The sequence below is a fragment of the Chryseobacterium kimseyorum genome (assembly GCF_025971945.1).
In the GTDB taxonomy this organism is placed as follows: domain Bacteria; phylum Bacteroidota; class Bacteroidia; order Flavobacteriales; family Weeksellaceae; genus Chryseobacterium; species Chryseobacterium kimseyorum.
The window spans coordinates 55,786-113,456 of record NZ_JAPDHW010000002.1 but is presented as its reverse complement, the minus strand read 5'-3'; the positions used below and the strand labels follow the sequence as shown (position 1 = coordinate 113,456).

The window sequence follows — 57,671 nt, the reverse complement described above, 5'->3', positions numbered from 1 at the left end:
ATGATTATCAATAATAAAAATTTTAGTAAATTTTCTTTCCAGTAAAAAATCAATGAGTTGTTTGAGTGCTTTTAACTGATTAAAATTAATTATAATTACCGGAATTGTTTTAGGATATAGTATCTGTAACAAAAATTGTATAGTAAAATATTTTTTTGCAGCTTTCGCAATTCGAATAAATTCTGTGTATTTTTTCATAGATTTCTTAGATTCCACTGTAGATTTCAAAAATCTCAACGTTTTTTGTAGGATAAACAAATCTTTCTACGAAACCTAAGAATAGGTTATACTGTAAAATATTATTTATTATGTTTAACAAAACAAAAGTATTAAAAATCTCACATTAATATTTGTAACTACTTATTAATTAAATTTTTTATTTTCTGATGAAACAGTTCTAAATCAAAATTTGCTGATGCATAATTATATGCATTACTGGACAGTCTATTTAATAAATCTCGATTATTTAATAAGTTGGTGATAATTTCTACAAATCTATCGGTAATCAAGTTTTCGTCATTGTTTTCTACAATAAAGCCGTTTTCATTTGTAATTACATGTTCGCTTATACTGCCAACATTAGTTGATATACAAACTACACCATTAGACATTGCTTCTTTTATCACTACTGGAAATCCTTCTCTATACGAAGTAATCAGCAAGATATCTGCATCTTGGTATATCTGCGTAAGTTCGCTGTGATTTAAAATATTTTTTTGATAATATTTATCGATACCCTCAACGTCTAATTCTTTATGTCCATAGATTTTTAGTTCGATCAAGTCACCTAATAGATTGGCAATATGAACTATCAAATTAACTCTTTTCTCTTTAGAAATTCTACCACAATAAATAACCTGAAGTTTTGATCTCAATTTATTTTTTTCAGGTTTTTCATCGGGAGTCTGAACAGCTAAATCTATAATTTTTATTCGGTTAATATATTCTTCAGAAATTTTATTTTCTTTATAAAGGTCTATAAAATCATTTTTTGTTTTTTGGTTTATGACCATCCTTTTATCCAATAAGGAAACTTTGTTGAGACTGTAAATTTCCATACCACCCGGATCAGGAGATGTAAAAGCATGCACCAAATCAATTCTTTTTACGTTTGTAGGAAGTACATGCAAAATGTCGTAAAAGAACTTATTATTACACCCGAAAACTGTCGTGTTTAGCTGATTCTTAATAAGGGTAAGAATTTTTAAGGTTAATTTTCTGAAGTAATAGTTATGATTGTATTTGTGTAAGTGTAATATTTTAGCGTTTTTTTCAAAGTCAGATAAGAAATGATTATTATATGATTCGGATGTAAAAATGACAATGTTATCTTTCTTGGGAAAAGTTTTTACAATGTCAAGGTGTACCTTCTCGGCACCTCCCGTATGATAAAATGGAAAAATGAAAATATTTTTAGCATATCGTAGCGCTTTATAAATAGTAATAATTTCTATGCTAAATTGAATGAATAATTTTATTTTTTTCATTTTAGTAAACATCTGTAAAATAAACTAAACTGTCGCAATGAAATATTTATAACTCTAAAGTATCAAGTTATAATAAATCATGATGCGCCTATCTTAAGGAATTCAATTTTATTTAAGTGATCAATAAATATTTTGTTATTGAACTCCTGTTATATCGTCACTCTTCCTTATCTTTTTTGAAAAGCTGCACATCACTTTCAATCATCTCCTTACACAAATTTTTGACATCATATCGTGGGATCCAGCCTAATTGAGTATTGGCCTTTTTAGGATCGCCAATGAGTAGGTCTACCTCTGTTGGTCGGTAATAAATGGGGTCTATACATATAATCTCTTTACCAATAGGAAGTTGATATTCTGAATTTGAACAGTGCTTCACCTTGCCCACTTCGTTTTCAGCTTCTCCAGAAAATTCCAGCTCAATACCTAATTCAGCGAAGGCCATAATTACAAATTCTCTAATAGATGTTGTTTTGCCAGTTGCAATCACATAATCTTCAGGTTTTTCTTGCTGAAGCATCAGCCACATGGCTTCAATGTAATCCTTTGCGTGCCCCCAATCTCTCTTTGCGTCTAAGTTCCCTAAATATAGCACATCTTGTAGACCTAAGGCTATTTTAGCGGCTGCCATTGTAATTTTTCGGGTAACAAATGTTTCTCCCCTTCTAGGTGATTCGTGATTAAACAATATTCCGTTACAGGCATACATTCCGTATGCCTCACGATAATTTACGGTTATCCAATAAGCATATATTTTTGCAGCACCGTAAGGTGAACGGGGATAAAAAGGGCTTGTCTCATCATAAAAACCTTCTGCGTTTTTATTTTGAGGCAAACCACCGTATAACTCAGAAGTTGATGCCTGGTAAATTTTCGTTTTCTGAGTAAGTCCTAAGATTCTTATAGCCTCAAGAAGCCTTAAAGTTCCTATTCCGTCGGTGTTGGCAACATATTCAGGAGAGTCAAAGCTCACCTTTACATGGCTCATTGCACCAAGATTATATATTTCGTCGGGCTGTATCTCCTGTATAATTCTTATCAGATTGGTTGAGTCGGTGAGATCTCCGTAATGAAGTTTGAATTTTACATTATTTTCATGAAGATCTCTGAATATATGATCTATTCTTTGGGTATTAAATGATGATGCTCTTCTTTTTATACCGTGAACTTCGTATCCTTTTTTAAGTAAAAATTCAGCGAGATAAGAACCATCCTGCCCGGTAACTCCGGTTATTAATGCAACTTTCATCATAATGTTTTTATTTTCTTAAAATAATTTTTGCCAGCGTTTTTGTATTGTTGATCATACTTCTTTCTAAAATAATTTCTTTTCTGTTTTTTAATAAAAAAATAAGGGTCGAAAAATTTTGATTGACAGTTTTATTAAAAGCTTCCATTAATCTTTTACTAATAATGTGATGAAGCTTTTTCTTATCAAATATCTTTTTTTGTAAATTTTTATTTTCTAGTATGTTTGCAAAGTCGACGAGTTTTTTCAATTCATCAACCGTGTAAAGAAATTTTGATGGTGCTTCAAGTAAAATGTTACACAAATCTATATTTTCATTGCTTCCTTCAATTTCAATTTCTTTTAATTGATTTGCAGTGATAATCTTCGTATTGGCAACCTGAGTACTGTTCTCCAATACGGTCATATTTGTATCATGGAATCTGTATTGAAGGAGTGACTCTTGAATATTATAAAATTTAGTTATTCTTATAAGCCTTGTCCACAATTCATAATCTTCAGCCGCCTGATAATTAATATCGTAACGGTAATTATTCATTGTTTTTTTACGCATCATTACAGTTGGGTGACCAATTAGACTTTTTGTAATCATGCCTATTTTTATTGACTCATGACTTTCTGGATGTTTGATTACTCGATCTTTACCATTCTTACTGAGAAGTGTAAACCAAGTTCCACAAACGCCAATTTCAGGATTTTCTTCTAATAAAGCAACCTGCTTTAAAAATCTTTCAGGATGAGAAATATCGTCCTGATCCATTCTGGCAATATATTCTCCTTTTGCAAGATCTAAACCTTTATTCAAGGTTTTTATCAAACCGATATTTTTCTCATTTTTAATGTAAACTATCCTGTCATCAGAGTAAGACTGAATAATTTTTTCGCTATTGTCTGATGAACCATCGTTGATGATTAACAATTCAAAATTGGTAAAAGTCTGGCTCAAAATGCTGTCAATAGCTTCAGTCAAATAGTTTTCGCCATTGTAAACGGGCATTACAACAGATATTATGGGAATTTTTAAATTTTCATCCATGATTCCGGTATTATATCTTTCGAATTTAACATATCAGTACTGAACCATCTTGAAGGAGCAATGACGTTTTTATTTTTATTTCTGTTAAGCCATGCACCCCACCAGCTAAAGCTACTGTTTGCGATGATGTTATGTTTGCATGAACTCATTAATTTGATATCCTCGTAATTCGTTGAGGCATCTGTAAAATCGACAAAGTACATGGTATTTTCAATATTTAAATTCTCTTTTGCCCAATCTATATCATCAGAGAAGATAAAAAATACAGGATGATTCACTTTTTCTCTCATAATCTCAATCGCTCTGTGATAGTAATCCAGATTACAGGTTCCATGCACAGCATTTGCATTAGGGTTTGAAATATAATCCCCCCTTCTGATATGAATTGAAACTGAGTTTTCAGCAGTGATTATTTTCAACATATCTGCAGTTTCCTTCTTATGTGGAGTTACGATTTCAAAATCTTTTCTAATCTCATCCTGATACTTTAAAAAGTACTTTTCTGACTGAAAATATCCCTTCAAATAAATATTTTTTTTATTGGTTTTGAACAGGTTTTCATCAAATAATAATTCCTTTTCTTGATAATTTTTGAAGATTCTATTATGCAGAGTAAGCGCATCTGCTTTTTCTAGAAGCTTATCTATTATCTTTTTTGGAATACTTCTGTCTTTCAGCGGCACATCATTTTTCACAACAGATGCATCAATATTGAAATGTTTGAGTGAATAGCTGTGGAGTTTGTAGTTGTCAAAAAGTCGACTGTCTAATAACAGAGCTTCGTTACGATGCAATGACAATGCTTTTGCAGTTGCATACTGAAACATCTGATTTCCCAAACCACCTATAAGTTCTACAGCTACCATATATTTTATTTGCTTAATAAATTTTCAAAAACAACAAGATCTTCTTCTAAAAGCTCTGGGTAATTTCCGCAATAGAAACCATTGTTGTGCATCATATCTGCACCCGGCATATCATAAACTTCTTTTACATATTTCTTGTAGAATGGCTGGCTCTGCATGTTTCCAGCTATCATTGGTCGTATTTCTACTCCTGCATCAATAAATTTATTCAAATAATGTGTTCTCAACTCTGCAGTTCTACATACGAAAGGAAAAGCAAAAGTTGATAAAACATTGATATGGTCATGTTTTAAAGGCAGAAAATCTGGATTTTCGTGTACCACTTTTTCTATTCTCAGGTAATTCTGTTCTCTTGAGCTGATGTTTTTTTCTAAAAACTGCATCTGATACTGTCCGAGGAAACCTGTAATTTCTGTTGGTCTGAAGTTATACCCCAAATCATAAAAAGTATATTTTGCTTCAAACTCAGACTGTATTCCAAACTCAGATCTCCATTTCTGTTGTTGCTCCGGGTTGAGGTTTCTGTCCCATCCATTCGCTCTCACAATACGGAGCATTTCTGCAAAATCATCATCGCTTGTGCATACCATTCCGCCTTCAATGGTACTCATATGATGGGCTACAAAGAAAGAAAAGCTTGCGCCTATTCCAAAATTTCCTGTTCTTCCTTCCGGTAATTCTGTACCTAAAGATTCACAATTATCTTCAATCAGAATAATATTTCTTTCTTCACAGATTTTTCTTATGGTATCAATATCTCCTGTAAATCCTAAAATATTCGTAATGAAAAGAGCCTGTAAATCTGTTGTCTCTAATCTCTCCAAAAGATTTTGAGAAGTTGTGTTGATCACTTCAGGGGTGATGTCAATAACCACAGGAACCATATTCATCTGAATAATGGGCATGGTATTAGTAGACCACGTCAACGCCGAAAATCCTATCTTATCACCATCTTTCAGCTTACCCATATTTTTCAGAGCCTGAAGCATAGCTAAGTTTGCACTTCCACCGCTATTAAACAGAACTGCATGTTTGCATTGCTGATATTCTGCGAACTTTTTTTCAAATTTTCCACATTCTACATCCATACTTAGACGGTCTGCATTAAGTATAAATTCGGCCAAAGCTTTTTTGGTTTCTACTTCGTTTAAAAAAGCTTTACGCATCAATGGTATTTTCATCTCTGGAGTTTATTTTTATTCAATGTCCAAATTTGACATTTCAGTTTTATTTTTAAGTTCTTTATATCTTTTTATTACCTGATCAATTCCCTGATCTAAATTTATTTCCGGTTTGAACCCTGTTTCTAGCATTTTGCTAACATCCATGCATTTTCTAAGCATTCCATTAGGTTTGGTTTCATCCCAAATCAGTTCACCTTGGTAATCTACTTTTTCAGCAATGGTTTCTGCCAGAGCTTTGATTCCGATATCATCACCTGGGCCTATATTGATAAATTCTGGCGAATGATAATTTTCAAACATAAATAAAATGGCTCTCGCGCAATCATTTACGTGTAGAAACTCTCTTTTCGCAATGCCTGTTCCCCAAAGTGTAACAGATGCTGCATTTTCTTCTTTAGCGTCAACAAATCTTTTGACCAGTGAAGACAAAACATGAGCATGGGCCAAATCAAAACTGTCATTGGGACCATACAGATTACTTGGCATCAGGCTGATACTTTGAAAACCGTACTGTTGATAATAAGTTTCTAATAATTTGATTCCCGCAATTTTACCAATTGCATACCCCTCATTGGTAGGTTCCAGCTTTCCGGTAAGAAGGTATTCCTCTTTCATCGGTTGTGGTGACTCTTTGGGATAGATGCATGAGCTTCCCAAAAAAACAAATTTCTTCACTCCGTTTTTATAAGAAGAATTGATTACGTTGGCCTGCATTATTAAGTTGTCATACAGAAAAATAGCTGGGTTGTCAATATTAGCTTTTATACCGCCAACTTTGGCAGCAATATGAATCACGTATTCCGGTTTTTCTTTTTGGAAAAAATCTTCAACAGCCTGTTGATTGGTGAGATCCAATTCGGAATGAGTTGCGGTCATGATATTAGTATAGCCAGCTTCTTTAAACAGATTTAAAGTAGTACTTCCCAACATTCCGCGATGTCCTGTGATATATATTTTTGAGGATTTATTCATCGTTTTTTTTAAAAAAGATAGTTTCCCTTTTTATTAATTTTAATTTTTCTTTTAAATTTATAATAAATATTTTTCTAAATAATTTGTTTAAATCTTTCGGAAGAGAATCTTTAAATCCCAGTTTTTTGATGTCTTGCGAATTCTTTATTCCAAATCTTCTCAGTTGAGATAGGGTAGTATGCTCAATTGGAGATTCAATAATTTTTTTAATACCCCACTTGTGTAAAAGATAAAAATATTCGACAATGTTTACTGTCTTGTTGTCTACTACATTTTTTGTTATTTGTGTAGGACTTGCTCCTATACTGATGGCATCAATTTCTGAAAATGCCAAATGATTGCTTCGCAAAAGTATTTGGATATAAAAATCTATATCTACATACCATATTGTATTGCTGTCAAAATTAGAGAAATTATTTTTTCGGAATATAGTGGCACTTGGAGCACCTATAAAATTACCATTCAATAACGTTATAGGATTATTTTTAATTTCTTCAATTTTTTCTAGAGATGGACAATTGTAGTTAATAATTGTATTGTTTTCTGAATTTACATTTTTTGAGGTTACAAAAGCTATTGTTGATATTGGGTTTTTATCAAGTAACTGTACAAATATTTCTAAAGAATTTTCATTAGTAAACCAATCATCATGATGGAGAATTTTAATATATTCTCCTTTAGACCTTCTTATTGCCTCATTCCAATTTTCAGGAGATCCTAATGTAATTTGATTTTTAAAATAGAAAATGTCTTTTAAGATATTCTGTTCATTAAGATACTTTTCAATTTCATCATTGGAAGAATCATCTGTTATCACGATCTCATAATCAGAATACTTTTGCACTAGAACAGAATCTAAGCATCTTTTGAAGGCTTCAAGATTATTATATGTTGGTATGCAAATAGATACTTTAGCCATTTTTTTTAGCAATACAAATGATAAAGTCCTTATCATCTAGAGTTTCGTGAATGGTATGAGTTTTATAATTTTGGTAATAATTTTTTTCAACAATAAATCCAGTCTCTCTTAGCCAGTTTGAAATCTTATCTTCATTGATTTCGAAAGTTAAATGAAAGCCAAGCTTTTTAGCATTTTCAGATTCTTCTTGTAAGTAGGGTACAGAAATTATTAATTGTCCGTTGTCTTTTAATGCTTTATTGTATAAGGAGAGTAACTTGTAAATGTTTTCCTCTGTAAAATGTTCGATCGTTTCAAAAGAAATGATGGCATCAAATTTATTCTCAAATTCAATTTCTAAAAGATTTTTATTTTCGAAAGATACGTTTGTGATGCTTTGGTAACGTTTCTTTATTTCTTCAATAACCTTCGAGTTAAGGTCAATTCCCAATACGCTTTTACTATTTTTACTCAGAATTACACTTCCATAACCTGTACCACATGCAAAATCTCCGCAAACTAAATTATTAGAAATCAATTTTTCTGCAAACAAGTATCTTTGAATATGATTTTGCTGGTACATATCTAATATAGAAATGTCTAAAGAAGAACTGTAAGTAAAATCTACCCTTTCACCACCATCGCCCAAAGGGTTATTTTTATCAAAATCGTATGGTTCATTTTTACGATTTTGTTTTTTTTGACCGATTCCTAAAATTGATTTTATAATTTTTTTTATTGTATTCATTCTTTGAGATAATTTTTTTATGTTCAAATACATTTAATAGAAAACTTCCTAAGTCTTTAATATAATTTCCATTTTATTATTTTACATATTTCAACTTTTACATTTTAATCCAGTTTTGCTGCAAAATGATGCTGCCTTGAGAGGAATCAGGATTTATTTTTGAGTAATTTTCATCAAATGATTCTATTTTAATAATTAATCCCTTATCATAATAATCAAATGTTTTTTCACCATCTCCAATATAAATTTCAACTTGGTAAATTCCCAATTTCAGTGGAAAGTTAGGAATGCTACAAGCTATTGTATTTTCTCCCGTGCTTAAAGTGAATTTTTCATCAAAGTGCATCGAAAATGGAGTTACAATTCGTGTCCCCATATTGTCATTTATTCCGAGGCCGATTACAATGTTTTCTAATTTTTCTTTTGCGAATATATTAAACTCAAATCTCACATCTGCACCACAAATAATTCCAAATTTGTCATTTGAAAAAAAATTAATGCCGGTCAGATAAGCAATATTTTTAGTATTAGGAACAATTTTTTCTGATAAGCTATTTGCGGTAGAATAATGTGATATTACTTCACTTATTTGACCTGAAAATTTTGATTTTCCATTTTCTAAAAGAATACCATAGTTACATAATGTTTGAATTGCGGCCATATTATGACTGACAAATAAAATTGTTCTTCCTTCACCCCTTGTCACATCTCCCATCTTCCCCAGGCATTTTTTCTGAAACTCTGCATCACCTACAGCCAAAACTTCATCCACAATTAAAATCTCAGACTCTAAGTGGGCGGCTACGGCAAATGCCAAACGCACATACATTCCTGAAGAATATCTTTTAACTGGTGTGTCAATATATCTCTCAACACCTGAAAAATCTACGATTTCATCAAATTTGCGTTTGATTTCTTTGCGGGTCATGCCCAGAATAGCTCCATTCAGATAAATGTTTTCGCGACCTGTCATTTCAGGGTGGAAGCCGGTTCCTACCTCTAAAAGTGAGGCAATTCTTCCGTTTGTATATATTTTTCCTGTGGTTGGTTTTGTTACTTTGCTCAAAATTTTGAGTAAGGTAGATTTTCCGGCACCGTTTCTTCCGATAATCCCAACAGCATCTCCCTGTTCAATTTCAAAATTAATGTCACGCAACGACCATACGTAATCGGAACTGCCTTTTGTAGAGCGGTCATTGGAGTCTCCAATTTTTAAGTAAGGATCATCTTTACCTCTCACCTTATGCCAAAATCGGTTGAGATCATGAGTTAATGTTCCTGTTCCCACTTGTCCCAGGCGATATTGTTTTGATATATTTTCAGCTTTTAAAGCTAGCATGTGTTTTTGGTTTAAAAATTAAAAATTAATTTTGACTCAGTCACCGTCTGTAATTCAATAGATTCATTTCCATTAAAGATCTACACGGTGTCTATGAAAGATTTTTCAGATTTATTAAAAATTACGATTCCAATAAGCAAAACAATAATGATAAATACAAAACTAATCATTAGTCTTGCCGTATTAAAATCTCCCGAGCCTATAAAACCATATTTGAAACATTCGAAAATAGGTGTCAACGGATTCAGGTCAGCAATAAAGCCGTAGTCTCCTAATTTTTGCTTAACTAAAGAGGTCGGTAAAATGACTGGAGTAAACCACATAAATAAACTGACTCCAAAACCTAAAAGTAATGATAAGTCTCTATATTTTGTAGTAAGTGAAGAAAATATCATTCCCAAGCCCAATGAAAATAGGGCAAGAAATATAATTAAAACCGGAAAGAAAAATGCCCACGAGTTAGGATGCACTTCCCCACGATAAATGTAATAGGCAAGTACAAACCAAAATAAAACCAATTGGATGCCGAGGCGCATAAAACTTGATATAATGGTAGAGATTGGAGTCACTAGTCTTGGAAAATATACTTTACCAAAAATCCCGGCATTTCCTGTAAAAACATTAGATACACTCAGCATAGTACTACTGAAATAACCCCAAAGTGTGTTTCCTGCCAAATAAAATAATATAGGAGGAATACCGTCTGTGGGTAAGTTGGCAATGTTCCCAAAAACAAGAGTAAAAACAATCGTAGTTAAAATAGGGTTGATGAAAAACCAAAGCGGACCTAACACAGTCTGTTTGAATGAAGAAATAAAATCTCTTTTTACAAACATAAAGACCAAATCTCGATATTGCCATACTTCTCTTAAGTTGAGCTGGAATAAAGAATGTTTAGACTCAATAACGTTGGTCCATTGTTGTTGGGGTTCACGCATTTGTGGGGAAATTTTTACAAATTTATAATAAATAATTAATTAGTCTATTTTGAAACTAAGTGTCTGATTTAAACAATATTGATCATATAGATTTCACTTCGAATCCACTAATTATATTGACCGTCGTAATATTTCTGATAATCTCCGGAAGTTACATTTTCCAGCCACTCTTTGTTCTCTAAAAACCAGTCGATTGTTTTTCCCAGACCCTGTTCGAAAGTTACAGAAGGTTTCCATCCTAAATCATTGCTCAGTTTGTTGGCATCAATTGCATAACGCTTATCGTGTCCCGGTCTGTCTTTTACATAAGTGATCAGTTTTTCTGAATGACCTGCAGGATTTCCAAGCTTTTCATCCATCTGTTTGATCAGTTCTTTTACCAAATCGATATTCTGCCATTCATTGAAACCTCCGATGTTGTACGTTTCTCCGGTTTTAGCTTCGTTGAAAATCTGGTGAATTGCTTTGGCATGATCGATTACAAATAACCAGTCTCTTGTGTATTTTCCGTCACCGTATATTGGTAAAGGTTTTTCATTAATGATATTTGAGATACAAAGCGGAATCAGTTTCTCAGGGAAGTGATTCGGTCCGTAATTATTTGAACAGTTTGAGACGATAAAAGGCATCCCATACGTATTTCCGTAAGCTCTCACCAAATGATCCGAAGCTGCTTTTGAAGCAGAATAGGGAGATTGGGGATCGTAAGTAGTTGTTTCAAGGAAAAACCCTGTCTCACCTAAGCTTCCGTACACTTCGTCTGTGGAAACGTGATAAAACAAATTCGTTCGCTTTTCGTTCGGGAATCTTCCGTGCGTGTGATCTGGGTTTAATGTCCAGAATTCTTTACAGAGATTCAGAAGATTTGCTGTTCCGTTGACGTTAGTATTAATAAATGCCATAGGATCTATAATACTTCTGTCAACATGGCTTTCTGCTGCTAAATGTATAACGGCATCCGGATTGTATTTTTCAAAAACCTTTCTTAATTCTTCAGGTTTTGTAATATCTGCTTTTTCGAAAACGTAGTTTGGCTCGTTTTCAATATCTTTTAAATTCTCAAGATTTCCAGCGTAAGTCAATGCATCAAGATTGATGATGGTAGAATCCGGATTGTTCTTAACAAATTCACGAACTACGTGTGATCCTATAAATCCTGCTCCGCCTGTAATGATGATATTTTTCATGTTGTATTCTGTTGGCAGCCAGCTTTTGGCTTGTATTAATTTAATTTTCACAGCTGATCTGTGATCGTTTATGTTTTTTTTCACAGGTTCATCTGTGGCTATATAAATTGAACCACTGCGTGGTTCCTGATCTTCACAATCAACATGAAAATCCTTATTTTTTACTTTGTTTCCTGCTGAACAGTTTTTCTTCCAATTGACTTATAGAAAAATCCGTTTTGCTCAGGAGTTTCCAAGGGATACATGTTTCTTCCGTCAAAAATTACTTTATTGTTCATTTTCTCAGCCATCAATTTAAAGTTCGGATTTTTGAATTCCGGCCATTCTGTGGCAATAAACAGGGCATCTGCATTTTCCAGTGCCTCGTACATATTTTTGGCATACTGTATTTTATCTCCCAGTATTTTCTTAACATTCTTCTCCGCTATGGCGTCATATGCGACAACTTTTGCTCCTTTTTTAAGTAATAAATCTATATTATCTAAAGAAGAAGCTTCTCTGATATCGTCGGTATTTGCTTTAAAAGCTAGCCCCCAAACTGCAATTGTTTTTCCTTGAAGATTTCCTCCGAAATATTTTTCAATTTCAGAAACCAAAATCACTTTTTGAGAAATATTGACATTTTCTGTCGCTTCCAAAATCTGAAAATTAAAATCTTCATCTTTTCCGGATTTGATCAGTGCTTTTACATCTTTCGGGAAACAGCTTCCGCCATATCCGATTCCAGGAAATAGAAAACGGTTTCCGATTCTGTCGTCGCTTCCCATTCCCAGTCTCACTTTGTCAACGTCAGCGCCTACTTTTTCGCAATAGTTGGCGATTTCATTCATGAAAGTAATTTTAACCGCTAAGAAAGAGTTGGATGCGTATTTCGTTAATTCAGATGATTTCTCATCCATAAATATAATAGGAATTCCGGTATTGGTAAATGGCTGATAGATCTGCGCCATAATGTCTTTTGCTTTTTCAGAACTTGATCCTACAACCACTCTGGCAGGGTTCATAGAATCTTCAACGGCAAAGCCTTCACGCAAAAATTCAGGATTTGAAACTACGTCAAAAGGAATTTGAGTTTTTGAAGCAATTACTTCTGAAACTCGGTCGGCAGTTCCTACAGGTACCGTACTTTTATTAACGACCACTTTATATTCGGTCATCATTTCGCCAATATCGTTGGCAACTTTTAAAACATAAGAGAGGTCTGCTGAGCCGTCTTCACCGGGAGGTGTGGGTAATGCCAAATAAATGACTTCACTTTTATCTAAGGCTTCTTTTAAATTGGTGGTGAAAAAAAGTCTTTCCGCCTGTATGTTTCTTAGGAACATTTCTTCAAGATTCGGCTCATAAATCGGCACGATTCCGTTTTTCATGTCCGCCACTTTTTTTTCATCTATATCAACACAGTATACAGAATTTCCAAGTTCTGCAAGGGTGGTTCCGGTAACCAATCCTACATAGCCTGTTCCTACTATTGTAATATTCAAAATATATGTTTTTAAAAAATTCTCGACAAAAATACTAAAAATAGTTTCATGGTCTTTTTAAATAAACAATAAGTTGTTCAAAATCATTGATAAATATCATTTTGCTACACCTTTAAAATGATATTTTTAAAAACTTATTCGGTTGATTATGAAGCGTATTTGTTTATTTTATAAAAATGTATTATATTTGCATAAGATTTACGGGAAAAATGAGAAGGCTTCGCAAGAAAGCCTTTTTTCGTACAGATAGACCATGATAATATAAATATGGAGTTTAGAAAAAATATTGAAACATTATTAAATACTTTCCTTGAGACGAGAGAGGATTTATTTCTTATTGATTTAAAGATTTCTGCAGCTGATGATGTTACTGTGATTTTAGATGGTGACAATGGTGTGACTTTACAGGATTGTCTTGATGCAAGCCGTGCCATAGAATTCAATGCAGACCGTGACGAGCATGATTTCAGCCTTCAGGTAATGTCTGCAGGATTGAGTGAGCCTTTGGCAACGCTTAGACAGTTTAATAAAAATATAGGAAGAGAAATCGAAGTAATGCTTACTGATTCTACAACAGTAGAAGGTGAGCTGGCTCAGGTAGACGAAGAAAAAATTACATTGATTCTTCGTTACCGAAAACCGAAAGATATAGGTAAAGGTAAAGTAGACGTGGAAGAGGAAAAAGAAATTTTGTACTCTGAAATCAAAAAAGCGTTGGTAGTAGTTAAATTTTAATTAAAGAAAAAAAGATAAATGGATAATATAGCGTTGATTGAATCCTTTGGTGATTTTAAAGACGAAAAGGGGATCAGTAAGATTGATCTGATGGCAATTATTGAAGATTCTCTAAAAACTCTTTTGAGAAAAAGATTTGATTCTGATGATCACTTTGATGTTATTGTAAACCCTGATAAAGGTGATTTTCAGATTTTCTTAAACAAAACAATCGTAGAAGACGAAATGTCTGAAGATGATGATTTGGAAATCGAAATTACCGAAGCGAAGAAAATTGATCCGACTTTTGAAGTAGGTGAAGATTTTACAATGGAAATTCCGGTAGCTCAATTAGGAAGAAGAAATGTTTTGACGTTGAAGCAAATCTTGGCTACGAAATTGCAGGAGCATAATAATGCGATGCTTTATGAGCAGTTTAAAGATAAAATCGGAGAGATTGTAACAGGAGAAATTCACCATATCCGTCACAAGCATGTGATCTTGCTTGATGATGAGGACAATGAATTTATTTTGCCAAAAGAAAATCAAATTTCGTCAGACTTCTTCAAGAAGGGCGAAAATATCAGAGCGATTGTAGAATCTGTTGATTTTAAAGGATCTAAACCGCAAATTATTATTTCGAGAACCGCTCCAAAATTCTTGGAAAAATTATTGGAATTAGAAATTCCTGAAATTCAGGACGGAACTATTATTCTTAAAAAAGCTGTAAGAATTCCGGGAGAAAAAGCGAAAATCGCTGTAGATGCTTACGATGACAGAATAGATCCTGTAGGAGCTTGTGTCGGAGTAAAAGGTTCAAGAATCCACGGTGTGGTAAGAGAATTAAGAAACGAAAATATAGATGTAATTCAGTGGTCGAAAAACCCTGAAATATTGGTGAAGAGAGCTTTAGGAAATGTTACCATCAATAAAATTGACATCAACGAGGAAACCAATTATGCTATGGTTTATACTCCTGTTGAAGAGATTTCTAAAGTTATCGGTAAGCAAGGTCAGAATATCAGATTGGCTTCATGGTTGACAGGTTACGAAATTGACGTGTACAGAGAAGCTAGCGAAGATGATGACGTTGATTTGAGAGAATTCAATGACGATATCGAGCAGTGGATTTTGGATGAGTTTAAGAAAGTAGGTCTTACGACTGCAAAATCAGTTCTTGATAAAGATACAGAGAGTTTATTGAAGATGGTTGACTTGGAAGAGGAGACAATCAATGATGTAAAAAGTATCCTGAAAGCAGAATTTGAAGATTAAAATTTAATATAGATTTTAATAAACAGTAAAAAGAATACTTTAATTTTAAAAATTAAAAAAAACAGTAAATAATATAGATGCCAAAAATAAGATTAAATAAAGCGGTTAAGGAATTCAATATATCGATGTCAAGGCTGGTAGAATTTTTACAGTCTAAAGATATTGTGGTTGAAAGCAATCCTAACGCTCAATTAGAAGAGGCGGCATATTCTGCATTGGAAGCTGAGTTTGCCAAAGACGGCGAACAACGTAAAGCTTCTCATGAGGTGGTGATTTCTAAAGTTCCGGAAGAAAAACTGGAAATTGAAGAAAATAAAACCCCTGAAGTAATAAGAGCTAAAGCTAATAAACCAGAAACCAGAATTTTAGGTAAAATTGATTTGGAACCTAAAAAACCTGAGGCGGTAGAAGAAACTCCTGCTCCGGCACCTGCACCAGCTCCTGTTGAGGAGAAAAAAGAGGTTGTCGAAGAAGTGAAAGAACCGGCAAAGGAAGAAACGAAAGTGGTTTCTGAAACTAAACCGACACCTGAAAAGCAGGAATTTAAAGTGTTGGATAAAATCGATTTGTCTCAGATTGAGGGAAATAGAAACAGACCTGCCAAAAAAGATAAGCCAAAAGTGGAAGAGGCGAAAGCAGAACCAAAAGCTGCAGAACCTGTGAAAGAATCACCTAAACCGGTTGAAAAACCAATTGAGAAAGTGGAAGAAAAAAAACCAGCTCCTGCAGCGGAAGAACCTCAGGAATCTCAGAAGATTGAAACGGTTTATCAAAAATTGGATGGGCCAAAAATTGTTGGTGAAAAAATCGACTTAACGCAGTTTGCGCCGAAGCCGAATGCAGCCAAGAAGAAAAGAAAGAGAATTGAAAAGCCGGGTGGTCCAAACCAGAATACTGGTAACCAACAAGGCGGAAATAATCAAGGCGGACAAAACCGTCCTCAAGGTCAAAACGGCCCAGGTGGAAACCGTCCGCCGGGACAAGGTGGTCCTCAAGGAAACAGACCTCCGGGACAGGGTGGTCAAAACCGTCCGGGTGGCCCAGGTGGAAACAGACCTCAAGGTCAAGGGGGCCCTCAGGGGAACAGACCTCCGGGACAAGGGGGTGGAAACCGTTTTGGAAACAACAACAGACCTGGTCAGAGAACAATGCCAGTCGAATTGACTGACGAGCAGGTTAAAAACCAAATCAAGGAAACTCTTGAAAAACTAACCAATAAAGGTGGTAAGTCAAAATCTGCTAAACACAGAAAAGATAAAAGAAGTTACCGTAGAGAACAGGATAACCTTCAGCAAGAAGCAGATGCAAGAGATACTTCACTAAAAGTTACAGAATTTATCACAGTTGGGGAACTGGCTAGTTTGATGGATGTAAGTGCAACCGAAGTAATTTCTGCTTGTTTCTCTCTTGGTGTAATGGTAACCATGAACCAGAGATTGGAAGCTGACACCTTATTATTAGTAGCTGACGAATTCGGATTTAAAATTGAATTCTCGGATGCTGATCTAGAAGAAACAGATTCTGAAGAAGATATCGATACAGAAGAAAGCCTTGTTTCAAGAGCTCCGATTGTAACGGTAATGGGTCACGTTGACCACGGTAAAACTTCATTATTGGATTACATCAGAAAAACCAACGTTATCGCAGGTGAATCTGGTGGAATAACACAGCACATCGGTGCATACAATGTGAAACTGGAAAACGGTCAGAGAATTACATTCTTAGATACGCCGGGTCACGAAGCCTTTACCGCGATGAGAGCGAGAGGTGCACAGGTTACCGATATTGCAATTATCGTAATCGCTGCCGATGATGATGTGATGCCACAAACGAAGGAAGCAATTTCTCACGCACAGGCTGCAGGTGTACCAATGATTATTGCTATCAACAAGGTTGATAAGCCGAATGCAAACCCAGACAACATCCGTCAACAGCTTTCCGGAATGAATATTCTTGTGGAAGAGTGGGGTGGAAATGTTCAGGCGCAGGAAATTTCTGCTAAAATGGGTAACAATATGGATGTCCTTTTAGAGAAAGTATTGCTTCAGGCAGAAATGCTTGAGTTGAAAGCTAATCCTGAGCGTGCTGCACAAGGTGTTGTAATAGAAGCTTCTCTAGATAAAGGTAGAGGTTATGTATCTACAATGTTGGTACAGACTGGAACTTTAAGAGTTGGAGATTATGTGGTAGCAGGGAAAAACCATGGTAAAGTAAAAGCCTTGCTTGATGAAAGGGGGAAAAACCTTGAACAGGCAGGTCCTTCTATTCCGGCAACGATCTTAGGTCTTGACGGAGCGCCAACAGCAGGTGATAAATTTAGAGTTTACGCTGACGAAAGTGAAGGTAAAGCAATCGCTAACAAGAGAGAGCAGTTACAGAGAGAACTTTCTATCAGAACCAAGAAGCATACGACACTTGAAGAATTGGGTAGACGTATTGCTTTAGGGGAGTTCAAGGAATTGAACATTATCTTGAAGGGTGACGTGGATGGTTCAGTAGAAGCACTATCTGATCAGTTACAGAGATTATCAACAGAGGAAATCAGTGTTAATATTCTACACTCTGGTGTAGGACAGATCACTGAATCTGATATTAACTTGGCGGCAGCTTCAGACGCAATTATCATCGGATTTAACGTAAGAGCCGGTGCTAATGCAAAAGATTTGGCAGACCGTGAAGAAATAGAAATCAGAACATACTCTATTATCTATAAAGCAATCGATGAGGTAAAAGAAGCGATGGAGGGAATGCTTTCTCCAGAGATTCAGGAGCAGGTAATCGGTAATGTAGAAATCCGTGAAGTCTTCAAGATTTCTAAGATCGGTACCATTGCAGGTTGTATGGTTCTTACCGGAAAAGTAACAAGACAGTCTAAAGTAAGATTGCTAAGAGACGGTATTGTGAAATTCGACGGTGAACTTGAAAGTTTAAAACGTTTCAAAGACGATGTAAGAGAAGTTACAAAAGGCTACGAATGCGGATTGAACCTAAAAGGTTACAATGATATTGAACAGAATGACATTCTTGAAGTATACGAAGAAGTTGCTGTGAAGAAGAAGTTGAAGTAAATTTCAGATACAATAAAAATCCCCATTTGATTTATTCAAATGGGGATTTTTTTAATTCTGGTTTAAAAAAGTCACTAATTTTATAAGATCTTCCTCTTTGTCAAACTTAATTTTATTTGATTTAATGAAGGTTTCTAATTTATCTTTTGAATCTGGGATTCCATCAGTTACACTTTTCTGATTTTTGATTTTAACTAAACCTTTTTCCGTATTTAGATAAAATGAAGGATCCAACTTTCTAAAAGACGCAGGCCTTTCTGCTGCATATGAATTTGCTGCGGGAACGACATCTATGAATTTGGTAACCAATTTTTTATACAATGAATTCTTTCCGCTCACAAGTTCGAAAAAATAACCATTATTTTCTTTTTCGTCTTCAAACAACATAATTGTCTGTTTTGGCGAAATTATTTCTATTTTCGAGAATTTAGAATCTTTAGGTAATACCTGTACAATATTTCCTTTCTGAAATTCAATTTCGTCTTTGTAAGAGTTATATCTTACTAAAATGTTTTCATAGTTTTCAGCGACTTTTGCATCGTAAAATTTACTATCAAAATAGGGAGAGCCTTGAATTTCATCGTAATTTAAAGTCTTGCCAGTAGTGGATTTAATCCCTGAAAATACCGAATGATCCCCAGTTACTTGATTTACAGATAATGTCTGCTGAGCAAATGCGCACTGACTGACTGCGAAAAAAAATACTGAAATAGCTGTTATTTTTATTCTCATTTCTAATAATTTGTACGAATTTAATAAATATAACATCATAAAATATATGGACTGCATGGTATTTTTATTATATACATCATTAAATTTATAATGATTCTAAATTGTACATTTTTGTTTATTTAAATCATGTTAAATCTGTCATCACAAATATATATCTTTTATATATAGCCAAATAAATCATAGATTTTATATTATTTTTTCATTTAACAAAATAATTTTAATTGCTAATATTTTGTGAAAAAAGTTAAAAATTTGTAAATGCTAATATTTATTAACATATTTGCTTCTTTAATATTAAAATTTGTTAATATGAATGTGAAATTAAGTGTACTGACAGCTGGTGTTCTGTTTTTTACAGGGCAAGCTGTATTAGCCCAAAAGCAATCAGATACTATCTCAAAAGAAACAAAAATTGAGGAAGTTGTGGTTTTAGGGTATAGTAAAACATCGACAAAAGCGAAATCAACTACTTCGTCTGTGACTGTCGGTGCTGAAACATTAGAAAATAGACCAAACATTTCTGTGCTAAATTCAATTCAAGGAACGGCACCCGGGATTGTTGTGAACTCCGCATCAGGATCGCCAGGATCTGGTAAATTCAATATTTTAATTAGAGGTCTTAGTTCACTTAATGGTTCTACCGATCCTCTTTACGTTGTAGATGGTGTAATTACATCGGGATCACAATTTAGAAATCTCAATTCTTATGATATTGAAACATTCAGTATTCTAAAGGATGCCCAAGCTACAGCGATCTATGGTAACAGAGCTGCTAATGGAGTAGTTGTAATTACTACTAAATCAGGAAGATTTAATTCTGGACTTAGAATTTCTTACGATGGTTTAACTTCTTTCTCTACAATGCCTAAGCCAGACTACAATATGTCTAGTGGAAGACAGTTGTTACAGATTCAAAAGAATTATGGAGGTGGTTTTGCAGCAGCAAATAACCTGACACAGAGTCAAATCGATAATTGGGAAGTTGATACAGACTGGAGAAAGCAGTTTACTCAGGTAGGTGTTTCTCAACAGCATAATTTATCTATTACCGGAGGTGGAGAAAATCTTAATAATTTCTTGTCATTAGGTTATCTAGATAGCGAAGGAACAATAAAATCAACAGATTTTAAAAGATTTACCTTAAGAAACAATTTAAGCGGTAAATCAAAAGATGGCAGGTTGACATTTGGAACAATTTTAGGATTAGGATATTCTAAGAGAAGCCAGTTAGATGATGAAACAAATACCGGGATCAGTGGAAATGTAATACAAAATCCCCTATTTGGTAGCGTACTTTCACCTTCTTATGTGATTCCTTCTCCTTATGCAAATGGTCAGGAATTGTACAATGCAATTGGTCAAAACAGTGCAGGAAACCGTCAGTGGGTTCTACAGGATAATATCAATGGAGGAATTCAGAATAGATTTACAGAATTAAGTATCTCTGCGAATGCTAATGTAAATTACAAACTGACAGATTACCTAAGCATTGGTAACAGAACTGGAATTGAATATAAAGAATATGAGAGAATCTTTGCAAGATCGCCACTAGGATATTTATCGATTTCTGTTGCTGCCGGACAAGGTGCGAAATATGGAGGTTTCGAGCAGTTCAATACTACTCAGGATCTTACATTTAATAACATCACCAATATTTCATTCAATAAGGCATTTGGAGATCACAATATCTCAGCAGGAGCTTATATGGATTATATCAAGGCTCATGTAATGAACAATACTCAGACTCAGAATGGCTTGAATCCATTACAATGGTCATTCGGAGCCGGAACAGGGTATATTCCATTTAATCCAGATACTCCAAATATTTATAGACCGACAGCAACTGCATCAAAAGTAACAGCTGGAACGTTGGCGTATTTTGGAACTCTAGATTATGACTATAAAGATAAATATGGTGTAAGTGGAGTTATAAGAAGAGATGGTTCTTATAGATTCCTTCCTGCTAACAGATGGGAGACTTTCTGGTCTGTTGCAGCAAGATGGAATATTGATAAAGAAGATTTTATGGCAAACTCTGGGTTTAGATTACTTAAGCTTAGAGCGTCAATTGGTACTACAGGTAATCAAAACTTAGGAATCGCTGCAAATAATGCGAATCCATTAGCCTTACTTCCAAATAACTTCCTTGATTTGTATTCAGGAGGTTCTTCTTACCAAAACTTATTAGGATATTCATTTGTTAATTTATCAAATCCTTACTTAGTTTGGGAGCAGGTAAAACAATCTAACTTAGGTTTAGATTTTAATTATAAGGGGATTATCGAAGGTAGTGTAGATTATTATCAGAAGAGAACAACAAGAATGTTCAACGACTTGCAGAAGTCTGCGGTGACAGGAATCTATACCATTAGAGGAAATGACGGTGTTTTAGATAATAAAGGTATTGAAGGATTAATCCGATTTAATGCTATAAGAAATGATAATACAAGATTATCAATATTTGCCAATGCTGCTTATAACTCTAATAAAATCGTTTCAATGAGTAACGAAAATTTATCTGGAGATGTTGTAAATGCGATTGGAGGACCAGCAAGTCAGTATCAACTTTACACTTATGTTGGAGTAGATCAGGCTGATGGGCAACAATTGTTCTTAGACGCAAACGGAAATACTACAAAATCTCCTGTTGCTGCTGATAGAAAATTGACAGGGAAATCACCATATGCTAAATTTACGGGAGGTTTTGGTTTCAATTTTCAACACAAAGGTTGGTTTCTTGATACCTTATTCTCATTTCAACAAGGAGGATATAGCTATGATAACTTATATTCTTGGGTAATGAACCCAGCATATGCAGGTATCAACATCAATGTATCATCTGATTTGTTAAATGCTTGGACTCCGGAAAATACAAATACTGATGTGCCGGCGTTAAGAGCAAACAATGCAGGACGAGAGGGTTCTTCAGATAGATTCTTATATAAAACAGACTTTATCAGACTGAAGAATGTGTCTTTAGGATATAATTTCACTAAAGACCAGCTAGGAAATTTACCAGTACGAGGAATAAAATTATTTGTTCAGGCAGAAAATTTATATACTTGGACAGATTGGATAGGATTTGATCCAGAACCGGTTACAACCTATTCATTAAATGTGTATCCAAACCCAAGAACAGTTTCTGTCGGGGTAAATGTTGATTTTTAATAAAAGAAATTATGAAAAGAATAATAAATACAGTTTTAATTTTAGCTGCTTTGTCATCAACTGGATTTACATTAAACAGTTGTCAAGATGCTCTTGATATTGTTCAGCCAGGCGAGTTGGAAGTTGATGATCTTTATACAACAGTATCAAATTTAAATGAAGCACTAATCGGTGTATATGGAGAATTGGAGCCAGCCGACGAGATCTATTTTACAGCAGTTTTTACAGATGAAGTAAAGCCTGGAAGTGGGAGTGGTGGTCAGGAACAAGATCTACATAGATACTTTATTGATCCATCTTCTCCAATAGTAACAGGTGGTACGGTAAGTACAACTACCTCAAATGGAATATGGCTTAATAACTATCGAGTTATTAATAGAGTAAATAGACTATTAGAAGGTGCAAAAAGTGTTATACCATCCACACCTGCTGAAACAACACAATATAATAATATTCTTGCTCAGGCTAGAGCACTTAGAGCATATTGCTATGTGCAGTTAGAAGCATATTTTTCTACTAATATGAAAGATGTTAATGCTTTAGGTGTAATCTTAATTAAGGATATACCTTCAACAGAGGCTCAGCTTTCTAGAAGTTCAAATCAGGAAATATATAACTTCATTAACGAAGATTTAGATTATGCTAGAAGCATATTAACTTATGCTACAACTAACTCTAAATACTATGCAGATAGAAGATTTGTCAATGCATTGTCAGCTCGTTTTAATATTTACAGAGGAAACACTGCATTGGCTAAGCAATACGCGCAAGATGTTATTTCAAATTCTGGATTATCATTAACTATTGCAACTCCAATAACAGGAAGCAACTCTCTAATAAACGGTGGAGCAGGTGGAGCTTCTGGTGCTCTACAAAATCCTGCAACTGCAGCCTGGAACAATGCTTTTTATGGTGGAGACACCACTGCAAATGGGAATGGTTTATTAGGTTCATTTAATCCTTACAGAAATATTTGGAATGATGCAACTACTTCTAGAGGTGAAGTTCTTTTCTCTTTAAATAGACTTGCATTAGGTGCAGGAGCAAGCATTGGAATCAGATGGAATACCAATAGCTCTGCTGCTTCAGGTGTCCCGATGTGGTTTTTAGGGAGAAATCTATTTAATTTAATATATTCTGCGCCTAATACAACAGACAAAGGTGATATTAGAAGATATACATATATTGATCCAACATCTATTATTGCTGCAAACTATCTAGATATTGATTCAAGAAATGATAGATTAGTGATTGATAAATATCCAGGTAAAACAAGTGCTCCTACGCGTAATGACATTAAAGTATTCAGGTTATCTGAAATGTACTTTATTGTTGCAGAAGCAGAAGTTGCTGCAGGTAATTTAACAGCTGCTAATGGTCTTATTCAACAAGTAAGAACTGCTAGAAACTATTTGGGGACGGCAACTACTCCAGCATACACAAATGCTCAGTTTGCTTATGCTGATATTTTAAAAGAGCGTCGAATTGAATTAGCGTTAGAAGGTCACCGTTATATCGATTTGAAAAGATTGGCAACAACAGCGGGAGTAACCATGGATAGAAATACAAAAGACGATTTTGTCACTGTTACAAATCTTCCTAATAATAGCTATAAGTATACATTACCTATTCCTATTAGAGAGACTTCGGCTAATCCGAATGTGCAACAGAACCCTGGATATTAATTCAGTATCTTAAAATATTTTTTATAGAAACCCACATTTTTTAATGTGGGTTTCTTGTTTTTCATCAATCTATTTTACGGCACTAAACTTATAAAACGAGATGATTATCAGATTTTGAATCAACTGAAGCATGAGTTATAGACTTCTAATTACAAAGTTCCATCGGTACATTATTTATTTCTTTTGTGAGATTAATCGACTTCAGTGAATTTAGGTAATAGAAGCGTCAACTTGTTATTAGATTTCGTAGACAGAGATTTTTCTTGATTTAAAGCTATCTACTAGTGATTATTAATATCATAATGTACAAGTAAGATTTTCATTATCTACATAAATACCGAGCATGTTGATTAAAGAAATCATGATATTTTTTTAGAGACTACTGTAAAAAGTAGTCTCTTTTTATTTCCTTTTATTTCTTATTTTTGCTGAAGTAAAATCATTCGCAAAGTTTGATTTTATTAAATGGAAAATACATGAAATATATACTCCTCATTATACTTTTCTTCGGCTCTTTTTCTAATGCCCAGGTTATTGTCAACAAAACAGATTCCAATAGGTTGGAGAAGAAGTTGTCTGATACTTTGGTGATCGATTCCGGGAAAAAAGACTCTCTGAAAATATTTAAGCCCACTATTCAGGATTATCAGTATCAGACGCAGTTTTCTGAAAAGAAAATTTTTGATACCGTGATGACTTTTGATAAGACCAATATTTTTTCGCAGTATAACAACCGCGATAATTTCGGCAGAGTGCAGTTTGCCAATATCGGTGCGGGGTTTAATCCTTTGTCTTATGAAGTCAACGATGAGCAGAACCTGTCTTTATTACCGTCTAATAAATCTTATGTTATTACAGCAGTTAATGATGTGAAATATTATGATGTAAAAACGCCTACTGCAACTTTTATCTATCACACGGCAATGAGAAACGGTGCGGCGCTGCAATCTACCTATACCCAAAATATTGGGAAGAGATTTAATTTTGCTCTTGAATATATGGGATTACGTTCTGAAGGAATGTACAGAAACTCACTTGCGGCAAATAACAGCACCTTATTTTCCGGTCACTACACTTCAAAAAGTGGTAACTATGAACTTTTTACTCACTATCTTCATCAGAATGTCAATAACGTAGAAAATGGCGGAATTGCTGATGATGATCTTTTCCAATCTGGAAACAGTGAGAGTAATAAGCAGAATGCTCAGGTAAATTTAGCTTCTTCAAGTTCTCAGTATTCGTTCCGTAGATATTATCTGAGCCATCAGTTTACACCTTTTAATTCAGAAAAATTTCCTTTCAGAATACGGCACACCATATTCAATCAGGGAAACAAGTATTATTACAATCAGAGTGCTTTAGAAAATTACTGGTATACCACGGCGGCACAACTTGTGAACGGATTTCCTCCGTCGACAAGAAAATATTCCAATAATTTAAGCAATACGGTTAGCTTAGTTTTCGATAACGAAAAGTTTAAACTGGATGCTGGTGTACGTTACCAAATGCTGAAATTTGGGTTAAATGAAATCGATTTACCACTTGTGGATGTTCCGGCTGAACTGAAAGAGAATAGATTGGGAGCTGTAGGAAATCTGCAGGTTAAACTATTTGATAAATTTCAGTTAAATTCATTTTTGGAATTTTCAAAAGGAAGTCAGTTTGGGAATTACTTAAAGACCACAAACAATGTGAAGTTTGAACCCATCAAAGATTATTTTGTCAATGCAAAAGTTAATTTCCAGAGTGTTTATCCTTCCTTCAACTATCTTGCAAACTCTTCTGTTTACCGCAACTTTAATTACTATCTGCAGGATGTCAAGAATCAGTCAGTTACTGAAATTGGTGGAAGTATTAATTTAAAATGGTTCAAAAGTGAATTGTTTGCTAATTATTTCAGAATTGATAATTACACCTATTTTGATGCTGCGGCTATGCCCCGCCAGAGTGAAAACTCATTAAATATCTCACAAATCGGGGGTGATGCAACTTTTAGTCTTAGAAAATTTCATTTAAATACACGAGTTCAGTTTCAAAGCGCCTTAACCAATAAGGAACTTCTGCCAATGCCATCTTTTATCGGTAGGGCTAATTTATTTTTCCAATCGAGAGCATTTAAAGATGCAGCAGAAATTCAGGCAGGAATTAAAGTATATTATTTTTCGAAATTTGCCTCAAGAGAATATTTCCCTATTCTCAATGAATATATTCTTCCACGTGCCGATTCTTTTTCCATCGGAGGTCAGCCAATTGCCGACTTATATGTCAACATGAAAGTCAAAAAAATGTTCTTCTACATTGAGGGACAGCAGATGGGAACTTTAATTTCATATAACAAAGCCTATGCCTTCCCACATTATCCGGTCTATGATTTCAGACTGAATATTGGTATTGTCTGGTATTTGTTCAACTAAATTCAATACAATTGAAAACAGTCAATAAAATTTCATTCAGCGATATTGAAAGTATTCCTCAGCTGATCAAAGATTTTTTAAATCGTCAGATTGAGGGTTTTGAAGGTTCTACATTTTCATCAGATAATTTTGCCGAGCAGATACGTTTAAAACAAAACTCCTTCAAACAGTCTCAGAGAGAAATTATTTCAAAGGCTTTTACAGATCAGCTTTCAGAACTTCAGCTTTCGGCAAAACAGAAGGAGAACATTGAAAGTTTAAAATCAGCCAATACGTTCACCATTACTACAGGACACCAGCTGAATCTTTTTTCTGGTCCGGTATTTTTTGTGTATAAAATTTTGCAGACGATTAAAACCTGTACAAATCTTAAAGAAAAATTTCCTGACTTTAATTTTGTTCCGGTTTACTGGATGGCTTCGGAAGATCACGATTTTGCGGAGATCAATCATTTCAAAACAGAAAATAATTACTACGAACTCAACGAGAAATCTGGTGGAGCAGTTGGTAGAATTAAAATAAATGATACATTTTTTATTTCTGAATTTGAGAAAGAGTTTAAAGATTCAATTTTCGGGACAGAATTGATTTTAATGCTTAAAGAAGCTTACAAAGCCGGAAATACTTTAACAGGTGCTATTCAGATCTTCGTGAACAGATTGTTTTCTGAGTTTGGGTTATTGATTCTTGATGGAGATTCCAGAGCATTGAAAAATCAGATTAAAGATATTTTTAAAGATGAGTTACTTCATTTCAGTTTGCAAAAAACTTCTAAAGATAAAGTAGATTTTCTGACAGAAAAGTATGGTAAAGTTCAGGTAAACCCGAGAGAAATTAATCTGTTTTATCTAAGAGAGACCAGAGACCGGATTGACTTTGACGGTGAAAATTATATTATTGTTGATACAGATAAAAAATTTACAAAGGAAGAAATCCTTGAGGAACTAGAAAATTTTCCGGAGAGATTTAGTCCAAACGCTTTGATGCGTCCGGTATATCAGGAGAGCATCTTACCCAATTTAGCATACATCGGTGGAAATGCCGAAATCATGTACTGGCTGGAACTGAAAGATTATTTTTCTTAAATTACTATACCTTTTCCCATTTTAATTCCTAGGAATTCGATGTTGTTTATCAAGGAAAAAACTTTAGGCAAAATTGAAAAGCTTGATCTGAAAATTGAAGATTTTTTCCAGAACTTCACGCAGATAACGAATGCTAAAATTCTGGATAATAATTTGGTTTTAGAATCTCTGAACGCACAGGAAAATGAAATTGCGAATAATTTTTCACAGTTAAAATCTTTAGCAGAAACCACCGAAAAATCTTTTGGAAACATGGTAAAAGCAGAAGAAGTCCGTCAGTTAAGATCTTTTAAAAGGTTAAAGAAAAGATTGCTGCACGCAGAAAAAATTAAACAAAATGAATTGCTTGAGCGCTTAGAAACCTTGTTTTTAGATGTTCATCCGGCAAAAACATGGCAGGAACGAATATTTAATTTCTCTGTTTTTTTTGCTGATTTTGGCTATTCGTGGCTGGAAACTATTGCTGAGGAAATGGAAGTGGAACAATCAAAATTAATAATTGTTGCCATTTAATTTTAAAGAAGTATTTTTGTACATTATAATATTGAAAATGATTAAGAGGTTTTTTTTACTGTCTGGTTTATGTATGTTTCTGAGTGTATCTGCACAGAAAACACACACGGTTATAAAAGGTGATAATCCTTATAATATTTCAAAAAAATATGGGATTACCATTGATGAGTTGAATAGACTTAACCCGAAATTCAAAGATGGGAAATTGGCAATCGGTGATATTCTTACAGTAAAAGCTGGAAATACAGCTGTTACAAAACCGGTTTCTTCAAATTCTGCAACTCCTTCATCTACAAAGACGGGAAAGATTTATTTGCAGCCAAAACAGACCATTTACGGTATTACAAAGCAGTATAGAATTTCTGAAGCAGATTTAAGAAAATTAAATCCAGACCTGGATTCTCACACGAAAATTGGTGACGAAATTACGTTACCTATAGACAGTATTAAAAAGTATGGCGGAACTCAGGCAACCATTGCTCCGACAAAACCTGTCGAAGTGCCGGTAGAAACCGTACAGCCAAGCAGCAATACAAAAACTAAAATAGATTCTGGTAACGAGAAGTCGTCTGCGGCGGTTTATACTTCTTCTAATCAGGACGAATATGCAACATATACCGTAGAGCAGGGAGATACTGTTTTCTCTATCGTTAACAAATTTGGAGTTACGATTGATGAATTGATCGCTCTAAATCCGGATTTGGCAAAAGGTTTGAAAACCGGAATGGTTCTAAAAATCAAGAAGCTGGATGCGGCTTATACCAAGAAAAATGGTGATGCTTTAAGTGTTGTTTTAATGTTACCATTTGGTTACAGTACCAATGAGACTCAGTATCGTGCAATGGCGGTAGATTTTCTTACCGGAGCAAAACTGGCTATCGAAAGAAACGCGGCAAAAGGTCAAAAATTAGATATCAAAATTGTAGATTCTGGAAACGAAGCTTCATTTAAAAGTTCGCTTACACAGATTAACCCTAATAATACAGATTTAATTATCGGTCCGTTCTTCAAATCGAATGTGATTGATCTTTTAGATTTTACAAAAACTCAGAAAATTCCTGTGGTTGCACCATTTGCCAACTCACCGGAACTGTATAATTACAGCAACTTAATTATTGTAGAAACCAACGATCAGGCTTATGCTGATAAAATTGTTGAGGAAGTAAAAACGGTATATTCAGATCAGAAGATCTTTGTAGTGGCAGACGCTAAAAAAGAAAACGCCAACTACATCAAGTCTAATCTTGAGAAAGCTGTAAAAAATGCGAATATTACCATTGTAAATTCAGCTACAGAAATTCAGCTGGATCAGAATATGATGACCGGACAGTCTGCTCCTGTCATTGCCATTTTAGCTAATGACAATGATGCAGTGGGAGAGGCGTTCTCCAGCAGAATGATCGCTCTATCAAAAGAAGTGCAGGGGATGAAGGCATTCAGTATGTATTCGGTTCTAAGCTTCGAGAAAAAAGTGGATGAATTGAGCCAGGCGAGTTTAGTTTATTTAATGGATAGAAAAATCGATGCTGACGGCAGTTATGAAAAAGAAATTTTAGCAGCTTATAAAGCTAAATACTGCAAAACTCCGGGCAGATATGCAATCATTGGTTTCGACGTAGTCAATGATATGCTGTCGAGAGAAAATAAGAAAGGTGAGATTTTTAAGCAGATGAATAAGGTTCAGACGCAGCTTGCTACAAAATTTGAATTCGTAAAATCTAAGACCAACGGCGCTTATGTCAACACCGGATTCCGTGTGATCAGACATTAGACTTGTCTGTAAAACCAAAAAAAATCTACTTTTAAAAGTATATATTTGTATTAATTTTTTAAATCAATAAATGAAAGCACTTGTATTTCCTGGGCAGGGTTCACAGTTTGTAGGTATGGGAAAAGAATTATACGATTCCCGTAAAGACATCAAAGACCTGATGGAGTATGCCAATGAAATCTTAGGATTCGATATTATTTCCATTATGTTTAATGGGGCAGATGAAGATCTGAAAAAAACTGAGGTTACACAGCCATCGATATTCATTCATTCTGTTGCTGCCCTTAAAGCGGTAAATGGGTTGGGTGCAGAAATGGTTGCGGGACACTCTTTAGGCGAATTTTCAGCCTTGGTTGCCAACGGAGTTCTGTCATTTGATGACGGTTTGAAATTGGTTTCTGAAAGAGCAAAAGCAATGCAGGCTGCTTGTGATGCCAATCCAAGTTCTATGGCTGCAATTTTAGGATTGGAAGATGCTAAAGTGGAAGAAATCTGTGCTAGCATCAGCGGTATTGTTGTTCCTGCCAATTACAACTGTCCCGGACAGTTAGTGATTTCCGGCGAAACGGCAGCTGTAGAAGAAGCATGTGTGAAATTGAAAGAAGCTGGTGCGAAAAGAGCATTGCTACTACCGGTAAACGGAGCTTTTCACTCACCATTGATGCAGCCGGCTCAAGAAAGATTGGCAGCAGCAATCGAAAACACAAAATTCAGAAAAGCGACGATTCCTGTTTATCAGAATATTACAACCACTGCAGTTACTGATCCTGAACAGATTAAAAATAATTTAATTGCTCAGTTGACAGGTCCTGTAAAATGGACGCAGTCTGTACAAAATATGATCAAAGACGGTGCTACCAATTTTATAGAGGTAGGACCCGGTAAAACTTTACAGGGATTAATTAAAAAAATTGACAGCGAAGTTTCATCGGCTTCCGCAATTTAATTTAAATAAAAAATGGGCGAAATTTATTCACCGGGTAAGCTGATGCTGACTTCAGAATATTTCGCTGTAGACGGAGCTCTTGTCTTAGCGGTACCCACCAAGCTAGGACAAGAGTTTTTTTTTGATGAAAAGCAGGATCAGAAATCTCTTATTCTTTGGGAAGCCTATCATCAGAATAAATTATGGTTAAAGGCTGTCATTGATTATAAAAACTGGCAGATCCTTGAAACCAATATTATTTCAAGCGCCGAGTTTATTCTTAAAACTCTCAAAAATGTTCAGAATCTTTCTGACATTAAATTTAAAGCTACAGATTCTTATTATTTAAAAACAAACCTTCAGTTTCCGGCAGATTACGGTCTTGGAAGCAGCTCTACCTTAATGACTAATATTGCAGAATGGTCTGAGATTGATCCATTTCATCTAAATTCTATCAGTTTGGGGGGGAGCGGCTATGATATTGCGGTAGCAAAAGCTAAGTCAGCTGTTCTCTTTAAAAATAAACCTGAAATTCATTTCGAAAGAGTTGATTTCAATCCTAAGTTTAAGAACGAACTGATTTTCATTCACTTAAATCAAAAGCAGGATAGCAGAGAAGGAATCAATCTCTATAAGTCTAAAATAAAGTCGCAGAATTTGATCGATGAATTTTCTGATCTCACAAGAAATATTTTATTGTGTGATGAATTAGATAATTTTTCGCATCTAATGACATTACATGAACAACGTATTTCTGATTTTATTGAAAGACCGACAGTTAAATCAATTTTTTTTGAAGATTGTGCAAAATTTGTCAAAAGTTTAGGCGCCTGGGGCGGTGATTTTGTGATGAGTGCAAAATTTGAGGGCTACCAAGACTATTTTTGGGGAAAAGGTTTTACTACTGTTTTTGAATGGAATGATTTAATTGATTAATAATCAATTAATTAAAAGGTCTGTTTTTTATTTGTCATTTTCACTTATATGTTTATATTTATCGAAGTTTAACAATTAGTTAATATGAATTGCTGAACGAACAAAAAGCAAAAAGAAAATATAAGTAAAATGAAAAACGCTAAAATCATCCAGGATTTACAAAAATTAGGGATTAAAGGAGAGTATGAATTAACTTATAATCCTTCGTACGAAGAGTTATATCAAGCTGAAATGTCACCTGAAAACCAGGGATTTGAAAAAGCTGAGCTTACAGAATCTGGTGCTGTATCTGTGCAGACAGGAGTTTTCACTGGCCGCTCGCCTAAAGACAGATATATTGTTCAGGATGATGTTACGAAAGATACTATTTTCTGGGATGGCAAAGTAAACCTTCCTACAACTCCCGAAATTTTCGAATCTTGTAAAGATTTAGTTTTAGATCAACTTTCCAATGCCAAAAAAATATATGTTGTCGATACATTTTGCGGTACAAATGAAGATACAAGACTAAAAGTGAGATTTATCGTTGAAGTGGCTTGGCAGGCTCATTTCGTTACGAATATGTTTATCCGTCCTTCTCATTACGATTTAGAAAACTACGGAGAACCTGATTTTACAGTAATCAACGGTTCAAAAACTACCAACCCTAATTGGGAGGAGCAGGAATTGAACTCTGAAAACTTCGTGATGTTCAACCTTACTGAGAAACTTCAGATAATTGGTGGAACGTGGTACGGCGGAGAAATGAAAAAAGGAATGTTTGCCATGATGAATTATTACCTTCCACTGAAAGGTATGGCATCGATGCACTGTTCTGCAAACGTGGGTGAAGAAGGAGATGTAGCGTTATTCTTCGGACTTTCGGGAACAGGAAAAACAACTTTATCTGCAGATCCTAAAAGATATTTAATTGGTGACGACGAGCATGGTTGGGATAACAACGGCGTTTTCAACTATGAAGGCGGGTGCTATGCTAAAGTAATAGACCTGTCAGCAGAAAAGGAACCCGATATTTTCAGAGCCATCAAAAGAGATGCGCTTCTTGAGAACGTTGTAGTAAACGACGGAATTGCAGATTATACAGACGGATCAATCACAGAAAATACAAGAGTTTCTTACCCAATTTACCATATTAATAAAATCGTTTTACCTTCAAAAGCAGGTCATGCTAGCAAGATTGTTTATCTTTCTGCTGATGCTTTCGGAGTTTTGCCTCCGGTTTCTATTTTAGATGAAAATCAGGCTCAATACCATTTCCTTTGCGGTTACACTTCAAAATTAGCCGGAACTGAAAGAGGAATTACAGAACCGGAACCATCTTTCTCTCCTGCATTCGGTGAAGCATTCTTAACATTACATCCAACTATGTACTCTAAAACATTGATCGGAAAAATGAAAGAACACGGTGCAAAAGCTTATTTAGTAAACACGGGTTGGAATGGTACCGGAAAAAGAATTTCTTTAAAAGATACAAGAGCAATCATTGATTCTATCATCGACGGATCAATTGAGAATGCTGATAAAACAACTATTCCTGTAATGAATTTAGAGATTCCAACCTCATTGCCGAATGTTTCTGAAGGAATTTTAGATCCAAGAGATACATATAATGACGCTTCAGAATGGGAAGAAAAAGCAAAAGATCTTGCTGCAAAATATATTAAAAACTTCGAGCAGTACTGCGGTAATGACGAAGCCAAGAAGCTGATTGCCTCTGGTCCTCAATTGCAGGAACAGACCATTTAGAAATAGTGAAGAGCCTTATCCATTGATGAGGCTTTTTTTTTCCCAGATATTTAATACGTGTTATAATTTATTTAAAAGCACGTGTGTTTGTTTTTAAATTTATATATTTGTATTTAAATGTGTGATTATGAATACTAAACTAACTTTAACGATTGATAAATCCATAATTGAAAGTGCTAAGAAATATGCCAGAAATAAGGAAAGAAGTCTATCTGATCTTATTGAAAACTATCTGAAAGCTTTAGTTAACACAGAATCTGAAAAGAAAGATCAGGTAGAATTATCCACAACTGTAAAATCTTTAAAAGGTTCGTTTAAAATGCCAAAAGATTTTGATGAAAAAGAAGAATTAGCAAATCGTCTCGCAGAAAAGTATTTGTTATGAAAGATGTAATGATCGATACTGATGTAATTCTTGATATTTTATTCGACAGAGTTCCTTTTTCCCAGAATGCGTCTGAAATTTTAAGTAAGTGCGAAGACGGAGAAATAAAAGGTTTTGTAACGTCGGTTACGTTGAGCAATATTTATTATCTCTTAAGAAAAACGGCAACTCATTCCAAAGTAATTGAAAGTCTTAGGCTTCTCATGAGTTTTCTGCATGTTGCTACTTCAGATAAAACAGCTGTCATCAACGCATTAAATTCTGATTTTAAAGATTTTGAAGATGCCCTGCAGAATTTTTCTGTGCAGAATGATGATAAGATTAAAGTAATAATCACCCGAAATATAAAAGATTATAAAGCCAGCAGTTTGTCAGTGATGACTCCGGATTCTTATCTGAAGATGCGCAGCTGAGTACTTATTTAGGTACAGTTTTTCCAGTTCCGAGGCAATGTCTTAAATCATTCCAACATAAGTTGCTTAAAAATCTGTTCAATCTGTGGAACATTCTATTTCAAACTCAAAATTGCCAACCGATATCCATCCATCCCAAAACCAGACAAAACCGCATCCGTATTGGCTGCCGTAACCGATTTCTGCCGGAATTCTTCACGCTTGTAAATGTTGCTGATGTGAACTTCCACTTTCGGTTTCTGAATGTTTTTTAAACAGTCTGCAATTGCATAAGAATAATGGGTGAAAGCTCCCGGATTAATTACAACGGCTTCAAAATCATCTTCCTGTAATCTGTTAATTAGTTCACCCTCTATGTTCGACTGATAATAATCGAGCTCGTAAGAAGTAAATTCTGACTTTAGTTTTTGTAAATATTCTTCCATGGAAATATTTCCATAGATTTCAGGCTCTCGGGTTCCCAAAAGATTCAGATTCGGACCATTGATAATTAAAACTTTCATAGGATAAAAGTAAGAATTCTTTTTGTTTTAAGCTTAAAAAGATGAAGTGTCACAGTTTTTCGCTAACTTATAGCTTTAATAAAATCAGGACAAATCTCATCATGAAAGAAGAAATCGAAAGCAAACTGATCGATAAAAATACAAAACCTACGAGCATGAGGATTTTAGTCTATGATTTTCTAAGCTCTCAAAATGCCGCACTTTCGTTATCTGAAATTGAAAATCATTTTGAAAATGCCGACCGGACAACCATTTACAGAACATTAAAAACGTTTGAAGAAAAAGGAATCGTTCACAGCATTCAGGAAAATACAACGACGAAATACAAGCTTTGCCACGATGACTGTGATGAAAAAACGCACAAAGACTGGCATCTTCATTTCTATTGCAAAATCTGTAAACAGACTACCTGCAGAGAAGATATCTCATTTCCGGACAATATGAAAACCGATTTCAGAATCGATGAAATAAGACTTTTCGCAAAAGGCATCTGTGAAAACTGTCTCGAAAGTTTGCAATAGCATTGCATTCAAGTTTCCGCTACATTTGTTTAAAATTATCAGTTATGGACGAATGTTGCAGTACAAAACCAAAACAGGAGCACAATCACGAAGGTCATGATCACGACCATGATCATTCTCACGAAATTCAGGATCAGTCAACATATAACCTATTCTTACCGGCGATTATTTCGTTTGTTTTATTATTGGTTGGAATAGGTCTTGACAACTTCACAGACAATGATTGGTTTAAAGGTTGGGCTCGCCTTGTTTGGTATTTGGTGGCCTATATTCCTGTAGGAATTCCTGTTTTAAAAGAAGCCTACGAAAGCATCATTCACGGTGATATTTTTTCTGAGTTTTTCTTGATGGGAATTGCCACCGTTGGTGCCTTCGCAATCGGAGAATATCCCGAAGGAGTCGCCGTAATGCTGTTTTATTCTGTAGGCGAGGTTTTTCAGGCAATGGCAGTAACTAAAGCAAAAAGTAATATCAAATCTCTTCTCGATCAGCGTCCGGATGAAGTCACTGTTTTAGAAAATGGAAAACCTAAAGTGGTAAAAGCGGTCGATGCAAAAATTGGAGATATTATTCAATTAAAATCAGGTGAGAAATTGGGTTTAGATGGGGAGTTGCTTTCAGATAAAGCCTCATTCAATACTTCTGCACTCACCGGAGAAAGTATGCCCGACACCAAGATAAAAGGTGAAAAGATTTTAGCAGGAATGATTAATTTAAATACTGTCAGTCAAATTAAAGTGACTGCTTCATTCAAAGACAGCAAGCTGAGTAAAATTTTAGAACTCGTTCAGAACGCAACGTCACAAAAAGCTCCGACAGAATTATTCATCAGAAAATTTGCAAAAATTTATACACCAATTGTCGTTTTTTTAGCGATAGGAATTACCTTACTACCGTATTTTTTCGTTGAAAATTATCAGTTTAAAGAATGGCTCTACAAAGCCTTGGTGTTTCTGGTGATCTCCTGTCCGTGTGCTTTGGTGATCTCTATACCGCTGGGATATTTTGGTGGAATTGGCGCAGGAAGCCGCAATGGAATTTTAATTAAAGGTAGTAATTTCTTAGATATTTTAGCCAACATTCAGAATGTGGTGATGGATAAGACTGGAACGATGACTGAAGGAGTTTTTAAAGTGCAGGAGGTTCACTTCAATGAAGAATTTAATCAGGATAAAATTTTAAAACTTGTCAATGCCTTAGAAAGTCAAAGCACACATCCCGTTGCCACTGCAATTCATGAATTTGCGGGAGAAGTGGATCATTCAATTCAGTTAGTAAATGTAGAAGAAATTGCAGGGCACGGTTTGAAAGCAGACATTCACGAAAAGGAACTTTTAATTGGAAATTTGAAACTGATGAAGAAATTCAATATTTCATATGATGTAAATATTGAAAAGATTGTCTACACTTTAATTGCAGTTGCGTACGACAAAAAATTTGTAGGCTACCTTACGATTGCAGATTCGATTAAAGAAGATGCACAGCTGACGATTAAAAAATTAAAATCATTGGGAGTAAAAACAACCATGCTGAGCGGAGATAAAATTTCTGTTGTAAAATTTGTTGCCAATGAATTAGGAATTGAAAATGCTTACGGAGATTTGCTTCCAGAAGATAAAGTAAATAAAGTAAAAGTATTGAAAGCCAAAAATCAGACGGTCGCATTTGTAGGAGACGGCGTTAATGATGCGCCTGTCGTTGCCTTAAGCGATGTCGGAATTGCAATGGGCGGGTTGGGAAGTGATGCCACTATTGAAACGGCCGATATTGTCATTCAGGATGACCGGCCAAGTAAAATCCCAATGGCAATCAATATCGGAAAACAAACTAAAAAAATAGTTTGGCAGAATATCACTTTAGCTTTCGTCGTAAAAGCCATCGTGCTGATTCTCGGAGCAGGCGGTTTAGCTACAATGTGGGAAGCGGTTTTTGCTGACGTTGGTGTGGCATTATTGGCTATTTTAAATGCTGTGAGAATTCAAAGGATGAAGTTTAATTAGTTTGGAAGAAGGATGTACAATGCTAGAACCTACAATTATATTAAAAATATTTTTCCATCAAATTCCATCAATAGGGGCGGGCTTTAGCCCGCCTCATAAGATAAAAAGCAATTGGCTTTAGCCAAAACCTAAATGTTCGTAACCATCTTTTTTAAACATACGTGCAAATCTGTGCGATCGGTGGGGAATAACTCTCATCATCCATCATCCACCTTAAAAATTTCAAACATCTGTGCAAATCTGTGCGATCTGTGGGAAATAACTCTCGTCATCCACGAAACACGAAACACCATCCATCATCCTTATTTTCAAACATCTGTGTAAATCTGTGCGATCTGTGGGAAATAACTCTCTTCATTAACCATCCAACATCCTTCCCAAAACTGACTTTCATCATAAAACACAGAAGAAACAAATTTTCTACACTATATTTGTACTAAAGATTTGATACTTGAAGTTTCTCTTATCCTTTTTCATCATTTTTACCATCGCAATGCGTCCGCTTTTGCCATTGGTCAATTATGCGGTCAATTATGATTACATCGTGAAAAATCTTTGTGAAAACAGAAAAGTACTCGAGTCTGACTGTAAAGGAAAATGTTTCGTCAAAAAAGAATTGGCAAAAACACAAAAGCAATCCAACAACGGGCAGAATATAAAAATTATGGGATTGGATGTCTTTCTATCTCACGCTATTCTCTCGTTTTCAGATCAATTGCAGTCAGAGATTCAATTAGAAAATTTTACTTCTGATTATACAGATTCTCATACTACTGAATATTTTTCCAGAATATTCCATCCTCCTTTAGTATAAAAATTATTTAAACTATATTTTTAGTTGATTTGGGCTTTTAAATTGATTATGTGTCAAGATTCCAGTGTGATAAACTGCATAGATAAGTCGTGATCATTCAATTGTTAGGTTCATATTCATCGCATCAACATTAAATTAAGTTTAAAAACACATTTAATTTTCTTCAGCTCAAGTATTAATTTCAATTTAAATAAAATGAAATCAAAGATTTTATTAACGGCCTTACTGTCCGTTTCATTATTGGCCTGTGCGCAGGAAACCCCAAAAGTAAAGCATAAAACAAAGAATAAAGCTTCAAAATCAACTGTGCAAACCGTGAAGTTTGCCAATGCAGTTGACCCAATCTGTCATATGAAAACAGAACCTGATATGAAAGATACTGCAGTGTATAAAAATAAAACGTACGGTTTTTGCAGTAGCTACTGTAAGGATGAGTTTAAGAAAAATCCAGAGAAATATGTCCAAAAATAAAAAGGCAGATAGCAGTGCAAAAAAGAAGATTATTATTCCGGTTGCAGTCATTGCCTTACTCTTTTTAGGAATAGGATTTGGGATGAGTTACTTCAAAAGCAATCTGTATACGGTAATGAAAGTTCCTGATTTTGAACTGACAGATCAGAACCATAAAAAAGTGACGAATAATGATATGTTGGGAAAAGTTTATTTGGTTGAATTTTTCTTCAGCAAATGTCCAACGATTTGTCCTGTGATGAATTCGAACATGCGAGCAATTGAAGATGAGATCAACAACCCTGATTTTGGAATAATTTCCATCAGCATCGATCCTGAAAATGATACTCCGGAATTGTTGAAAAGTCATGCACAGAGAATAGGCGTGAAATCTCCAAACTGGCATTTTCTGACGGGTGACCGAACTTATATCGGAAACCTCGCTGATCAGTTTGATATTTACGTAGGAGATAAAGAAGACGAAAGCGAAAACCTCAATCACGGCGGAATGATCGCCTTAGTCGACCAGGACGGAAACATCAGATGTCGGTACAACAAAGAAAATATGCCGATCCTTTATTATTCAGGATTGAATTATGAAGATGTCGAAGGAAAAATCCCTAAATTGACAGGAAAGTATCATCCCGACAGAGAAATGTTGATAGAAGATATTAAAAAATTATTGAAATAAAGCCAGAAGTATGAAGCTGGATGCTGGAAGTTATGATCACACAGAAAATGACTTCCATCTTCCAACACCCATCTTCCAGCCAAAGAATTAAAAGTTTAACCTTACATACAAAACATTATGAAGATTTTTAAAGTAGCTGCATTTACGGCAGTTTTTGCGGCGCAGTTTGCGTTTGCACAGTTTAAGCAGACCCCTTTACCGTACGCTTACAATGCATTGGAAGGAAACGTGGATGCACAAACCATGGAAGTTCACTACTCAAAACACGCAGCAGCGTATGTTGCCAATTTGAATAAGGCAATCGCCGGAACTCCACAGGAGAAGCAGACACTGTTTGAAATTCTTTCTAAAGCGGGAACATTACCTATGGCAGTAAGAAATAATGCCGGTGGACATTACAACCATGAGTTGTTCTGGACAGTTTTAACGCCAATGAAGAACACACAGCCGTCCGCTAAATTATCAAAGGCAATTACAGATGCTTTCGGTAGCATGGATGCTTTTAAAGAGAAAATGAGCAAAGCAGGTGCAGACCGTTTCGGTTCAGGCTGGGCTTGGCTTTCTGTTGATAAGAGTGGGAAGTTATTCGTTTCTTCAACCGCAAATCAGGACAATCCTCTAATGGATGTTGTGGAAGAAAAAGGAACTCCAATCTTCGGAATCGACGTTTGGGAGCACGCTTACTACCTGAAATATCAAAACAAAAGAGCGGATTACTTAACTGCCATCTGGAACGTAACCAACTGGAAAGAAATCAGCAGAAGATATGACGAAGCTTTAAGCAAAAAATAGTCTTTGAATTTAGTTTGCAGCATATTTCTCACCTTTTTCACGGTATTCAGACCTCTGATTCCGTTGGTGGAGTATGCTGTAAATTATCAATACATCAGCGAAGAACTCTGCGTCAACAGAAAAAATGTTGATTTGCATTGTAACGGAAAATGTTATTTGACCAAAGAATTATCAAAAACCAACGACACCGATTCTTCACCACTCTCAAAAGGAAAAAGTTCTGTTCAAAAAGTACTTGATTTTTATATTCCTACAGAGATTTTTAAAACCTCAATCGGGAACAGTTTCTCATTCCCAAACCTGAATTTCACTTACAAAACAGGTTACACGTTCCTCTTTCTGAAAAACATTTTCAGACCACCGATTTTTTAGTTGTACATATTAGTTTTTTGGGCGATTCCCTTTCCCTGGCTTTTCCAGCTGCTTGGGTCGGGCTGTCCGCTCATATCTTTTTGTCTTGCAAAGTGAGTCTGTAAAACAGCGATTCTAATAAGACAAAAAGGATAACCGCTACCATCCCTATCGCGGGATACGGCATTAATACAACATTTCAATTAAAAAATCAAAATTAGAATGAAAATTTATAAATTTTTATCATTATTCTTCATAGCCTTTACTTTTTTAACCTTCACATCTTGCAGTAGCAATGATGAAGACGATTCATCACCAGAAGCAAAAGGTAAACTCCAGCTTAAATTTGAAAACGGATTCAATAATCTCGGAAATATTGTGCTCAATCAAACGACTCAAACATCTTCGAGCGGACAAAAACATCAGTTCTCAACCCTAAAATATGTTATCAGCAACATCAGTCTAATCGACGAAAACGGAAACGAATTCAAATACCATGAAAATAATCCCGATCAGGGAGTTTTCATTATTAATCAGGAAAACGCGGTTGCTGGAATTGTATATATAAACTTAGATGAGATTCCGAAAAACAACTACAAAAAAATAAAATTCGGATTGGGAATCAGTCAGAATGCCTATTTACTTGGACAAAACGGACAGGCAGAATTCTGGGATAAAGCCAAAAAAGAAAGCCTTACCTGGTCTTGGGCTGCCGGATATATTTTTGTAAAACTCGAAGGAAAATACGGAGCGAGTTCTGCCAACACAGAATTTCTGAACCACACCGGAAACATGGGAAATGTAACTGCCAATAATACTGCGGATCTGTACCGTGAAGTGACTTTGGATCTTCCGACTACCGCAAGAGTCTCCGCAACAATAAAACCCTCAATTCATATTCTGGCAGATTTTAATCAATATTTAAGTGGAGAAACTGCTTTAAGCCTTTCTTCGACCAATGATATGGCGATGGGATCCAATCAGCATTTGGTAAATGTGACGAATAATTTGGTGAAAATGTTTAAAGTAGATCACGTTCACAATGACTAAGCTTATTTTAAAAACAGGATTATTGATCATTGCTTTTCTAAATTTTGTTTCGTGTTCCAATGATGTGATTCAGCCTTTAGATAAAAATGAAGCAGTTCATCTTCAGTTTCCGTCTTATTTCCCGAAAATGACTTTTGATCAAAATGAAAATCCTATTACAAAAAATGGAGTAGAGTTGGGCAGAAAATTATTTTATGAAGGAAGACTTTCAAGAAATAATACGATTTCCTGCGGGTTCTGTCACATTCAGGAACATGCATTTACCCATCATGGTCATACGGTTAGTCACGGAATTGACGACAGAATAGGAATCAGAAACGCACCAGCTATTCAAAATATGGCTTTTCTGAAACGCTACATGTGGGACGGAGTGATACATAATTTAAACCAGCAACCTATTATTCCAATCACGGATGCCAACGAAATGGACAGTTCGATGCCTGAAGTAATTGCCAAACTCAGTAAAGAGGATGTTTATAAAAAATTGTTTAAGCAGGCTTACGGTGACGAGACTATTAACGGAGAACGAGTGCTAAAAGCTTTGTCGCAGTTTATGGCCACTTTAATTTCCGCAGATTCCAAATATGATCAGTTTAAACAGGGAAAAGTAAATTTATCCTCTCAAGAAACTCAGGGAATGGCTTTGTTTCAGCAGAAATGTTCTTCCTGCCACTGCGGAGAATTGTTTACCGATGAAAGTTTCAGGAACACAGGAATGTATTACAATACCCAGTTTAAAGATGCAGGAAGACATCGGGTAACGCTGGATCAAAATGACTGGATGAAATTCAGAGTTCCCAGCCTTAGAAATGTTGAATATACTGCGCCGTACATGCACGACGGAAGATTTTACACTTTGGAAGCGGTGCTCAATTTTTATTCTGATAATGTGGAGAACAATCCCAACCTCGATCCACAGCTGAAGCAGAATAACCACATCGGAATTGCGATAAATGCTCAGGAGAAACAATTCATTATTGCTTTTCTGAAAACGCTGTCGGACAAAAATTTTATTTCCAATCCAAAATTCGCTGAATAAATTCTAATTAAAATGAAGGATACATTTTTAATGTTAGGTTTGGTTTTATTTAATTTAAATCAGGCTAAAGACATCAACGACAGTTTATATATTTTAAATAATTATCATGATGAAATTTTGTTCAAGGAATGTGACGCTTGTGGCTGCGCAGCAGGAAATGGTTCGTCAGGTTTTGAATCTTTGTTAAATCCTCAGTTTATCGGAATTAAGTATTTCGCTCAGCATTATAAAGCGAAAGAGAATTTATTTGTCAATGGTTTGACGCAGGATCAGTATTTTAATACGTTTCAGCTTTGGGCAAAAATTCCTCTAACTCAAAAATTGAGTATTTACGGAAGTCTGCCATTTCATTTTCATGAAAAGAAAACTCTGCAGGGCGACATCAAAATTAACGGAATAGGAGATTTTAATTTGATGGGAATTTATCAGCTGATCAATTCAAAAGACAATATTCATCAGCTCAATGGTGGTATAGGTGTAAAAGTTCCGCTCGGAAACTTTGATGAAAAAGGCATTTCTGGAGTCAATCCGAGTTTTCAGCTGGGAACCGGAAGTTGGGATTATCAGGCAGTTTTAAATTACAGATTTCAGAAAAATAAACTGGCGGTGCTTCTCAATACCGATTACACGATTAAAACTGAAAATAAAAAACACTATCACTTTGGCAATCAGTGGAATTATTCAGCCACAGGATTCTATCAAATCTTTGGAAATGAGAAAAGCATTCTTTCTGCGAAATTTGGTTTTCAAGGCGAAGTCTATGACCGAAACCGACAGTACAAAGAAGCACTTCCGAAAACTGCTGGAAGTGCCTTGTATGGGAAGTTAGGTTTTGAAGCTTCTTACAAAAAAATCAGTTTGGGAACAGAAGTCATGCTTCCTGCTTACACCAATTTAGCAGGAGGTGATATTGAAGCTAAATCAAGATTCAGTGTCTTTGTCAACTTTGGAATTTAAATGAAATTTTCAAGATTAAAAAGATTCTGTTTCATTTAGTCAGCATTCCTCATCAAATACTTTTGATGAGGAATCTTTTATTTTAGTAATTGCACAGAATAGATAAAAGGAGATGCTTAGAATATTTAACAAGGACGAATTCAGATTTAAAGTACAAAAAAAAAGAGATTTCAAATTTGAAATCTCTTTTGTAGCCCGTAGGGGAGTCGAACCCCTCTTACCAGGATGAAAACCTGAGGTCCTAACCGATAGACGAACGGGCCATCTACCATCACACTATAAATAGCGGGTTAGTAATTTTGAATTTTTAAAAGTTTCAATTCTTTTTAGTAGCCCGTAGGGGAGTCGAACCCCTCTTACCAGGATGAAAACCTGAGGTCCTAACCGATAGACGAACGGGCCTACTATAATTACGCTAACTTGTTAACGTGCTTAGTCAGTTTACTTTTTAAGTTAGCCGCTTTGTTTTTGTGGATAATATTTTTCTTAGCTAATTTATCCAATAAAGCGATAACTTTTGGCAATTGTTCTGTTGCTGCAGTTTTGTCCTCTTCATTTCTTAACCCTTTGATTGCTGTTCTAGCAGTCTTGTGGTAGTATCTGTTACGAACTTTTCTAACTTCGTTTTGTCTTATTCTTTTAAGAGCTGATTTATGATTTGCCATATCGTTCAAATGTGAGTGCAAATTTATAAACTTTTTTTATACCAGCCAAATTTATTTTTAAAAAATTTAAACTTTATTCTGTAAGGTATTTTTTTAGTTTATCTAATGCTTGTTCTAGTTTTATATTCTGTTGTTCTTTATCTATTTTTCTGATCGTGCTTGTCAGCATATTCAGAGCATTGTTCCATTCCCCAGTTGTATTGGTGAAAGTTATCCCGTCAATCAGTACCTCAAAGGCACTTCCCTCACCGTTCCTGTAGAGTCTGAAACTTATTTTATCATCCCTGCCTGTAATCCCTTCTTCATTGATCTTTAAATCGTAACTTTTCGGGTTCGTGTGGATTTTATTAAAAAGCAATTTCGCTTCCTGTATTTTTAAATCCGGCATGATATCAAATTGGTAGTCTATAGGAGAATCGAACTCCTGTTGCAAGGATGAAAACCTTGAGTCCTAACCACTAGACGAATAGACCAAATTTTGAGGTTGCAAAAGTATTAATTAACTTTTAAACTTCAAAATTATTTTTTTCTATTTATTAATTTTTTGAATAACCGTGTTTTTTATTCCTTTGGCTTCCAGTTCTTTCTGCAGTTTTACAGCATCTTCCAGAGATGCAGCTTTTCCGTAGGTATAGTAGAATAGGCCGTTATTTTTCTCTCTTTCTGCATCTTTGAGCGTCTGCAGGATAAATGAATTGGCGCTGAGTTTATCTTTTCCGGTGTAGACTTCAATGGTATAATACCCTGTATTCAGCTTTTGATTTGGCATAAATCCTACAGCATACGCGTTTCTGAACCCAGCATCTTTTGCAGTCTTAATATTAATATCACGAATCGAAGCCATGTTGGTGACACTGTAATAATATTTATAAATTCCATTCTCTTTTAAAGGAAGAATATAATTCAAGCCTTTTAATGCCGGATCATCTTCGTTGTATTTTATGGCAGAAGTCATCAGCAAAATTCTGAAATCATTCTTTAACGGTACTTCTTCTTTTTTCTCAGGCTCAGGTTTTTTGGTTGCCACCGGACCTCCTGATTTTCTGTCGATCGCTTTTTTGTAATCAATGATCGCATCATAGATGCTTTCCGAAATTTCGTCCTGTCCTTTTTCTGAAGCTAAATAATGACTTTCCTCAGGATGATTGATAAATCCTGTTTCAATCAATACGGAAGGCATCGCGTTCATACGGAGCACGTGAAGGTTTTTCTGCCAAACGCCTCTTGATGATCTTTTGTCTTTATTCACAAAATTGTTCTCAACAAGACCTCCAAGCAGTAAGCTTGATTCAAGATATTTACTTTGCTGAAGTTTTAATGCTATGAGAGACTCCGGAGATCTTGCGTCGTAAGTACCGAAGGTCTGTTTATCTTTTTCATCGAGGTAGATCACGTCATTTTCACGTTTTGCGACCTCCAGATTGGTGTCGTTCTGATCGGGACCCTGTACAAATGTCTCTGTACCGTATGCGGTAGGCCGCTGAGAAGAATTACAGTGTACGGAAACAAAAAGATCTGCTTTACTTCTATTGGCGAGATTGGTTCTGTCCGATAATGAAGGGAATTCGTCGATCTTTCGGGTGTAGATTACCTTGAAATCTTTGTTTTTCTCAAGCATTCTTCCTATTTTAAGAACAATCGCAAGTGTAATATCCTTTTCGGCAATTCTTCCTATATCACTATACGATCTGTTCGCACCATGGTCGCTTCCTCCGTGTCCTGCGTCTAAAACGACGGTAAACTTTTTTTGAGAATAAGCGAAATGGGTGGAAAGAATAAGGAGAAATGCTAAAATTATTTTAAATTTTCGTGTGTACATCTTACAGTTTTAAAAATTATATTAATTTTGAGCCTAAATTATATAAAACAAAATTGGACAAAACCGTCTTCAAAAATATATTACAAATTTTAATTATCCTAATTTTTAACAGTTTTTTAGCACAGCAAAATCCTAAAAAATTAACGGAAACAACGATAATTAAAGATACAATTTCCAAAAAGGATACCATTGTTGTACAGAAGGAATCATTAGATGATGTACTCGACACAAAAGCCGATGATCAGCGAAGAGATATTCCGAAGAGAATGATTTATCTGAACAGAAATGCTCAGGTAAAATATCAGGATATGCAGATTGACGCTGATTATATATCTATTGATGAAGAAAAGAACGTCATCTATGCCAGAGGAAAGCAGGATTCTTTAGATAGAATCATAGAACCTGTCATCGTTACTCAGGCAGGAAAAAAGTATGAGACCAACAACTTTAACTACAATTACAAAACAAAACAGGCGATTGCTTACAATGCCAGAACCGAAGAAAGTCAGGGGATTATAGTCGCTGAAAAAACAAAGAAGTATAACGACTCGGTTTTCTTTATGAGAAGAGGTCTGTTTACTACGGATGATTATTTCATTAAGAAAAAAGATTCTCTTGCCGATTACCATCTTTTGGCTCCACATATTAAAATGGTAAAAGGGAAAAACAGCAGTTCTCTTATTACCGGACCCGTACAGATGTATATTGAGCAGGTGCCAACGCCTCTGATCATGCCATTTGCAATTTTACCTTTTTCAGAAAAAAGATCTGCAGGAATCTTGATTCCCAGTTTTGGAGAGAGGGAAGATGTAGGGTTCTTCTTAAATGGAATAGGATACTATCAGCCCATCGGAGAACATTTCGATCTTAAAGTTCTGGCAGATATTTACACCAAAGGAAGCTGGAACCTGCGCCCTGAGATGAATTATCTGAAGAAATACCGCTATTCCGGAAACTTCTCTGCGGATATCGGAAATACAGTCCGCGGAATAAAAGGGTTGGATAACTACAGCAAAACGGGGACATACCGAATTGCATGGAGACACAGTCAGGATGCAAAAGCAAATCCGTTTCTTACATTTTCTGCCTCTGTAGATGTAACCAGTCAGACATTCTACAACAATACGGTCAATAATAATTATATTATGGATCAGAGTGTATTGAGAACGCAACAGAATTCTACACTATCTCTTACGAAGAGATTTTTAAAACTTCCTGCAACGATTACAGGAACAGCATCTTATTCTCAGAACTTCGCAACAGGTTTGGCAGATTTACGTCTTCCTCAGATGAATGTTGCGATCAATCAGTTTTATTTGTTTGGATCTAAAACAGGTGTGAGGACTGGTCTTCTAGAAAACATTACCGTAAACACAGGTTTGAATTTAACCAACTTTGTGAGTACAGAAGAGGGTGAGCTTTTCACAAAAGCCATGTGGGATAAACTGCAGACCGGAATAAAAAACAATATCACCTTGGGAACCAATACTACAATTGCTAAATATTTTACATTCAGTTTAGGTGCCAATATTGACAATGCGTTAACAACAAAAACGCTTACCAAAATCTATGATCCTATCGAGAATTTAGTAGTTGATCAGGTAAATAAAAAGGTGGCAGGCTATTCTACATTTTCTACAACGGCGAGTTTGCAAACACAGCTTTACGGAATGCTGAATTTCAGAAAAGGTGCATCTATTGAGGCTATCAGACATATGATGACTCCGAGTATCGGATTTACATATTCTCCGGATTTTGGAGGTGAAGGATTTGGTTATTTCAGAAATTATTATGACGCCAACGGAGCATTGACGCCGTACTCAATTTTTGATAACGGAATTGTAGGAGCACCAACTTCGGGCATGGTGGGCGCACTGGGTTTCAACATCGGAAACAACGTTGAAATGAAAATAAAATCTAAGAGCGATTCTACCGGAGTGAAAAAAATCAAAATCTTTGAATCTTTGAACCTTTCCGGAAGCTATAACTTTGCTGCTAAAACACATCCGTGGTCTGTGATTTCAGTTAATGGGCAGTCTTCTTTCTTCGATAATAAACTGAGTGTTAATACGAGTTTAACTTTAGATCCGTACAAGATTTTATATATTCCTGGGGAAGAGGAAGGTATCAGAACAGAAAATTTCGGTCATTTCAGTGTTCAGGGTTTCAATGTTCAACTTTCATATCCTCTGAGCAGTGAGCTTTTTGGGGAGAAAAAAGATTATGCTAAAGAGTATAAACAGAAAGGAGAGATCAGAAACGAGAACTATTATTTTGATGATGATAATTATGCTCATTTTGATCAGGCCTGGACGTTGAATGTTAACGCCAATTATGCTTACTCCAGAGGAGCTACACGTACTTCAAATAAAATTGCTTCCATAGGTTTAGACGGTAGTATTAAGCTTACACCTTACTGGAATATCACAGGAAGTACCCATTACGATATGGTTACAAAGGATTTAGCCTATACAAGAATAGGTTTTTCCAGAGATCAGCGAAGTTTTACCATTAATTTTAACTGGGTGCCTTTCGGACAGTACAAAGTCTATGACTTCTTTATCGGGATTAAAGCCAATATATTAAGTGATGCACTGAAGTATAAAGACAGAAGTTTTACATCGCCAAATCCGCCTTTCTAATTAAGTTTTTGTTTAAATTTAAATTTTATATTTGTATCCGAAATAAATTCTGTTAAAATCGGCATGATTTTCACTGTCAGTGAAGGTAGTGCGATATACATAATAAATAATATATATCATCATATGAAAAAAATAATATCTACTGTTAATGCTCCTGCAGCAATCGGACCTTATTCACAGGCAAATTTAGCAAACGGAGTTTTATATATTTCAGGACAGATTCCTGTAGATCCTGCAACCGGTAAATTGGTTGAAGGAATTGAAAAAGAAACGCACCAGGTAATGAAAAACCTTGAGGCTGTTCTTACAGAAGCAGGTATGACCTTTAAAAATGTAGTGAAAGCAAGTATCTTTCTTAAAAGTATGGATGATTTTGCTGTGATGAACGATATTTACGCTTCATATCTTGATGCAGAAAGTTATCCTGCCCGTGAAACTGTACAGGTTTCCTGTTTGCCAAAAAATGTTGACATCGAAATTTCTATGATCGCACATCAGGATTAATGAGCTTTATCAGAAATACATTTGCCGTCTTAATAGGTCTTGTGATTACAGGGCTTATTATCACTCTGGGCATAAGAGCTTTCCCGAAATGGGTAACTTTTGAAGCTTTTGCGCCTTTTGAGCACTGGCAAAGATTTTTGGAAAGTATGCAGAATAATGATGCGTTTTTCGGTTTTCTTCTTTTTATTTCAGGTTTGGGAAGTACGGTGGGAGGTGTAGCTACAGCAATTATCGTCAAGTATGCTAAAGTGGCTTATGCAATCTTAATCGGTTTTATCATGTTGTTTATAGCAATGCTTGATGTAATCATCTTCCCTTATCATCCTACGTTTTATAAAATCTCTATATTTCTTATCTTTTTTCCGTTTGCCTGGATGGGCGGTAAGATTGTAGAAGTTATTTATGAAAGAAAAAAGAAACAGAGAATCGCAGATAAAATGAATAAAAGATAATCATTTATAAAAAATAAAAAACCCGCGACAGTCTTAGACTGCCGCGGGTTTTATTTTTACTGCATTTATTGTTATGGCATTTTAAAACCTTTGGTATAAATTCTGCCAGAGTAATCTACAAATTTCACCTGTACATTTCCTTGGTATTTTTCTAATATCTTTTCTACGTCTTTTTGAGAATTCACAGGTTTCCCATTGATCTCGATGACAATATAGTCATCAACGATACCAATCTTAGCCATCTCACTGCCTTCTGTTACATTCTTGGTAACCACGCCACTGTTCAGTCCGTATTCGGTTTTAAAACGGTCGTTTAAAGGCTCAAAATTAGCACCGATCTTTTCTGTAACACTTAAGTCTGCTTTTGATCTAGCGCTGGTACCTCCATTTTGATCTTTCAGTGTTACTGTTGCAACATTTTCTTTACCGTTTCTCAGATACGTAACCTGTACCTTATCACCAGGACGCTTGCTTCCAATTGAAATTGATAGATCGGCAAAGTCGGTAATAGCCATTTCATCAACTTTTACAATAACATCACCAGCTTTTAATCCTGCATCCTGAGCGCCACTGCTTGGGGAGAATCCTCTTACATATACACCAGAACCTACTTTCAGATTAGCTTTTTCCTGTTGGTTATACCCTGTAACCTGCTGTTGGTCTGAAAGGTCTAAAGAGTTTACTCCAAGGAAGCCTCTCTGTACAATTCCGAATTTCTTGATATCTTCAACTATCTTTCTTGCTAAGTTTGCAGGCACTGCAAAGCCGTAACCCTGATAATATCCTGTAGTAGAAGAAATGGCTGAATTAATTCCGATTAAATCTCCATTTACATTCACCAATGCACCTCCTGAGTTTCCAGGGTTAATAGCTGCATCCGTCTGAATAAAACTTTCTATTGGATTAGTCGCTTTCCCTTGTCCGCCTAAAATTCCGATTCCTCTGCCTTTTGCTGAAATAATACCGGCAGTTACCGTAGAATTTAACCCTAGTGGATTACCCACTGCAAGAACCCATTGTCCCACATCAATATTATCAGAATTGGCAAAGTTTAAAAATGGAAGACCCTTTTCTTCAATTTTCAGAAGTGAAATATCAGTATTGGGATCTGTACCTACTAAAGTTGCGATGTAAGATTTCTTATTGCTTAATACAACCTCAAGTTTATTAGCACCTGCAACCACGTGATTGTTTGAGATAATGTATCCATCAGCTGATATAATGACACCGGAACCCATTCCTGACGGCATGCTGTCCGGAGCTTGCTGCTGTTGTCTCTGTTTCTGCTGGCCGCCCCTTCCTCCGAACGGATCGCCAAAGAAATAATCAAAAAGATCCTGATCAGATGCTCTGTTTGAGGTTCTTGTCTGGTAATTTTTGATCGTTACTACAGCCGGAACTGTGGTTTTAGCTGCTTTTACAAAATCATCACCTACAGCTCCGGTATTCATTCCTACAAAAGATGCATTTTTTGATGATGTAAAATAAGATTGGTCTGCAGTATTAGCATCGTGACCTAAATATTGTTGTACGCCGACGGTAGTAGCTCCTGAGATTACTCCTACAACGGCAAATGGTAAAAGTTTTTTTAAAGTACTCTTCATTGTTTATCTGTCTTTGTTTTATTTATACTATTATTAAACACAAATTTAATGCTTAATTAGTATGCAATTAGTATGCTGTGTTTCACTTTTAACTAAAATTTAACGAGAATACTTCGATTTTATGCATTAAGTCATAATTGTTAAAATGTTTCTTAACAAAGCTTAAGATTTAATTAAAAGAAATTGTGACATTTTTTCCAGCAGTAGACTTTCAATTGTCACAATTGTACGCTATTTGAAAAAAATATTATCTTTGCAAAATTATTTTTCTCACTTAAAACGTTTATAGCATGCAACTGTATAACACCTTAAGCGCAGAAGAAAGAGCTCAGCTTATTGATGAAGCCGGTAAGCAACGTCTTACTTTGTCTTTCTATGCGTATACCCATCTTTCAGATCCCAAAAAGTTTCGCGACGAATTATTTATAGCCTGGAATGCACTTGATGCACTGGGTCGTATTTATGTTGCCCATGAAGGTATTAATGCGCAAATGAGTATTCCGGCTGATCACTTGGAAGACTTTCGTGAGACGTTAGAAGCTTATGATTTTATGAAAGGAATTCGTCTCAATGTAGCAGTTGAGCAGGATGATCATTCATTTCTTAAGCTGACGATAAAAGTTAGAAATAAAATTGTTGCCGACGGCCTGAATGACGAAACTTTTGATGTGACCAATAAAGGAGTTCACCTGAAAGCGCAGGAATTCAATAACTTACTTGAAGATCCGAACACTATTGTTGTAGATTTCAGAAATCATTATGAAAGTGAAGTGGGTCATTTTGAAGGTGCTATTACTCCTGATGTAGAAACTTTCAGAGAAAGTTTACCGATTATCAACGAGCAGTTACAGGATTTCAAAGAAGATAAAAATCTACTTATGTACTGTACAGGTGGAATCCGTTGTGAAAAAGCCAGTGCTTATTTTAAACATCAGGGCTTTAAAAATGTCTTCCAGTTAGAGGGCGGCATAATTGAATATACCCGTCAAATTAAGGAGGAAAATATTGAAAGTAAATTCATCGGAAAAAACTTTGTATTTGATCACCGTTTGGGCGAAAGAATTACTGATGATATTATCGCGCAGTGCCACCAATGTGGCAAGCCTTGTGACAACCATACCAACTGTGCCAATGACGCATGTCATTTACTGTTTATTCAGTGCGATGACTGTAAATCGGCGATGGAAAACTGCTGTTCTACAGAATGCCTGGAAATTACACATCTGCCGGCGGCTGAACAGTTAAGATTAAGAAAAGGGTTACAGGTCGGAAATAAAGTATTCAGAAAAGGAAAATCTGATGCTCTGACCTTTAAGAACTCTGGAGATCTACCGGACAAACCTTTAGCAAAGGTTGAATCGACAAATATCAGACAGAAAATTGCAGTTAAAAAAACTTTAATTGGCAAAGCGGAACATTATTACACTAAATCTAAAATTGCACAGTTTTTAATTGAGAATGGAGAGCTGTCAGTTGGCGACAAAGTTTTGATATCAGGTCCAACCACCGGTGATCAGGAGATTGAAATTACTGAATTACATGTGAACGGAAGCTCTTGTGAAACGGCTACAATGGGCGATCAAGTTACCTTTGAGCTTCCTTTCAGGGTGCGTCTGTCCGATAAAATCTATAAAATTTTAGGATAATTTTACGTATCGATACTATACGAGTTGCATTCTTTCAGAATGCAACTTTTTTTTTGCTGGGAATATTGGATCACATCGTAGGATATCGTTTGACTTAAAAGCAGTCTGTACAATAATCAGCATTTTATTAGATTAGTTTCTCCATGAAATGGTAATCGAAGTCGATGTTGCAATACTATTTTTTATACATTTGAGAATGAAAAAAGCAGAACTCAGAAAATTATATCTTGAGAAAAGAAAAGCCTTATCGCAGGATGAGGTTTTGGCATTGTCTGACAGGATTTTTGAGAACTTTGTCAATTACTTTAAGCCTTTGCCGGAACAGAAAGTTCATGTTTTTATTCCGATTGAAAAATTTAATGAAATCCGAACGGATATTTTTGTCACTTATTTTTTAAGTAGAAATGTCAGGGTCTTTGTCCCTAAAATCGTTGAGACAAAATTGATTGCAGTTGAGATTTTTTCTGATACAAAGTTCGAAGCTGGCAGTTGGGGAATCTCAGAACCGGTTTCAAACGAAGATTCAAAAATTGTTGATTTTGACTATATCATTACACCGCTTTTATATTGTGACAAAAAAGGGAATAGAGTAGGCTATGGAAAAGGTTTTTACGATGCTTTCTTTGAAACGGTCTCAAAAGATTCAAAAAAAATCGGAGTCAATTATTTTGACCCCGATGATATGATTGATGATGTTTGGGAAAATGATATTCCGTTAGACTATTTGGTAACACCTGCTGATGTGCTGTCTTTTTTAGACGGCTGCTGATAGAAGTTGACAAAGTAAAATTTAAATTCTTTATTTGTTTTTTCAGGCTTTGAGACCAAAGTGTACTGTGCATTTTTTTCAAATGTCCCAATCGATTTGTTTTTACCGTCAAAATATTCCACATTGAATTTCGCTAAATCTATTGTGTCATTATTCTGTATTTCCTGATAGATATTGATGTTGTTAACCTTTACCTTCTTTACCTGCAGGCTTTCAAGTTCTTTAAATAGTACATTAAAGGTTGTACTGTCTGGTTTCTGAAAGTATTTTTCTATCTTGGAATAGATGGCTGTATCTATTTCTGTATTTTTCTCGCCCGAAAGGTATAATGTAGAAAGGTCCAAAACATCCTGTACTTTCTGAAGCGTAATCGCATTTATTGCCTGAGTGCTGTCCATCTGAACAGTTTGATTATTGGTATTTCTTAATTTTTCAAGATCACTTACTGCAGAATCTTCTTTTTTTACACAGGAAATAACTGCAAGTCCTATTAATATGGAGAAAAATAAAATCTTATTGATTGTTTTCATTGGTTGAGATTTTAAATTTAATTGAGATGATTTTACCTTTTTTGTCTTTTCTCATTTCGATTACGTTGAGGTTTTTCAATGATGTCGTTGGAGTGGTGACAAGCGTTATGTAGTCCTGTTTGTCGAGAGATTCCAATCCGTAAATGTCGCTGTCGTAGACCTGAGTAATAACAGCATCATTGCTGATCAGGTTTTCCAACTGTTTACGTTTCTGTCTCACCAAATTGAACTGTTCCACAGCATTGACCCCTTTTACATCCTTTGTTGAGAAATAATAGACTGCCATTTTATAATCATCAGGTTTCAGTTCTATCGTTTCTTCCTCGGGTGCATTTTCGAGATTACGATTAACTTCCAGATTTTCATACATCGTGGAGCTAATCTGCATTTTGATGTTTTTATCTTTTGTCTGATAATAAAAACATTCGCCTGGTTTTATCCTGAAAAAAAGCGGAGATTCATTTTCCTTAAGCACTTTTATTTCAATGGTGCTCTGTACTTTCTGATTTCTGTCAGCATCGGTAAAGCAATAGGTGTATGTTTTGTCGAATATTTCATCCTTAAATCCCAGAAGTCCCAGCAAAACGACAAAAACTGAGGTTGCTGCTATCCAGGCAGTTCTCTGATAATTCTTTTTAGGTGATTTTTCAACAAAGATTTCCTTTGCATTATCTGGCAAAGGTTTTTGTTCAACGATTTGATTTTCAGTAGTGTTATTTTGTAAATCTGCTTTTTCAGGTGTTGAAATTTCGGTTTTTGCAGGCTGATTTTCAGATTTCGGTAAGTTTAATGCGCTTGAAATAGTTTTTTCTAATTCTCTACGATCATCTTCATCTAAATCCTGCTCATCCTGCAGCAGTTCACCGGCAAAAAGATGTTGCTTTTTAAATTCATACCATGATGTGTAACCTGCATAAATACTCAGAATTGTGAGCATATCAATACGCGGCAGTTTGGTTACTGGTGAATTTTTAAAATAAGTATAAAAAGACTTTTCACTGATGTTGCCTTTAGCCTTTTTTCGGAGATCTTCCTGGAAATATATAATATCTATACCCTTCCATTTAGATATATCATCATAAGAAGGGGTATATTCTTTCAGATATTGAGCCTGAACGTCCTTCTTCAGCTGCTCAAAATGTAATAAATCTAAATCAGTCAATTTTTTGATAAATGATTAATGTGTTGATTTTCAGTATTATTTATTTGTAAAACTGTTTTACAAAGGTATTACAATTATTTTTCATAAACAAACTTTCTATCTGCTATACCTTTGTCTTGTTCAAATAACCGAACAGAGAAAAAGATTTAAAAAACAATATTAACAAATTAAATTTAATTTATTATGAAAAAGTCATTATTCGTAGCTGCTATCGCTGCAATCTCATTAGTTGCTTGTAAAAAAACTGAAGCTACTGCTACTGAAGGAGCTGATTCAATCGAAAACAACGCTGATTCAGTTCAGAACAATATCGATTCTACAAAAAACGCAACTATCGATTCTACTAAAGTAGCTGCAGATGCTAAGAAAGATAGCGTTGAAGTTAAGTCTGACTCAGCTAAAGCTGCAGTTAAGAAATAATTTCTAGCTACCGCTAAAATAAAGACCGTTTCGCCCAGCGAAACGGTTTTTTTATGTTTAAACAATATGATAAAGACTATTTTAATTTTTCTTTTGCTTCAACGCTTCATAACAGGTAATCGCAACAGCATTGCTCAGGTTTAGAGAGTCGATACTGCCTGTCATAGGAATTAAGGTATTTTTTCCTTTTCCTGACCAAAAATCACTTAATCCTGAGTGTTCTGTTCCAAATAAAACGGCAGACTTCTGTGTGAAATCTCTTTTATATAGATCCTCCGAAGTTTCATCCATGATTGTTGTATAGATGTTAAAGTCATGATGATTCAGGAAATCAAGTGTCTCATGGTTTTCAGACTGGAAAACTTCCATTCCAAACAAACATCCCACGCTTGATCTGATAACATTTGGATTGTAAAAATCGGCTTTTGCATCCGTAACAATCAACGCATCGACGCCGAAGGCTTCACAGCTTCTCAAAATTGCTCCCAAATTTCCGGGTTTTTCAACACCTTCTACAATAATTACTGTTGAATTACCTTTAGGCTTAAAACTGTTAAGTTCTGATACTTTGGCTTTATAAATGCCAATGATGCCTTCCGAACTTCCACGGTATGCTATCTTTTCGTAAACCTTTTCAGAAACATAATGAATTTTTTCTTTCGGCTCTTTACCTTTGAAAATACTTTTACACACAAAAAATTCAGTAGCTTCAAATTGATATTTCTGAGCTCTTTCGTTCTCCTGCTGACCTTCAACCACAAAAACACCGGATTTTTTTCTAAACCGGTTGTCAGTTAAAAGTTTGGTAATATTCTTTATTTTTTCGTTTTGAAAACTTTCGATTAGCATTCCGCAAAATTATGGAAAATTTGGCAGAATGTTTTATTCGGCGAGATCAATTTGGTTTTCCGCAGTCTCCGTTAAGCTCTGTGGCAGAGATTTGTTGATCTTGTTTTGCAGTCCCATATTTTTTAGATCTTCAGCTCGTTTGATAAGATTTCCTCTTCCGGTATACAGTTGTGCAAAGGCATCGTTGTAGGTTTTCTGTGCGAGATCAATATTTTTGCCTACTTTTTCTAAATTGTCAACAAAACCAACCAGCTTATCGTACAATCTTGCACCTGCTTCAGAGATTTTTAAAGCATTTTGACTGAGGTCATCCCGTTTCCACAAATCTGAAATTAGTTTTAGAAATGCAATCAAATTAGTCGGGCTTACCATAATTACATGTCTGGTGTAAGCGTAATTCCATAAATTCTGGTCATTTTGAACCGCAATTAGAAATGCCGGTTCTATGGGAATAAACATAATCGTAAAATCCAGAGATTCGCTGATGTGATCGTATCTCTTTCTGCTTAAATCATCGATATGCCGTTTCATCGAAGCAATATGGAGAATTGTATGCTGGGCTTTTTCCTCAACCGATTCAGAAGAATTCATTCTTTCATAAGCATTCAGAGAAACTTTTGAATCGATAATGACCAGTTGGTTTCCCGGAAGTTTCAAAGTGAAATCGGGACGCAGACTGTCGCCGTCTTCATTTTTAATTGTCTGCTGTTTAAAATATTCCCGGTCTTTCGTCAGTCCGGAGTCTTCAAGAATTCTTTCCAGAATCATTTCTCCCCATTCTCCCTGTGTTTTTGTCTGTCCTTTTAATGCATTTGCCAGATTGTTGGCTTCCTGGCTAACTTTTGTGGTCTGTTCCAGCATCAGTTTTATCGTGCTGTTTAACGAATGTCGTTCGCGGGCTTCATTTTCATACACTTCATTAACTCTTTTCTTGAAATTTTCTAAATTTTCCCCCAAAGGTTTCAAAAGGGTGTCTAAATTTTGCTTGTTGGATAACGTGAATTTTTCAGTTTTCTCCTCTAATATTTTATTGGCCAGATTTTCAAACTGAAGTTTCGATTCCTCCTGAATTTTAGCAATCTCCTCTTTCTGCGTGGTAAGAGAATTTTTCATACTGCTGTTGATTGCTGAAAGTTCAGAATTCAGAGCGAGAACTTCCTGTTTTTTGTCCTGAAGATCTTTTATCTGGATGGTCTGCTCAACATTTGCCTGTTTCTGTTCTT

52 protein-coding genes and 3 tRNA genes (1 of these 55 running past the window's edge) are annotated in these 57,671 nt (G+C 35.3%); 30 read left to right on the top strand and 25 right to left on the bottom strand.

Annotated elements, in window-relative coordinates; genetic code table 11:
• Positions 1 to 356: 356 nt before the first annotated feature.
• The 12 genes from OMO38_RS03135 to OMO38_RS03080 form a co-directional block, all read right to left on the bottom strand.
• On the bottom strand, positions 357 to 1,487 hold the full coding sequence (locus tag OMO38_RS03135) for a glycosyltransferase family 4 protein (RefSeq protein WP_264748766.1): 1,131 nt from the start codon (positions 1,485 to 1,487) through the stop codon (positions 357 to 359).
• Between the two features lie 157 nt (positions 1,488 to 1,644).
• On the bottom strand, positions 1,645 to 2,736 hold the full coding sequence (gmd, locus tag OMO38_RS03130) for a GDP-mannose 4,6-dehydratase (RefSeq protein WP_264749120.1): 1,092 nt from the start codon (positions 2,734 to 2,736) through the stop codon (positions 1,645 to 1,647).
• Positions 2,737 to 2,746: 10 nt separating this feature from the next.
• The gene (locus OMO38_RS03125) at positions 2,747 to 3,772 is read right to left on the bottom strand and encodes a glycosyltransferase family 2 protein (RefSeq protein WP_264748765.1); all 1,026 of its coding nucleotides are present in this window, start codon (positions 3,770 to 3,772) and stop codon (positions 2,747 to 2,749) included.
• Complete coding sequence (locus tag OMO38_RS03120; protein ID WP_264748764.1) at positions 3,757 to 4,638, bottom strand: alpha-1,2-fucosyltransferase; 882 nt, start codon at positions 4,636 to 4,638, stop codon at positions 3,757 to 3,759. Before OMO38_RS03120 ends, OMO38_RS03125 begins: the two co-directional genes overlap by 16 nt.
• A 5-nt stretch (positions 4,639 to 4,643) precedes the next feature.
• On the bottom strand, positions 4,644 to 5,819 hold the full coding sequence (locus tag OMO38_RS03115) for a DegT/DnrJ/EryC1/StrS family aminotransferase (protein WP_264748763.1): 1,176 nt from the start codon (positions 5,817 to 5,819) through the stop codon (positions 4,644 to 4,646).
• 15 nt (positions 5,820 to 5,834) lie between these two features.
• Positions 5,835 to 6,794, bottom strand: a complete 960-nt coding sequence (locus OMO38_RS03110) for a GDP-L-fucose synthase family protein (RefSeq protein WP_264748762.1) — start codon at positions 6,792 to 6,794, stop codon at positions 5,835 to 5,837.
• Entirely contained in the window at positions 6,787 to 7,713 is a 927-nt protein-coding gene (locus OMO38_RS03105) for a glycosyltransferase family 2 protein (RefSeq protein WP_264748761.1), read from the bottom strand. The genes OMO38_RS03110 and OMO38_RS03105 overlap by 8 nt, the downstream gene beginning before the upstream one ends.
• Complete coding sequence (locus OMO38_RS03100) at positions 7,706 to 8,440, bottom strand: class I SAM-dependent methyltransferase (protein WP_264748760.1); 735 nt, start codon at positions 8,438 to 8,440, stop codon at positions 7,706 to 7,708. Before OMO38_RS03100 ends, OMO38_RS03105 begins: the two co-directional genes overlap by 8 nt.
• Before the next feature lie 97 nt (positions 8,441 to 8,537).
• Positions 8,538 to 9,779, bottom strand: a complete 1,242-nt coding sequence (locus OMO38_RS03095; protein ID WP_264748759.1) for an ABC transporter ATP-binding protein — start codon at positions 9,777 to 9,779, stop codon at positions 8,538 to 8,540.
• An 80-nt stretch (positions 9,780 to 9,859) separates the two neighbouring features.
• Positions 9,860 to 10,717 carry an ABC transporter permease gene (locus OMO38_RS03090; RefSeq protein ID WP_264748758.1) on the bottom strand — a complete coding sequence of 286 codons (858 nt, stop codon included), beginning with the start codon at positions 10,715 to 10,717 and terminating at the stop codon, positions 9,860 to 9,862.
• A gap of 107 nt (positions 10,718 to 10,824) precedes the next feature.
• Positions 10,825 to 11,904, bottom strand: a complete 1,080-nt coding sequence (gene rfbB / locus OMO38_RS03085; RefSeq protein ID WP_264749119.1) for a dTDP-glucose 4,6-dehydratase — start codon at positions 11,902 to 11,904, stop codon at positions 10,825 to 10,827.
• 161 nt (positions 11,905 to 12,065) lie between these two features.
• Positions 12,066 to 13,388 (bottom strand): UDP-glucose dehydrogenase family protein, encoded by a 1,323-nt coding sequence (locus OMO38_RS03080; protein WP_264748757.1) that lies wholly within the window; start codon positions 13,386 to 13,388, stop codon positions 12,066 to 12,068.
• 267 nt (positions 13,389 to 13,655) lie between these two features.
• Here OMO38_RS03080 and rimP point away from each other — a divergent pair, with 267 nt between their 5' ends.
• From rimP to infB, 3 genes are all read left to right on the top strand, one after another.
• On the top strand, positions 13,656 to 14,123 hold the full coding sequence (gene rimP, locus OMO38_RS03075; protein ID WP_264748756.1) for a ribosome assembly cofactor RimP: 468 nt from the start codon (positions 13,656 to 13,658) through the stop codon (positions 14,121 to 14,123).
• A gap of 18 nt (positions 14,124 to 14,141) precedes the next feature.
• Positions 14,142 to 15,377 (top strand): transcription termination factor NusA, encoded by a 1,236-nt coding sequence (gene nusA, locus OMO38_RS03070; RefSeq protein ID WP_264748755.1) that lies wholly within the window; start codon positions 14,142 to 14,144, stop codon positions 15,375 to 15,377.
• Between the two features lie 77 nt (positions 15,378 to 15,454).
• Complete coding sequence (infB, locus tag OMO38_RS03065; RefSeq protein WP_264748754.1) at positions 15,455 to 18,445, top strand: translation initiation factor IF-2; 2,991 nt, start codon at positions 15,455 to 15,457, stop codon at positions 18,443 to 18,445.
• A gap of 51 nt (positions 18,446 to 18,496) precedes the next feature.
• On the opposite strand, the gene OMO38_RS03060 is transcribed toward infB, so the two are convergent.
• Positions 18,497 to 19,177, bottom strand: coding sequence for a hypothetical protein (locus OMO38_RS03060; RefSeq protein ID WP_264748753.1), 681 nt, complete (start codon positions 19,175 to 19,177; stop codon positions 18,497 to 18,499).
• Positions 19,178 to 19,486: 309 nt separating this feature from the next.
• Between OMO38_RS03060 and OMO38_RS03055 the strand changes: the two genes are divergently transcribed.
• From OMO38_RS03055 to OMO38_RS03010, 11 genes are all read left to right on the top strand, one after another.
• The gene (locus OMO38_RS03055) at positions 19,487 to 22,345 is read left to right on the top strand and encodes a SusC/RagA family TonB-linked outer membrane protein (protein ID WP_264748752.1); all 2,859 of its coding nucleotides are present in this window, start codon (positions 19,487 to 19,489) and stop codon (positions 22,343 to 22,345) included.
• 11 nt (positions 22,346 to 22,356) lie between these two features.
• Positions 22,357 to 24,030, top strand: a complete 1,674-nt coding sequence (locus tag OMO38_RS03050) for a RagB/SusD family nutrient uptake outer membrane protein (RefSeq protein ID WP_264748751.1) — start codon at positions 22,357 to 22,359, stop codon at positions 24,028 to 24,030.
• Positions 24,031 to 24,506: 476 nt separating this feature from the next.
• Positions 24,507 to 26,444 (top strand): putative porin, encoded by a 1,938-nt coding sequence (locus tag OMO38_RS03045; protein ID WP_264748750.1) that lies wholly within the window; start codon positions 24,507 to 24,509, stop codon positions 26,442 to 26,444.
• Positions 26,445 to 26,455: 11 nt separating this feature from the next.
• Positions 26,456 to 27,529 (top strand): bacillithiol biosynthesis cysteine-adding enzyme BshC, encoded by a 1,074-nt coding sequence (gene bshC / locus OMO38_RS03040; RefSeq protein WP_454706810.1) that lies wholly within the window; start codon positions 26,456 to 26,458, stop codon positions 27,527 to 27,529.
• A 39-nt stretch (positions 27,530 to 27,568) separates the two neighbouring features.
• A complete protein-coding gene (locus OMO38_RS20380) occupies positions 27,569 to 28,042 on the top strand; it encodes a hypothetical protein (protein ID WP_454706809.1) in 474 nt (157 codons plus the stop codon).
• 37 nt (positions 28,043 to 28,079) lie between these two features.
• Positions 28,080 to 29,813, top strand: a complete 1,734-nt coding sequence (locus tag OMO38_RS03035) for a LysM peptidoglycan-binding domain-containing protein (RefSeq protein ID WP_264748749.1) — start codon at positions 28,080 to 28,082, stop codon at positions 29,811 to 29,813.
• A 70-nt stretch (positions 29,814 to 29,883) separates the two neighbouring features.
• On the top strand, positions 29,884 to 30,759 hold the full coding sequence (gene fabD / locus OMO38_RS03030) for an ACP S-malonyltransferase (protein ID WP_264748748.1): 876 nt from the start codon (positions 29,884 to 29,886) through the stop codon (positions 30,757 to 30,759).
• A 12-nt stretch (positions 30,760 to 30,771) separates the two neighbouring features.
• Entirely contained in the window at positions 30,772 to 31,674 is a 903-nt protein-coding gene (locus OMO38_RS03025; RefSeq protein WP_264748747.1) for a GYDIA family GHMP kinase, read from the top strand.
• A gap of 129 nt (positions 31,675 to 31,803) precedes the next feature.
• Complete coding sequence (gene pckA, locus OMO38_RS03020; protein ID WP_264748746.1) at positions 31,804 to 33,420, top strand: phosphoenolpyruvate carboxykinase (ATP); 1,617 nt, start codon at positions 31,804 to 31,806, stop codon at positions 33,418 to 33,420.
• 127 nt (positions 33,421 to 33,547) lie between these two features.
• The gene (locus tag OMO38_RS03015) at positions 33,548 to 33,805 is read left to right on the top strand and encodes a DUF6364 family protein (protein WP_264748745.1); all 258 of its coding nucleotides are present in this window, start codon (positions 33,548 to 33,550) and stop codon (positions 33,803 to 33,805) included.
• The gene (locus OMO38_RS03010; protein WP_264748744.1) at positions 33,802 to 34,218 is read left to right on the top strand and encodes a type II toxin-antitoxin system VapC family toxin; all 417 of its coding nucleotides are present in this window, start codon (positions 33,802 to 33,804) and stop codon (positions 34,216 to 34,218) included. The genes OMO38_RS03015 and OMO38_RS03010 overlap by 4 nt, the downstream gene beginning before the upstream one ends.
• A gap of 95 nt (positions 34,219 to 34,313) precedes the next feature.
• On the opposite strand, the gene OMO38_RS03005 is transcribed toward OMO38_RS03010, so the two are convergent.
• On the bottom strand, positions 34,314 to 34,721 hold the full coding sequence (locus OMO38_RS03005) for a type II 3-dehydroquinate dehydratase (protein WP_264748743.1): 408 nt from the start codon (positions 34,719 to 34,721) through the stop codon (positions 34,314 to 34,316).
• Between the two features lie 101 nt (positions 34,722 to 34,822).
• On the opposite strand from OMO38_RS03005, the gene OMO38_RS03000 reads away from it, so the two are divergent.
• The 10 genes from OMO38_RS03000 (at position 34,823) to OMO38_RS02955 (ending at position 43,386) form a co-directional block, all read left to right on the top strand.
• A complete protein-coding gene (locus OMO38_RS03000; protein ID WP_264748742.1) occupies positions 34,823 to 35,242 on the top strand; it encodes a Fur family transcriptional regulator in 420 nt (139 codons plus the stop codon).
• Positions 35,243 to 35,286: 44 nt separating this feature from the next.
• Positions 35,287 to 37,242, top strand: a complete 1,956-nt coding sequence (locus OMO38_RS02995; RefSeq protein ID WP_264748741.1) for a heavy metal translocating P-type ATPase — start codon at positions 35,287 to 35,289, stop codon at positions 37,240 to 37,242.
• 451 nt (positions 37,243 to 37,693) lie between these two features.
• Positions 37,694 to 38,056 carry a hypothetical protein gene (locus tag OMO38_RS02990; protein WP_264748740.1) on the top strand — a complete coding sequence of 121 codons (363 nt, stop codon included), beginning with the start codon at positions 37,694 to 37,696 and terminating at the stop codon, positions 38,054 to 38,056.
• Between the two features lie 195 nt (positions 38,057 to 38,251).
• Positions 38,252 to 38,527, top strand: coding sequence for a YHS domain-containing protein (locus tag OMO38_RS02985; RefSeq protein WP_264748739.1), 276 nt, complete (start codon positions 38,252 to 38,254; stop codon positions 38,525 to 38,527).
• On the top strand, positions 38,514 to 39,197 hold the full coding sequence (locus OMO38_RS02980) for an SCO family protein (protein ID WP_264748738.1): 684 nt from the start codon (positions 38,514 to 38,516) through the stop codon (positions 39,195 to 39,197). Before OMO38_RS02985 ends, OMO38_RS02980 begins: the two co-directional genes overlap by 14 nt.
• Positions 39,198 to 39,314: 117 nt before the next feature.
• A complete protein-coding gene (locus OMO38_RS02975) occupies positions 39,315 to 39,989 on the top strand; it encodes a superoxide dismutase (protein ID WP_264748737.1) in 675 nt (224 codons plus the stop codon).
• A 3-nt stretch (positions 39,990 to 39,992) separates the two neighbouring features.
• A complete protein-coding gene (locus OMO38_RS02970; RefSeq protein WP_264748736.1) occupies positions 39,993 to 40,361 on the top strand; it encodes a hypothetical protein in 369 nt (122 codons plus the stop codon).
• 201 nt (positions 40,362 to 40,562) lie between these two features.
• Entirely contained in the window at positions 40,563 to 41,390 is an 828-nt protein-coding gene (locus OMO38_RS02965) for an MbnP family protein (protein WP_264748735.1), read from the top strand.
• A complete protein-coding gene (locus OMO38_RS02960) occupies positions 41,383 to 42,429 on the top strand; it encodes a cytochrome-c peroxidase (RefSeq protein WP_264748734.1) in 1,047 nt (348 codons plus the stop codon). Before OMO38_RS02965 ends, OMO38_RS02960 begins: the two co-directional genes overlap by 8 nt.
• Positions 42,430 to 42,441: 12 nt before the next feature.
• Entirely contained in the window at positions 42,442 to 43,386 is a 945-nt protein-coding gene (locus OMO38_RS02955) for a transporter (protein WP_264748733.1), read from the top strand.
• Between the two features lie 191 nt (positions 43,387 to 43,577).
• Here the strand turns inward: OMO38_RS02955 and OMO38_RS02950 are convergent.
• The 6 genes from OMO38_RS02950 to OMO38_RS02925 all read right to left on the bottom strand — a co-directional run bounded on the left by OMO38_RS02950 (position 43,578) and on the right by OMO38_RS02925 (position 45,870).
• Positions 43,578 to 43,649, bottom strand: a tRNA-Glu gene (locus OMO38_RS02950).
• A 67-nt stretch (positions 43,650 to 43,716) separates the two neighbouring features.
• A tRNA-Glu gene (locus OMO38_RS02945) sits at positions 43,717 to 43,788 on the bottom strand.
• Positions 43,789 to 43,796: 8 nt separating this feature from the next.
• Complete coding sequence (rpsT, locus tag OMO38_RS02940; RefSeq protein WP_047442289.1) at positions 43,797 to 44,051, bottom strand: 30S ribosomal protein S20; 255 nt, start codon at positions 44,049 to 44,051, stop codon at positions 43,797 to 43,799.
• 73 nt (positions 44,052 to 44,124) lie between these two features.
• Complete coding sequence (locus OMO38_RS02935) at positions 44,125 to 44,439, bottom strand: hypothetical protein (protein ID WP_264748732.1); 315 nt, start codon at positions 44,437 to 44,439, stop codon at positions 44,125 to 44,127.
• Positions 44,440 to 44,449: 10 nt separating this feature from the next.
• Positions 44,450 to 44,524: transfer RNA gene (locus tag OMO38_RS02930), tRNA-Glu, on the bottom strand.
• A 56-nt stretch (positions 44,525 to 44,580) separates the two neighbouring features.
• Positions 44,581 to 45,870 (bottom strand): N-acetylmuramoyl-L-alanine amidase family protein, encoded by a 1,290-nt coding sequence (locus tag OMO38_RS02925; protein WP_264748731.1) that lies wholly within the window; start codon positions 45,868 to 45,870, stop codon positions 44,581 to 44,583.
• Between the two features lie 53 nt (positions 45,871 to 45,923).
• Between OMO38_RS02925 and OMO38_RS02920 the strand changes: the two genes are divergently transcribed.
• The 3 genes from OMO38_RS02920 to OMO38_RS02910 all read left to right on the top strand — a co-directional run bounded on the left by OMO38_RS02920 (position 45,924) and on the right by OMO38_RS02910 (position 49,468).
• A complete protein-coding gene (locus OMO38_RS02920) occupies positions 45,924 to 48,512 on the top strand; it encodes a putative LPS assembly protein LptD (protein ID WP_264748730.1) in 2,589 nt (862 codons plus the stop codon).
• A gap of 123 nt (positions 48,513 to 48,635) precedes the next feature.
• Entirely contained in the window at positions 48,636 to 49,016 is a 381-nt protein-coding gene (locus OMO38_RS02915; RefSeq protein WP_047442286.1) for a RidA family protein, read from the top strand.
• Entirely contained in the window at positions 49,016 to 49,468 is a 453-nt protein-coding gene (locus OMO38_RS02910) for a hypothetical protein (protein WP_264748729.1), read from the top strand. Before OMO38_RS02915 ends, OMO38_RS02910 begins: the two co-directional genes overlap by 1 nt.
• A 71-nt stretch (positions 49,469 to 49,539) precedes the next feature.
• Here OMO38_RS02910 and OMO38_RS02905 read toward each other — a convergent pair whose 3' ends face one another.
• Complete coding sequence (locus OMO38_RS02905; protein ID WP_264748728.1) at positions 49,540 to 51,072, bottom strand: trypsin-like peptidase domain-containing protein; 1,533 nt, start codon at positions 51,070 to 51,072, stop codon at positions 49,540 to 49,542.
• 290 nt (positions 51,073 to 51,362) lie between these two features.
• Between OMO38_RS02905 and trhO the strand changes: the two genes are divergently transcribed.
• Positions 51,363 to 52,718: an oxygen-dependent tRNA uridine(34) hydroxylase TrhO gene (trhO, locus tag OMO38_RS02900; protein WP_264748727.1), complete on the top strand. Its 1,356-nt coding sequence runs from the start codon at positions 51,363 to 51,365 to the stop codon at positions 52,716 to 52,718.
• 196 nt (positions 52,719 to 52,914) lie between these two features.
• A complete protein-coding gene (locus OMO38_RS02895; protein WP_264748726.1) occupies positions 52,915 to 53,487 on the top strand; it encodes a 5-formyltetrahydrofolate cyclo-ligase in 573 nt (190 codons plus the stop codon).
• Here OMO38_RS02895 and OMO38_RS02890 read toward each other — a convergent pair.
• Both OMO38_RS02890 and OMO38_RS02885 read right to left on the bottom strand, forming a co-directional pair.
• Positions 53,439 to 54,017 carry a hypothetical protein gene (locus tag OMO38_RS02890; protein ID WP_264748725.1) on the bottom strand — a complete coding sequence of 193 codons (579 nt, stop codon included), beginning with the start codon at positions 54,015 to 54,017 and terminating at the stop codon, positions 53,439 to 53,441. The two genes, OMO38_RS02895 and OMO38_RS02890, sit on opposite strands and share 49 nt — an antisense overlap.
• Positions 54,001 to 55,179 (bottom strand): hypothetical protein, encoded by a 1,179-nt coding sequence (locus OMO38_RS02885; protein ID WP_264748724.1) that lies wholly within the window; start codon positions 55,177 to 55,179, stop codon positions 54,001 to 54,003. The genes OMO38_RS02890 and OMO38_RS02885 overlap by 17 nt, the downstream gene beginning before the upstream one ends.
• A 183-nt stretch (positions 55,180 to 55,362) precedes the next feature.
• Between OMO38_RS02885 and OMO38_RS02880 the strand changes: the two genes are divergently transcribed.
• Complete coding sequence (locus OMO38_RS02880) at positions 55,363 to 55,599, top strand: hypothetical protein (RefSeq protein ID WP_264748723.1); 237 nt, start codon at positions 55,363 to 55,365, stop codon at positions 55,597 to 55,599.
• 81 nt (positions 55,600 to 55,680) lie between these two features.
• Here the strand turns inward: OMO38_RS02880 and OMO38_RS02875 are convergent, their stop codons facing one another.
• Complete coding sequence (locus OMO38_RS02875; RefSeq protein ID WP_264748722.1) at positions 55,681 to 56,448, bottom strand: TrmH family RNA methyltransferase; 768 nt, start codon at positions 56,446 to 56,448, stop codon at positions 55,681 to 55,683.
• Between the two features lie 33 nt (positions 56,449 to 56,481).
• Positions 56,482 to 57,671 carry the 3' portion of a DNA recombination protein RmuC gene (locus OMO38_RS02870; protein ID WP_264748721.1) on the bottom strand. It continues 295 nt past the right edge of the window, so the window shows 1,190 of its 1,485 coding nt (coding positions 296–1,485); the start codon falls outside the window, past its right edge — the gene reads right to left on this strand; the stop codon is at positions 56,482 to 56,484.

Bases quoted from the DNA above. Each gene is read 5' to 3' on its own strand.
- OMO38_RS03095 (WP_264748759.1), bottom strand. From the start codon at position 9,779: ATGCTAGCTTTAAAAGCTGAAAATATATCAAAACAATATCGCCTGGGA.
- OMO38_RS02925 (WP_264748731.1), bottom strand. From the start codon at position 45,870: ATGTACACACGAAAATTTAAAATAATTTTAGCATTTCTCCTTATTCTT.
- pckA (WP_264748746.1), top strand. From the start codon at position 31,804: ATGAAAAACGCTAAAATCATCCAGGATTTACAAAAATTAGGGATTAAA.
- OMO38_RS03055 (WP_264748752.1), top strand. From the start codon at position 19,487: ATGAATGTGAAATTAAGTGTACTGACAGCTGGTGTTCTGTTTTTTACA.
- OMO38_RS03120 (WP_264748764.1), bottom strand. From the start codon at position 4,638: ATGGTAGCTGTAGAACTTATAGGTGGTTTGGGAAATCAGATGTTTCAG.
- OMO38_RS02965 (WP_264748735.1), top strand. From the start codon at position 40,563: ATGAAAATTTATAAATTTTTATCATTATTCTTCATAGCCTTTACTTTT.
- OMO38_RS02960 (WP_264748734.1), top strand. From the start codon at position 41,383: ATGACTAAGCTTATTTTAAAAACAGGATTATTGATCATTGCTTTTCTA.
- OMO38_RS02980 (WP_264748738.1), top strand. From the start codon at position 38,514: ATGTCCAAAAATAAAAAGGCAGATAGCAGTGCAAAAAAGAAGATTATT.
- OMO38_RS03000 (WP_264748742.1), top strand. From the start codon at position 34,823: ATGAAAGAAGAAATCGAAAGCAAACTGATCGATAAAAATACAAAACCT.
- OMO38_RS03105 (WP_264748761.1), bottom strand. From the start codon at position 7,713: ATGGCTAAAGTATCTATTTGCATACCAACATATAATAATCTTGAAGCC.
- OMO38_RS03115 (WP_264748763.1), bottom strand. From the start codon at position 5,819: ATGAAAATACCATTGATGCGTAAAGCTTTTTTAAACGAAGTAGAAACC.
- OMO38_RS02915 (WP_047442286.1), top strand. From the start codon at position 48,636: ATGAAAAAAATAATATCTACTGTTAATGCTCCTGCAGCAATCGGACCT.
- rimP (WP_264748756.1), top strand. From the start codon at position 13,656: ATGGAGTTTAGAAAAAATATTGAAACATTATTAAATACTTTCCTTGAG.
- nusA (WP_264748755.1), top strand. From the start codon at position 14,142: ATGGATAATATAGCGTTGATTGAATCCTTTGGTGATTTTAAAGACGAA.
- OMO38_RS02890 (WP_264748725.1), bottom strand. From the start codon at position 54,017: ATGAAAACAATCAATAAGATTTTATTTTTCTCCATATTAATAGGACTT.
- OMO38_RS03010 (WP_264748744.1), top strand. From the start codon at position 33,802: ATGAAAGATGTAATGATCGATACTGATGTAATTCTTGATATTTTATTC.
- OMO38_RS02895 (WP_264748726.1), top strand. From the start codon at position 52,915: ATGAAAAAAGCAGAACTCAGAAAATTATATCTTGAGAAAAGAAAAGCC.
- OMO38_RS03125 (WP_264748765.1), bottom strand. From the start codon at position 3,772: ATGGATGAAAATTTAAAAATTCCCATAATATCTGTTGTAATGCCCGTT.
- OMO38_RS02995 (WP_264748741.1), top strand. From the start codon at position 35,287: ATGGACGAATGTTGCAGTACAAAACCAAAACAGGAGCACAATCACGAA.
- OMO38_RS02905 (WP_264748728.1), bottom strand. From the start codon at position 51,072: ATGAAGAGTACTTTAAAAAAACTTTTACCATTTGCCGTTGTAGGAGTA.
- rfbB (WP_264749119.1), bottom strand. From the start codon at position 11,904: ATGAAAAATATCATCATTACAGGCGGAGCAGGATTTATAGGATCACAC.
- OMO38_RS02975 (WP_264748737.1), top strand. From the start codon at position 39,315: ATGAAGATTTTTAAAGTAGCTGCATTTACGGCAGTTTTTGCGGCGCAG.
- OMO38_RS03045 (WP_264748750.1), top strand. From the start codon at position 24,507: ATGAAATATATACTCCTCATTATACTTTTCTTCGGCTCTTTTTCTAAT.
- OMO38_RS03035 (WP_264748749.1), top strand. From the start codon at position 28,080: ATGATTAAGAGGTTTTTTTTACTGTCTGGTTTATGTATGTTTCTGAGT.
- OMO38_RS03100 (WP_264748760.1), bottom strand. From the start codon at position 8,440: ATGAATACAATAAAAAAAATTATAAAATCAATTTTAGGAATCGGTCAA.
- infB (WP_264748754.1), top strand. From the start codon at position 15,455: ATGCCAAAAATAAGATTAAATAAAGCGGTTAAGGAATTCAATATATCG.
- rpsT (WP_047442289.1), bottom strand. From the start codon at position 44,051: ATGGCAAATCATAAATCAGCTCTTAAAAGAATAAGACAAAACGAAGTT.
- OMO38_RS02880 (WP_264748723.1), top strand. From the start codon at position 55,363: ATGAAAAAGTCATTATTCGTAGCTGCTATCGCTGCAATCTCATTAGTT.
- OMO38_RS03005 (WP_264748743.1), bottom strand. From the start codon at position 34,721: ATGAAAGTTTTAATTATCAATGGTCCGAATCTGAATCTTTTGGGAACC.
- OMO38_RS03135 (WP_264748766.1), bottom strand. From the start codon at position 1,487: ATGAAAAAAATAAAATTATTCATTCAATTTAGCATAGAAATTATTACT.
- OMO38_RS02935 (WP_264748732.1), bottom strand. From the start codon at position 44,439: ATGCCGGATTTAAAAATACAGGAAGCGAAATTGCTTTTTAATAAAATC.
- OMO38_RS03090 (WP_264748758.1), bottom strand. From the start codon at position 10,717: ATGCGTGAACCCCAACAACAATGGACCAACGTTATTGAGTCTAAACAT.
- OMO38_RS03060 (WP_264748753.1), bottom strand. From the start codon at position 19,177: ATGAGAATAAAAATAACAGCTATTTCAGTATTTTTTTTCGCAGTCAGT.
- OMO38_RS03050 (WP_264748751.1), top strand. From the start codon at position 22,357: ATGAAAAGAATAATAAATACAGTTTTAATTTTAGCTGCTTTGTCATCA.
- OMO38_RS02875 (WP_264748722.1), bottom strand. From the start codon at position 56,448: ATGCTAATCGAAAGTTTTCAAAACGAAAAAATAAAGAATATTACCAAA.
- fabD (WP_264748748.1), top strand. From the start codon at position 29,884: ATGAAAGCACTTGTATTTCCTGGGCAGGGTTCACAGTTTGTAGGTATG.
- OMO38_RS03015 (WP_264748745.1), top strand. From the start codon at position 33,548: ATGAATACTAAACTAACTTTAACGATTGATAAATCCATAATTGAAAGT.
- gmd (WP_264749120.1), bottom strand. From the start codon at position 2,736: ATGAAAGTTGCATTAATAACCGGAGTTACCGGGCAGGATGGTTCTTAT.
- OMO38_RS02985 (WP_264748739.1), top strand. From the start codon at position 38,252: ATGAAATCAAAGATTTTATTAACGGCCTTACTGTCCGTTTCATTATTG.
- OMO38_RS03110 (WP_264748762.1), bottom strand. From the start codon at position 6,794: ATGAATAAATCCTCAAAAATATATATCACAGGACATCGCGGAATGTTG.
- OMO38_RS02955 (WP_264748733.1), top strand. From the start codon at position 42,442: ATGAAGGATACATTTTTAATGTTAGGTTTGGTTTTATTTAATTTAAAT.
- OMO38_RS20380 (WP_454706809.1), top strand. From the start codon at position 27,569: ATGTTGTTTATCAAGGAAAAAACTTTAGGCAAAATTGAAAAGCTTGAT.
- OMO38_RS02910 (WP_264748729.1), top strand. From the start codon at position 49,016: ATGAGCTTTATCAGAAATACATTTGCCGTCTTAATAGGTCTTGTGATT.
- OMO38_RS03025 (WP_264748747.1), top strand. From the start codon at position 30,772: ATGGGCGAAATTTATTCACCGGGTAAGCTGATGCTGACTTCAGAATAT.
- trhO (WP_264748727.1), top strand. From the start codon at position 51,363: ATGCAACTGTATAACACCTTAAGCGCAGAAGAAAGAGCTCAGCTTATT.